Origin of the sequence: Nocardioides sp., assembly GCF_036267815.1 — a bacterium.
Taxonomy (GTDB): Bacteria; Actinomycetota; Actinomycetes; order Propionibacteriales; family Nocardioidaceae; genus Nocardioides.
Genome location: NZ_DATAVI010000077.1, coordinates 1 through 56240 on the forward strand (window position 1 = coordinate 1; position 56240 = coordinate 56240).

Below are 56240 nucleotides of genomic sequence, written 5' to 3' on the forward strand. Positions count from 1 at the left end.
TGGCCGGGGTGGTGGGCAACATCGGCAACGTGGGCGCTGACCGGTTGAGGGCCTGGATCTGTGGCTTCTCGTCGACCGCGAACACCGCCGCCGCAACCGGCGGGGACAGGTAGAGGCCGACCAGGTCGCGGATCTTCTCGACCAGGTCGGGGTCCGGGGAGACCTTGAACTCGTCCTGGCGCCACGGCTTGAGCCCGAAGGCCCGCCAGATCTCACTGACCGTCTGCCGGCTGATCCCGTGCCGCTCGGCCAACGCCCGGGTCGACGACCCCGACCGGCGTCTGTGGCCCCGAGGTCCTCGAGCCGCCGCACCTCAGCACGAAGGTCATCGGTACCCAGGTCAAGGTGGGCACGGACCGTGCCGCCAGCCTCCTCGAGCTCCTGGAAGAGAAGCTGGATGGGGGAGCCGGCATCGTCGTGCCATTTGCCGGCGAACTCGGCGTTGGATGAGGAGACCCATCTGCCGGGAGCAAGCCTGCGCCAGAAGTCGACCTCCCTGTCGTGCGCATGCTGAGGTGAGTCGACACAGACCTGCACCAGCCGGCTCCGATGCCCGTCGCGGTGAGCAACGGGCTGGGGCGCTCTGTGTTCCTTGGCCCGCAGGATGCAGAAGGGCAGTCCTCCTGGCGAGCGGAGAGTGCGCCAGGTATTGCTCTCATCGACCAGCTCTGCACCGAGGACGACGGCGCGGGCAACGGTTTCGGTGGGCCGTTCTGACTCCAGATCAAGGTGTACCCGAGGCGGTCCCACGATGCGTTGCAGATGAACGTAGGCGGCGCCGTCCGGCGGGACGAAGCTGAGCAGCTCGGGATGGCCTCGCCACGGGTCGCCCACGGACCAACCCAGCGCGTGGCTCCAGAAGTCTACCGTCGCCGCATGTTGCTCGGCCGGGACGTCGATCACGGCATGGATCCAGGTCATGTGGTCCTCTCCGTTTGTCTGAAGCGCCACCCGGTCATGGATCGGCGGTCTTCGTGCCCCGCCTCGTGACTTTTCCGCTAGGCGCGCCCCGACGGAACCGTCGAGCCCGTGCGTCTTGTTGTGGCGAGGCTGTCTTCGCCACCCTGACTCAGCCTCACGGGAGCGTCGTACCCACCCCCTCTCCTTTCGCTCAACGGGCAGCAGCCTCAGTTGCGGATGACGCTCATCCGGGACGCCCCGCTCACGGCGGAACGGGCACCCCTCCGCGAGACGAGCACGTGATTTGCCTCCCACCTATCTGCGGACCGACCACCAACTCCTCCGGACCCTCATCATCCGAGGACTGATGCTCGAACGTTCGGCCAGTGTCGACTGCGCCACCGACGACACCACGCTGACAGACTCCACTCCGTCGTGGAGAGAAGGGCCATCGTCGAGCGCCTCAACCTCTCCAACGCGGTTCGTTGAACTACGCGGATCAACGCGGGCGGCGTTTGAGTTTGCGCTGGCATCCGGCGGAAGGCGCACCTCATCGCATGAGCGGTCGCTTCGCTCAGCGCTGGAACTGGTTCAGAGCGACGACAGAGGACTGTCGACATGGTCCTGGTGGTGGGCTTACGAGGCCACCTGCGAGGCCCTCGACCGACGTGGCACCAGGACCCCAAGTACCCGCAGCGAATCCGCCACCCAAGCGCAGGTCCGCGCCATCTACATGAACCACGAAGTCGTGCCCGTGCCCTGTGACTGCGGTCCCGGCGGGGAAGACAATGACCGTCGGCCGCTTGTGTCGCCATGCGAACCCAACGCATCTGTCAGCGACCAGGATCAGTCTCCCGCCAACTTCCGCACCGGTCACGGGCTTGTTGTAAGGCTTCTGCTCGATCAGTGCCGAGACCTCAACGGAGTCCTTCGCGCCGCACGAGCTCACGAGCAGCAACGCTGTGACGACTCCCGCCGCGACGGATGCCCAGCGCCTCACGTACACAACCCAAGAATGCCGCCCCTGCCGGGCACAGGGCACGCTCATCGGGGTGCGTCCCAGGCAAGCGGCATCGGGGTGGGGCTCAGGCTCGAGCGGGTACGCCGATCAGCTCGCGCGCCTCGTCGGGAGCCAGGGGTGTGCGCTGGGCCAGCGCGCCGATCGCGACCGCCCGCTCGACGAGCTGGGCGTTGGACTCCACCGCCACGCCCCGGCTGATCGTCAGCACGTCCTCCATGCCGACGCGCAGGTGACCGCCCTTGGACAGGCTGGCCAGCATGACGCTCAGGGTCGAGCGCCCGATCCCGGTCGCCGACCAGCTGGTCGTCTCGGCAGGCAGGTCGTGGACGGCGGCGACGAGCGCGTCCGTGGTGCCGTTCATGCCGCCCGGGACGCCCATCACCAGGTCGACATGGACCTTGCCGCCGGCGGGCACGCCGTACTTGTCCAGGAGCTTGCGCATGGCGTGCACCTGACCCAGGTCGAACAGCTCGAACTCCGGGACGACGCGGCGCTCCAGGGCCAGCTGGTAGAGGTCGCAGACGAACGGCCAGGGGTTGGAGAAGACGTCGTCGCCGAAGTTCGTCGTCCCCATGGTCAGGCTGCACGACTCGGGCTCGGCGTCGAGCACCTGGAAGCGCTGGTCGAGGGGGTCGTGGACGCTGCCCCCGGTCGAGAGCTGGACGATCAGGTCGCTCGACTCACGCACCGCCGCGACCCACTCGCGCAGCAGGGTCAGGTCGAGCGTCGGCCGGTGCTCGCCGTCGCGCACGTGGAGGTGGATCATCGCCGCACCCGCGGCCCGGCAGGCCTTCGCGGTCTCGGCGATCGCCTCGGGCGTGGTCGGCAGGTGGGGGACGTCGGCCTTGGCTGTCTCGGCGCCGGTCGGCGCGACGGTGACCAGGAGGCCGTTGGCGGGAACACTCACGCGGGCCATCCTGTCAGGTGCCTCCGGCGCGCGGATGAGAGAGTCCAGGGCATGCGTGCCGTCGTCCAAACCGTCTCCAGCGCATCGGTCCGCGTCGGCGACGAGGTCGTCGGCGCCCTGACCGCGCCCGGCCTTCTGGTCTACCTCGGCGTCACCCACACCGACGACGCTGCGAGCGCGGCGTGGATGGCTCGCAAGATCTGGACGCTGCGGATCCTCGCCGACGAGCAGTCCGCCTCCGACGTGTCGGCACCCGTCCTGGTGGTCTCGCAGTTCACGCTCTACGGCGACGCGCGCAAGGGGCGCCGTCCGACCTGGGAGGCGGCCGCTCCGCGACCGGTGTCCGAGCCCCTCTACGGCGCGGTCTGCACCGCCCTGGCCGACCTCGGCGCCCACGTCGAGCACGGTGTCTTCGGCGCCCACATGGAGGTCTCCTCGGTCAACCAAGGCCCACTCACCGTGCTGCTCGAGCACTGACCGCCGAGTCGGCATATGCCGACTCGGCGTGATTTCGGCGTACCTTTGCGCCGACTCGGCGTCAGAGGGCGATGATGACCTCGGCGACGCGGCCTACCTCGGCCTCGACCGGCTGGTCGACCACGTCGGCCCGCGGGGCGAGCGTGCGCAGGGTCCAGCGGCCGGTGTTGGCGAAGAACCGGAAGTGGCCCGTCGCGGAGGTGGGGACCTCCGCGGTGAACTCGCCGCTGCGGTCCAGGAGACGCACGTAGGCGTTGGGGACGGGCTCGCCCTCACGGACGACCTGCCCCTGGACGACGGCCTCCTTGGCCAGGTCGATCCCGTCGAGGGACAGCCCTCCGGCGGTGGCGCCGCACATCAGGCGTCAGCCTCGCCGCGCTCGTCGCCGAGCACCACCGGGACGCCGACCAGCGAGCCGTACTCGGTCCACGAGCCGTCGTAGTTCTTCACGTTCTGCTGGCCCAGCAGCTCCTTGAGCACGAACCACGTGTGCGACGAGCGCTCGCCGATGCGGCAGTAGGCGATCGTGTCCTTGTCCCAGTCGACGCCGGCCTCGCCGTAGAGCTCCTTGAGCTCGTCGTCGGAGCGGAAGGTGCCGTCGTCGTTGGCGGCCTTGCTCCACGGCACGTTGGCGGCGGTGGGGATGTGGCCGGCGCGCTGCGCCTGCTCCTGCGGCAGGTGGGCCGGGGCCATCAGCCGCCCGGCGTACTCGTCGGGAGAGCGAACGTCGACGAGGTTCTGCACGCCGATCGCCGCGACCACCTCGTCACGGAAGGCGCGGATCGAGCGGTCCTGCTCGCCCGCGGTGTACGACGTGCCCTCGCGCTGCGGCAGCTCGTCGGTGAGCTCGCGGCTGTCCAGCTCCCACTTCTTGCGGCCGCCGTCGAGCAGCTTGACGTCGGAGTGGCCGTAGAGCTGGAAGTACCAGTAGGCATACGCCGCGAACCAGTTGTTGTTGCCGCCGTAGAGCACCACCGTGTCGTCGTTTGCAACGCCGCGCGAGGACAGCAGAGCCTCGAACTGCGCCTTGCTCACGAAGTCCCGGCGCACCTGGTCCTGGAGGTCGGTGGTCCAGTCCAGCTTGATGGCACCCCGGATGTGTCCCTTGTCGTAGGCGGCGGTGTCCTCGTCGACCTCGACGAGGACGACCTTCGGGTCGTCGAGATGCTCCTCCACCCACTGGGCGGAGACGAGTGCGGTGTCACGGCTCATCGGTACTTGCCTTTCTGGTACGCCGGGTCCCGGCGTGGTCGGGTGTTGGACGGCGGGTCAGCGGTCGCTGGCCCGTCGCAGGATCAGGTAGAGCTCGCAGCCCAGGCACAGGCCGAAGACCGCGTTGAGCAGAGCGGCCACCAGCGCCAGCCCGGTGGCGACGAGGCCGACCACCGTCAGGCCGGTCAGGCTCGTGCCCAGCAGGAGCGTCACCAGCGCGGTCGCGGTGAAGGCCAGGCCGAGTCCCTGGGCGAACCGCGGCGGTCGCGGGTCCTCGAGCTCGGCCGGTGCGGCGAGCCGGGGGCGCACCACGCCGCGGAACACAGCGGCGTACGGCGTGTGCTGGATGCCGCGCCCGGTGCCGACCGCGAACACGCCCGTCTGGAGGGCCAGCAGCACCACGGCGACCGGCAGCGGCGTGACCAGGGCGAGCGCGAGCACGACCGCGGTGAGGGATGCCGCGAGCCGCGGGGCGCGCGGGTCGATGCCGGCGACGGCGGGTGGGGCCGTGATGGCGCTGGTCATGCTGCTCCTGACGGGATCGCTGGCGGGAGGGCTCGTCCGTCAAAGTCTAGTGACTTGATCGAGAAAACGGCAGGACGAGTGGCGTCAGGGCATGCGACACAGCGACGAGCGCACGTGGCAGTGGTCGACGATGCGTCGCCGCGTCAGAAGCGTCGTGACCATGCTCCGAACCATAGGCATGGCAGAGTGCCCGAGACCATCGGTGTGTCCGACTGGTGAGACACCATTCCGTATTCTGGACACGTTCACACCAGCCCGCCCTGGAGCGCGGCCAGCACCTGACCCGGACGCGGGGCGCCGGTGGCCCGGGTCAGCTCCCGACCCTCGGCGTCCAGGACGAGCGTCGTCGGCGTCCGCAGCACGCCCAGGGCCCGCACCAGCTCGAGGTGGTGCTCCGCGTCGACCTCGACGTGGGCGACACCCGGGACCGTGCGCGCCACGTCGTCCAGCGTGCGGCGCGTCGCGCGGCACGGAGCGCAGAACGCCGAGGAGAACTGGAGCAGCGTGGCTCGCTCGCCCCGCGCCCCGTCGTACGCCGTGCCCGCGAGCACGCTCATCGGCGGCGGCGGCGGTCGCCCGGGGCCCTCGGCGCCGGACTGGGCGCCGGACTGGGCGCCTCCCACTCGGTGCGTCCCCCGGAAGACGCCGTTGGTCAGCGACCACCACGCTCCCACCGCCAGCGCGGCGGCGACCGCCGCGAGCAGCACCCAGACGCCCGGACTCATGCCAGGCCCAACCCGGTGTCGGCGCCGGGCATTCCACTCCTAGGGTGTGACCGTGCGGGTGGTGGTCCTCGGAGCGGGCGGCATCGGCGGGACGATCGGCGCCAGGCTCCATCAGTCGGGGTACGACGTGGCCCTGGTCGCGCGCGGCCCTCATGGTGAGGCGATCCGCGAGCGGGGCCTCACGTTCGTGACGCCCGAGGAGCGGGTGACCCTGCCGATCCCGGCCTATGCCCACCCGCGCGAGGTCGACTGGGCCGACGACGACGTGGTGATCGTGGCCGCCAAGAGCCAGGACACCGAGAGCGCGGCCCGCGACCTGGCCGCCGCGGCCGGCCCGGTCCCGGTGGTGTCCGCGCAGAACGGCGTTGCCAGCGAGCGCACGCTGCTGCGCTGGTTCGAGCGGGTGCACGGGATGTGCGTGATGATGCCGACCGCCCACCTGGAGCCCGGCGTGGTGGTCGCCCACTCCGTGGCGGCGACCGGGATCCTCGACCTCGGGTCCTACCCAGCGGGCACCGACGACGTCGACGAGGCGCTGGCCGCGGCCCTGCGCGACTCGCGGTTCGAGTCCGACGCGCGGCCGGACGTCATGCGCTGGAAGTACCGCAAGCTGCTGAACAACCTCGGCAACGCCGTCCAGGCACTGTGCGGCACCGGCGCGGGCTGGCGCGAGACCGGCCCGGCCTGGGAGCTGCTCGTCGCGGAGGCCGAGCGGGTCTTCGCCGCCGCCGGCATCGACCCGGTGACCGAGGCTGAGGACGACGAACGCCGGGCCGACCACCTCCGGCTCGGCGAGGTCGACGGGCAGCCGCGCGAGGGCGGCTCGACCTGGCAGAGCCTCGCCCGTGGTGGCGGCATCGAGACCGACTTCCTCAACGGCGAGATCGCGCTCCTCGGCCGCCTGCACGGCGTACCGACTCCGGCCAATGCCCGGATCCAGGCCCTGATGCGCCGGGCCGCCGTACGAGGCGCCGGGCCGGGCACGATGACTCCGACCGACCTGATCGCCGCCCTGGCCACCCCCTGAGGCTGGGCTCGGGGGGTTGTCAAATCCCCCGCTTCAGAGGGGTTCTTGACACTTACTGGCCGCTGCAACCCCCAATAAGTGTCAACTCCCCCGCTGAAGCGGGGGATTTGGCAGCGATCAGCCGCCAGCGTAGGGAGGCAGGAACTCCACGGTCTGTCCCGGATCTACGACGACCTCGGCCGGGTCGCGGGACTTGACCGGCTGGTCGCCGACCAGCACCGAGCAGGCCTCGAGCACGCCCGGCAGGCGGGTGCCCGGATGCAGGGCGGCCGCCCGGCGGACGACGTCGGCCAGGCTCAGCGGTCCGTCGACCGCCAGGGCGTCGCTCGCAACGCCGGCGGCGGCACGCGCGGAGGCCCAGTAGTGCACGACGACCGGCGCGGTCTCACCCTCTGCGCCGGCAGCCGCACCTGACTCCATGGTCGTTATCCTTGCGCATCGGCCCTACCCGGCTGCCATCGGCAGGAGGTGACCCATGAGCGCACTGCTGCTGCTCACCGGCGCCCTCCAGCCCAGCGCGGAGGTGCTGCCCGGGCTGGCTCTGCTCGGACACCAGGTGCGGATCCTGCCCGCCGAGGGCAGCGCGCTGATCGACGCACCGGACGCCGACCTGATCCTGGTCGACGGCCGCCAGGAGCTGGCGCACGCCCGGGACCTGTGCCGCCTGCTCCAGACCACCGGCACCGCGTGTCCGGTGGTGCTGGTCGTCACCGAGGGCGGCCTGGCCGTGGTGGCCCACGACTGGGGGATGGACGAGGTCGTGCTCCACACCTGCGGGCCGGCCGAGCTCGACGCCCGCATCCGCCTCGCGATCGGCAGGCTGCACGCCGCCCGTGACGAGGACCCGGCCGACGCCCACGTGATCCGCAGCGGCGAGGTCGTCGTCGACGACGCGACGTACGTCGCCAGCGTCGGCGGCCGCGCGCTCGACCTGACGTTCAAGGAGTTCGAGCTCCTCAAGTACCTCGCCCAGCACCCCGGCCGGGTGTTCAGCCGCGACCAGCTGCTCCAGGAGGTCTGGGGCTACGACTACTTCGGCGGCACCCGCACGGTCGACGTGCACGTACGCCGCCTGCGCGCCAAGCTCGGTCCCGAGCACGAGACGCTGATCGGGACCGTCCGCAACGTCGGGTACCGCTTCGTGCTGCCCGCCAAGGGCGGGTCCCAGACGCCGTCGGAGAGCGTCGCCGAGACCGAGGAGACGCGGCGCTGAACGTCGTCCGCGTGCCGGTGGGCGAGCTGCCAGCTGCACGAGCCGTCGTCCTCGGGGTCGCCGAGGGGGCGGCCGAGGCCGATGGCGCGACGCCGCTGGACGAGGCCGCCCGGATCGCGCTCGGTCACGACGACCTCGGCGGCGGGACGCTGTGGGTGGCTCCGGACGCCTATGCCTTCCGGCGCGGACCCGACCTCGACCTGGCCGTCGCACCCGCGGCCCGGCGGCAGGGCCTCGGCCGGGCACTCGCCGAAGCCGCGCTGGCCGAGGCGCCGGCCGACGTGAGGGCGTGGTCTCACGCCGACCATCCGGCGGCCGCCGCACTGGCTCGCGCATTCGGCTTCGACCGGGTCCGCGAGCTGTGGGTGATGGCCCGCGAAGCCGGTCCGGTCGACGTATCCGGGGTCGACGGGGTGACGATCCGCGGCTACCGCGACTCCGACGCCGACGAGGTCCTGCGGGTCAACGCCGCGGCGTTCGCCCACCACCCCGAGCAGGGCTCGATGGACGCCGCCAACCTCGCCGAGCGGATGGCCGAGCCGTGGTTCGACCCCGCGGGCCTGCTGGTCGCGGACGCCGGCGACGGGCTCCTCGCCTTCCACTGGACCAAGCAGCACGACGCCGAGCACGGAGAGGTCTACGTCGTCGCTGTCGACCCGGCCGCGCAGGGACGCGGTCTGGGGCGCGCCGTCACGGCCGCCGGCCTCGCCCACCTCGCGTCGCTGGGCGTGCACCGGATCATCCTCTACGTCGAGTCCGACAACGCCGCGGCCCTCGCGACGTACGCCGGGCTCGGCTTCGCCCACACCTCCACGCACGTGCAGTACGCCCGCCGCCACCAGAGCTAGCGGCGGAAGTGGAGGCCGACCTCGGGGTCGACGACGACCTCCTGAGCCGCGGGCAGGCCGTCGACCTCCAGCTGGACGTCGAGGGACACGTTGCGCTTGACCAGGGCCAGGGCGATCGGGCCGAGCTCGTGGTGCCGTGCGGAGGTGCCGACGAAGCCCACCGCCCGGTCGCCGTCGTGCAACGGCGAGCCCATCGAGGGTAGGCGGTTCTCCGAGCCGTCGAGGTGGAGCAGGGTCAGCCGGCGCGGCGGACGGCCCAGGTTGTGCACCCGCGCGACGGTCTCCTGGCCGCGGTAGCAGCCCTTGTCCATGTGCACGGCCGTGCCGACCCAGCCGACCTCGTTGGGGATCGTGCGCGCGTCGGTGTCGAGCCCCAGCCTCGGCTCGCCCCGGGCGATCCGCAGCGCCTCGTAGGCCCACAGCCCACACGCCGGCCCTGCCGCCGCGGCGTACGCCGGGAGCTGCTCGCGCGCGACCAGCTCATGGCCCGCGGCCGGCCGGTAGGCCAGCGCCAGCTCGGCGGTCACGTCGGCGACCTCGACGCGCGACAGGAAGCGCATCCGGTCCAGGAACTCCACGAGCGGACCGGCCGCGCCGGGCTCGGTCGCCGCCGTGAAGGACTCCCCGTCGTCACGCCCGGCGAAGGCGTGCTCGACGTGCCCCTGCGGGCTCAGGACCAGAGCCTGCGTCCAGGTCGCCGCGGGCAGGTCGAGGAAGAGCTGCGACGTCAGGTCGTGCAGCCACTGGAGCCGGTCGGGCCCCGAGACGCGCACCACGTCGTGGTGCGACAGGTCGACGAAGCCCGCACCCGACTCCAGGGTCGTCTGCTCGCCGTACAGCGAGCCGTAGTGAGCCGCGACCGGGGCGTCTATCCCGGCGCCCGAGACCGCACCGGGCAGTGACAGCAGTGGGGACGACGCGCGCTCGGTCACGAGTGCTCTCCGCAGGTGCCGAAGACGGTGAGGTGCCCGACGTCGACCACGAAGCCGTGGTCTGCCTCGAGTCGTTCCATGACGGGTGCCAGCACACCGGGCTCAACCGAGATCACCCGGTGGCAATTCCGGCAGACGAGGTGGAAGTGCTCGTGGTCGCTGGTCGAGTGGTACGTCGGGGCGCGGTCGTGCAGGTGCGCGTGGCGCACCAGGCCGAGCTCCTCCAGCACCTCCAAGGTGCGGTAGACGGTCGAGGCGTTGACGGCGGCCGAGTGTCGGCGGACCTCGGCCAGCACCTCGTCGGGCGTGGCGTGCCCGAGCTCCTCGACCGCCTGGAGGATCAGCTCGCGCTGCGGCGTGAGGCGGTAGCCCTGCTCCCGCAGGCGCTCTCGCCAGTCGACTCCGCCCTGGTCGGACATCGCTACTGCCTGACCAGCTGGGCGTGCGTGTGCGGCTGGAGCTCGTGCCCCTGCGCGGCCATGTCGAAGGCGTAGAGCAGGTCGCCGTTGACGTAGCCGTAGAGCCGCTTGCCGGCGACGTACTCCTTCGCCGTGGCGGTGCGTGCCACGGCGTCGGTGACGATCTCGAACCTCGGCTGATCGGGGTGGACCTCGCCGGTCCAGATCTCGGCGAAGCCGGTGTTGTGGCACATCACCAGCTCCAGCGTGCCGTCCTCCTGCGGGCGCAGGAACCCGGTCTCCTGAGCCGCCTCGCGCACGTGGCTGCCCTCGGCGTCGACGATCCAGGCCCGGCTGAAGTAGTGGATGAAGGGGCGTCCGTCCTGCTGGAAGACGACCTCCTGACCGAACTGGAAGCTCTCGATCCCGGGATACTCCCCGTGCCCGTTGCCCTCCCAGCGCCCGATCAGCCACGCGAGCCGCGCGGTGAGCGGGTGGATGTTCTCCGGGATCTCGAACGGCATGGGTCCACTCTAGGCAAGTGCTGACCGATGGCGCCGTCGCGAGCGTCGCGACGCGTGTGCGCTGGCAAGGCGCGGTCGCGACGCCATGCTGGGCGCACGTCGAGCGGCCGCGACGCGGCCAGCGTGCGCGCATCGCGGCGCTCAGCAGGCGGGACTGACCAGCGCTTCCCTCGGGAGCGGGGCTCGTCAGCGGGCCAGCCCGGCGGCCAGCTTGTCCGCGATCTCCGCGACCGCCGATCGGGCGGTCCGGCCCGCGCCCACGACGTTGAGGAAGCCGTGGATCTGGTCGGCGAAGCGCCGCAGCTCCACCTCGAGGCCCGCGTCGGCCAGCTTGCGGGCGTAGGCCTCACCCTCGTCGCGCAGCGGGTCGAAGCCGGCCGTCGCGACGTACGCCGGAGCGAGGCCCTCGGGGAGCTCGGCCAGCAGCGGGCTCATCCGCGGGTCGGCACGGCTGGCGAGATCGGGCACGTACTGCTCGAGCACGCGGTCCATGAACTCCTCGGTGAGGTAGAGGTCATGGCCGAAGAGGCTGCGGCTGCGCGACCTCGAGGTCGCGTCCGTGGCCGGGTAGACCAGCAGCTGGAAGGCGAGCGGGAGCCCGTCGCGAGCCGCCTGGAGCGCGGTCACGGCCGCGAGGTTCCCGCCGGCGGAGTCGCCGCCCACGGCCAGCCGCCGTAGGTCGGCACCCAGCGAGGCGGCGTTGTCGACCACCCAGCGGTACGCCGCGAGGGCGTCGTCCGCCGCCGCCGGGAAGGGATTCTCGGGCGCCAGGCGGTAGCCGACCGACAGCACCCGCACCCCACTGCGCTCGGCCAGGAAGCGGCACGGCGGGTCGTGGGAGTCGAGGTCGCCGTACACCCAGCCGCCGCCGTGGAAGAACACCAGCAGGGGGCCCGGCGACGACGCGGCGGACGGGACGTAGAGGCGGCCTGCCAGCTCTCCCAGGCGAAGCTCGCGCACGGCACCGATCCGCTGCCGCCCGCCGGTGATCGCGGTGTGCGAGTCCAGCAGCCGGCGACCGGCCGGCAGGGGCAGATCCTCCGTCGACGGCTCTCGCACCAGCCGCTGGAGCCGCAGCATCAGCTGGGTGTCGACCGCGAGCGTCTGCCCGTCGATGGTCACCCGGCGTCCGGCCAACACGCGTTGCACCCGCTCGGGCAGCCCGAGCGCCGTGCGCAGGGTCACGGCCTTGGCGCGTGGCTCGAGGCCGGCCGGGAGGGTCCTCCATGAGGGCACGCGCCCAACCTAGCCGCGCGGTCGGGGTGTGCGGAGGGTTGCGGAGGGTCGCGGCGGACGCGCGAGACGTACCCGGGGCTCACCGCCGGGTGCCACACTGTCACCCATGGTCCAGCTCGCCTCCGTCGACCCTTCCCGGGACCCCGACACCCCCACCGACGAGCCGTTCGACGTCGAGCCGCCGTACACCCCCGACGACGAGGCGCTCAGCGCGGTCACGGCATACGACGACCGCTTCCTGGACCGCGAGCTCTCCTGGCTGGCCTACAGCCGGCGAGTCCTCGGGCAGGCCGAGGACCCTGGTCTCCCCCTGCTCGAGCGGGTGCGGTTCGCGGCGATCTTCTCCAGCAACCTCGACGAGTTCTTCATGGTCCGCGTGGCGGGTCTCAAGCGCCGGATCGCCGCCGACGTCGCGGTGCGGGCGGCCTCGGGCCTGATGCCGCGCGACGTGCTCGAGCGGATCTGGGCCGAGGCCCGAGACCAGATGGAGCGGCACGCCCGCCTCTTCCGCGAGGAGCTCGTGCCGAGCCTGGCCGCCGAGGGCATCCAGCTCGTGCGGTGGGCCGACCTCGACCGCGAGGAGCAGAAGACCTGCAAGCGGCTGTTCAAGGAGCGCGTCTTCCCGGTGCTCACGCCGCTCGCGGTCGACCCGGCCCACCCCTTCCCCTACATCTCGGGCCTCTCGCTCAACCTGGCCGTGCTCGTGCGCAACCCCAAGACCCACAAGGAGCACTTCGCGCGGGTCAAGGTGCCGCCGATCTTCAGCAGGTTCGTGCCCCTGGGCAACGAGCGCTTCGTGCCGCTCGAGGACGTCATCGGCGAGCACCTCAAGCGGCTCTTCCCGGGCATGGAGGTGCTCGAGGTCCACACGTTCCGGGTGACTCGCAACGAGGACCTGGAGGTCGAGGAGGACGACGCAGAGAACCTCCTCAAGGCCCTGGAGAGGGAGCTGCTGCGGCGCCGCTTCGGCCCGCCCGTGCGGCTCGAGGTCGAGGAGTCGATCGCGCCCCAGGTGCTGGAGCTGCTCGTCGAGGAGCTCGGCGTCGTCGAGGAGGAGGTCTTCCGCGTCGACGGGCTGCTCGATCTCGTCGGGCTGCACTCGATCGCCGACCTGCCCCGCGAGGACCTCCGGTACCCCGCGTTCGTGCCGACCACCCACCGCCAGCTGGCGGAGGTCGAGACGGCCAAGCCGGTCGACGTCTTCAAGGCCACCAGCCGGTACGACGTCCTGCTGCACCATCCCTACGACTCCTTCGCCACCTCGGTGCAGCGCTTCGTGGAGCAGGCCGCGGCCGACCCGCACGTGCTGGCGATCAAGCAGACGCTGTACCGCACCTCCGGCGACTCCCCCGTCATCGACGCCCTGATCGACGCCGCCGAGGCCGGCAAGCAGGTGCTGGTCATCGTCGAGATCAAGGCCAGGTTCGACGAGGAGGCCAACATCCGCTGGGCTCGCAAGCTGGAGCAGGCCGGATGCCACGTCGTCTACGGGCTCGTCGGGCTCAAGACCCACGCCAAGCTGGCGATGGTCGTGCGCGACGAGGCCAGCAGCGGGGCGGGCATCCGGCGCTACATCCACATCGGCACCGGCAACTACAACAGCAAGACCGCCCGGCTCTACGAGGACCTCGGGATCCTGACGACCGACGAGGTCATCGGCGAGGACGTCGCCCACCTCTTCAACAACCTGAGTGGCTACTCGCGCAACGCCACCTACCAGCGGCTGCTGGTCGCGCCGGACTCCGTGCGCACCGGGCTGGTCGAGCGCATCCACCGCGAGATCGACCATGCGCGCAACGGCCGCCCGGCCCGGATCCGGTTCAAGGCCAACTCCGTGGTCGACGAGGGGATCATCGACGCGCTGTATCTCGCCTCCCAGGCAGGCGTGCCCGTCGAGATGCTGGTGCGCGGCATCTGCGCGCTCCGGCCCGGGGTGCCCGGGCTCTCGGAGAACATCCAGGTGCGGTCCGTGGTCGGACGGTTCCTGGAGCACAGCCGCGTCTACTGGTTCGAGAACGGCGGCGAGCCGAGCGTCTGGATCGGCTCGGCGGACCTGATGCACCGCAACCTCGACCGTCGCGTCGAGGTGCTCGTGCAGGTCCCCAGCAAGGAGAACGCCGCCCAGGTCGGAGCGCTGCTCGACCTCGCGTTCGCACCCACGACGTACGCCTGGCAGCTCGGGCCGGACGGCGACTGGTCGCCCGGCGACGGCACCGACCACCTCCAGGAGGTGCTGATCGAGCACCAGCGCAGACCCCGCCTCGTCACCTGACGAGGGGCCCCGCGGGCGACGTCGGAACCCCCTGCGTCGACTCGCACAGGCGCCGGGTTGCGCCCTGCGCGACCGGCGCCCGTAGCATGGCGCCAGTTCGGTCTCCCCCACCCCGTGAGGAGCACATGGTGGCGCTGCGCCTGCGTCCTACCGATACGTCGTTCTACGAGCTGTTCAGCGTCTCCGCCCAGCATCTCGTCACCGGGGCCGGGATCCTCGCGGAGATGGTCTCCGAGGGGGCCGACCACCCCGAGGTCGCCAAGCGGATGCGCGAGGCCGAGCACATCTGCGACGAGAACACCCACGCGATCGTGCGCCGGGTCAACAGCAGCTTCGTGACCCCGTTCGACCGCGAGGACATCTACTCCCTGGCCAGCTGTCTCGACGACGTGATGGACGACATGGACGAGGTCGTCGACCTGATCCTGCTCTACGAGGTGGTGAGCTTCCCCGCGGAGGTGTTCAGCCAGGTCGAGATCATCCAGCGGTGCACCGAGATCACGGCCGAGGCGATGCCCAAGCTGCGCTCGATGAAGGACCTCGACGAGTACTGGATCGAGATCAACCGGCTGGAGAACAGCGGCGACAAGAGCTACCGGCGCACTCTCGCCAAGCTCTTCAGCGGTGACTTCAAGGCCATCGAGGTGCTCAAGCTCAAGGACATCGTGACCTCGCTCGAGCGAGCCATCGACGCCCTCGAGAAGGTGGCCAACATCGTCGAGCAGATCGCCGTCAAGGAATCCTGAGACCCCTCTGATGGATCTGGCGATCGTCATCGCGGTCGTGGTCGTGGCCCTCGCCTTCGACTACACCAACGGCTTCCACGACGCGGCGAACGCGATCGCCACGTCGGTGTCGACCCGGGCGCTCACGCCTCGGGTCGCGCTGGTGCTCGCAGCGGTGATGAACTTCGTCGGAGCCTTCCTCGGCCAGAAGGTCGCCCACACGGTGTCGGACGTGATCGTGCCGCCGAGTGGACGCGAGGGGCTCGTGGTCGTGCTCGCCGGGCTGCTCGGCGCGATCATCTGGAACCTCACCACCTGGTACTTCGGGCTGCCGTCCTCCTCGTCGCACGCGCTGATCGGCGGCCTGGTGGGCTCCGCGGTGGTCGCCGGCACGACCGTGCACTGGTCGACCATCGTCGACAAGGTCATCATCCCGATGGTGATCTCCCCCCTCGTCGGCTTCGCCCTGGCCTTCGTGGTGATGCTGGCCATCCTCTGGATCTTCCGGAACCGGAACGCCGGCAAGGTCACCCGCGGCTTCCGCCTCGCCCAGACCCTCTCGGCCTCCGCGATGGCGCTGGGACACGGTCTCCAGGATGCCCAGAAGACGATGGGAGTGATCTTCCTGGCCCTGATCACCAGCGGCCACCTGGATCCCGACACCAAGGACCTGCCGCTGTGGGTCATCGCGGCCGCGGCCGGGGCCATCTCGCTGGGCACCTACTCCGGAGGCTGGCGGATCATGCGGACCCTGGGTCGCAAGATCATCCACCTCGACCCGCCGCACGCCTTCGCCGCCGAGTCGGTGGGTGCGACGGTGCTCTATGCGACAGCGTTCCTGTGGCAGGCCCCCGTCTCGACGACCCACGTGATCACCTCGGCGATCATGGGATCCGGCGCCACCCGCCGCGTCTCCGCCGTTCGCTGGGGAATGGCGCGGTCGATCATCAGCGCCTGGATCCTCACCTTCCCCGCCGCCGGCGCCGCCGCCGCCGTCTGCTTCGCCATCCTCCACCCCCTCCTCGGCTGACGGCGTCGCCCGGGACGTCGTACGAGGGCGCCTATCGGCCACGTCTCGTCGACGTCCTGGGGGGCCGATCCGGGCGGCCGACCCGACAGGTCAGCCGAAGCGGCCGGAGATGTAGGCCTCGGTGGACGGCTCGTCGGGGGTGGAGAACATCTTCTTCGTGGGGTTGAACTCCACGAGGTGGCCGGGCTGGCCCGCGGCCTTGAGGTTGAAGAAGCCCGTCTCGTCGGAGACCCGCGCCGCCTGCTGCATGTTGTGGGTGACGATCACGATCGTGTAGTCGGACTTGAGCTCGTGGATCAGGTCCTCGATCGCCGAGGTGGAGATCGGGTCCAGCGCGGAGCAGGGCTCGTCCATGAGCAGCACCTCGGGCTCGACGGCGATGGCGCGCGCGATGCAGAGCCGCTGCTGCTGACCGCCGGACAGCCCCATGCCGGGCTTGCCGAGCCGGTCCTTGACCTCGTTCCAGAGGTTGGCCCCCTGGAGCGACCTCTCCACGATCGTGTCCGCGTCGGACCTCTTCATCCGCTTGGAGTTCAGCCGGTTCCCCGCCAGGACGTTGTCGTAGATCGACATCGTCGGGAACGGGTTGGGCCGCTGGAAGACCATCCCGATCTGGCGGCGTACGGCGACCGGGTCGACGTTCGGGTCGTAGAGCGACTGCCCGTCGACGACGACCTTCCCCTCCACGCGCGCTCCCGGGATCACCTCGTGCATGCGGTTCAGCGACCGGAGCACGGTCGACTTGCCGCAGCCCGACGGTCCGATGAACGCCGTGACGGACTTGGACTTCACCGTCATCGTGACCCCCTCCACCGCGAGGAAGTCCCCGTAGTAGATGTCGAGGTCCGAGACGTCGATGCTCTTGGCCATGTTTCCTTCCTCGGGCCTTGCCTCAGTGTCCCTTGGCGGGAGCGAAGATGCGGCCGATGATCCGGGCGACGAGGTTGAGCACCATCACCAGCACGATCAGCACGAGCGCGCCGCCCCACGCGCGCTGGTAGCCGACCGGTGTCGACGACGCGTACTGGGAGAAGATGAAGACGGGAAGCGTGGTCATGCGGCCGTTGAAGAGGTTGGTGTTCACCCCGTCGGTCGCGCCGGCGACGACCAGCAGCGGCGCGGTCTCGCCGATGACGCGCGAGATCGCCAGCACCACACCGGTCACGATCCCGCCGATCGCCGTCGGGATCACCACCCGCATGATCGTGCGCCACTTCGGCACCCCGAGTGCGTACGACGCCTCGCGGAGGTCGTCGGGCACGAGCCGCATCATCTCCTCCGACGACCTGACGACCGTCGGAATCATCAACAGGGACAGGGCGATCGAGCCACCGATGCCCGCGCGGAACGCCGTCCCGAACAGCAGCACGAGCAGCGCCAGCGCGAACAGTCCGGCCACGATCGAGGGGATGCCGGTCATCACGTCGACCAGGAACGTGATGACCCGGGCAGCTCGTGAGCGCTTGCCGTACTCCACGAGGTAGACCGCGGTCAGGATCCCGATCGGCACCGAGATGACCGCCGCGGCGACCGTGATCAGCAGGGTGCCGAGCAGCGCGTGGTAGATGCCGCCCTGCTCGTCGCCGATCACGTTGAGCATCGAGATCGTGAGGAACTGCCCGTTGATCGCCGGGGCTCCGCTCCTGATCACGACGTAGAGCAGCCAGATCAGCGGCGAGACGGCCACCGCGAACGCCGTCCAGATCAGGGCCGTGACGAGCCGGTCGACCGCGGCCCGGCGGCCCTCGACGAGCCGTGACCACAGGGGCATCGCGACCAGGAAGAGGACGGCGGCGACCACCACCCAGCGGACGACCCCCCACCCGCCCAGCAGGGCGGGGAGGCCCGCGACGGCCAGCGCCATCACGGCGACGAGACCGGGCGCCCACCGGGGCAGGCGGGCGTGGGAGATGTGCATCGGCGCCGAGGTCATCGATTCAGCCTCCGCTCGCTGCGACCGGCGACCCACCGGGCCGCGAAGTTCACCAGGAACGTGACCAGGAACAGCACCAGGCCGGTCGCGATCAGCAGCGACTGCCGCTCCGGCGTCGCCTCCTTGTAGTTCAGCGCGATGTTCGCCGCGATGGTCGGCGGGCTGGCGGTGCCGATGACGTTGAGCGTCGTGGTCGGCGTGGTGGCCAGCACCATCGCCACGGCCATCGTCTCGCCCAGCGCGCGGCCGAGCCCGAGCATGATCGCGGCGATCATCCCCGAGCGCGCGTAGGGGAACACGGCGTACCGCACCATCTCCCAGCGCGTCGCCCCCAGCGCCAGCGCGGCCTCCTGGTGCAGGCGCGGGGTCTGCATGAAGATCTCGCGGGAGATGGCGGTCATGATCGGCAGGATCATGATCGCCAGCACGATCGACGCCGTGAACAGCGAGCGGCCGTTCGGCGAGGCGTCGCCGAAGATCGGGATGAAGCCGAGGTGGGCGTGCAGCCATACGTGCGCCGGCAGGAGGTACGCCGCGAGGTAGCGCCCGCCCCACAGGCCGAACACCACCGAGGGGACGGCCGCGAGCAGGTCGATCACGTAGGCGAGCGCGGAGGCCAGCCGTCGCGGGGCGTAGTGCGAGATGAACAGCGCGACGGCGACGGCGAAGGGCACCGACACGACCAGGGCCATCGCGGATGCCAGCAGCGTGCTGACGACGAGCGGCCAGATGTAGCTCACGAGCGACGTGAACGGTGCGTAGGTGGCGGCGTCCGAGGTCAGGCCCACCCAGCCCTCGACGGCCAGGAAGACGAACACTGCGACCAGCGTGACCAGGATCGTCAGCGCGGCTCCGCGGACGACGCCGGCGAACACACGATCACCGCGCCGGCTCGGGCGCGGTGACGAGGCGGCTTCCGTCCTCTCCGGAGAGGCGGTGGCGGTCACGAGGGCTCCTTGGACTCCAGGGTGCTGGTCAACGGGTACGACGACGCCCGGCCGCCGTCGTACCCGTCGGGGCTGGTCAGCTACCCGAGGTGATCTTCGAGACGATGGCGGTCGCCTTCCTCGACACCGAGGCGCTCAGCGGAGCGGACCCGGCTGTCGACGCCGCCGCCTGCTGGCCGGCGCTCGACACGACGTAGGTCAGGTACCCCTTGACCATCGTGGCGGTGGTCGCGTCGCTGTAGGTCGGGCAGGCGAGGAGGTACGACACCAGCATCAGCGGGTAGTCGCCCGAGGCCGTCGCCGTGCGGTCGATGTCGGTGGCCATGTCGGTCGCCGGGCGGTTCGGAGCGGCCGGCGAGGCCTCGAGCACCTGGGCGGCGCCATCGGAGCTCGGGGCGTTGTAGCTGCTGCCGACCTTGATCGAGACGACGCCGAGGGTGCCGTCGGCCTTGATCGCGGAGTCGTCGGCGTAGCCGATCGAGCCCTCGGTCGAGGTGAGGCCGCCGACAACGCCGGACGTGCCCTCCAGACCCTGGCCACCCTTGATGCCGGCCGGCCACACGGTGTTGGCGGCCTCGCTCCAGGCGCCCTCCGAGGCCTGGTTGAGGTAGTCGGTGAAGTTGAACGTCGTGCCCGACTCGTCGGAGCGGTGCACCGTCGAGATCGCCGTGTCGGGCAGCTTGACGCCGCTGTTCTGTGCGGCGATCTCCGGGTCGTTCCACTTGGTGACCTTGCCGTCGAAGATGTCGGCGACGGTCTTCGCGTCCATGTTCAGCGACTTCACGCCCGAGAGCTTGAAGGCGACCGCGATCGGGCTCACGTACGCCGGGATCTCGATCGGGTCGGCGCCACAGGTGGTCTTGGCCGCGCCGAGCTGGTCGGTGGTGAGGTAGGCGTCGGTGCCGGCGAAGCTGTAGGCCTTGCTGGTGAAGTTCACGACACCGGTGCCGGAGCCCACCTGCTCGTAGTTGATCGTGCCGCCGTTGGCCTTCTGGTAGGCCGCTCGCCACGCGTCCTCGGCATTGGCCTGCGAGGTTGCGCCCCCACCGTTGAGGGTGCCGCCACTGCCACTGCCACTGCCACCGCTGGTGCTCTTGTCACCGCATCCGGAAAGGGTGAGGCCCACCGTGAGGGCCGCCACCGCCGGGAAGGCGATCCGGCGCAGGGAGGAGTTCTTCACGTCTTTGTCTCCTGGGTCAGTCGTCTGGGACGCCTCGAAGGTAGGCACGAGAGGTGGACGGTCATGGCGGTGACGGTGAACGTGGGGTGAACTCAGGGCACCTACATCGCGACGTCACGGCCGTTCTCGGGCGACCACGACGTGAACGGGGCGCCTCCGGCCGCCGTGAGGGCCGTTCTCGGCTGGCTCACCCCTGCCTCGGGGCTTTACCGATCCGCTCCGACAAGGTAAAAATTGGAAAATCTTGATGCGGCGAGCCAGTCGCTGACTTACTTTGCTCGACGGGGGTACGACCGTTTCGTGGGGGTAGGTGAGGAAGGACCCGGCAATGCGTCGGATCGTCTCGGCGATCGTCCCCGTGATGGCACTGGTGGCAGCAATGGCACCCGGTGCGGCCCACTCCAGCGGCACGCACGGGCGCGTCGCGCGTACTCAGCAGGCGGCTCCTGCCAAGCAGGCAGCCCACTCTTCCAAGCGCGACGGCATCGGGCTGGACACCACAGCGCCCGGCGCGACGTACGTCCACGTCAGCTGGAACTGGATCAAGGCGGCCTCCGGCTACCGCATCCAGGTGGCGAAGAACCAGGACTTCTCGTCGGTCGTGGTGGCCCGGAAGAAGGCCAACAGCTCGCACCGCCCGGCGGGCGGCCGTGAGGCCACCGTCGTCGGCCGGCTGCGCGACGCGACCTACTACTGGGTGCGCGTCCGGAAGGTGAACGGCAAGAACAAGGCGCCGTGGTCCGAGCCGGTCCGCGTGGCCACCAAGGCGCACTGGCCGGGACCGATGACCAAGGTGCGCGGCATCGCCGGCCCCACCCCGGGCACGACCACCATCCGGTGGAAGAGCAAGGGTGCGTACACCGACTTCTACCGGATCACGACCGCACTCTCGCCGTTCGGCTCCAAGAAGACGCCGGCCGTCGGGCTGGACTCCTCGACGTTCCGCGTGTCCGGGAAGCGGGAGCACCTCACCCTGACCGCCGACCAGGTGGCCGCGGCGGGAGCCAGCCTCGGGACCGGGCGGCACCTGTTCTTCCGGGTGACCGCAGTGCGTCAGGGCGACGCCGACTCCCAGGAACGGCCCTACGGCCGCCTGATGTCGACGACGATCGCCGGCGAGGCCGCGCAGGGCCACGGCGCGCGTCTGCGGATCGGGCAGTACAACATGCACATCTTCTCGCGCGACGAGCCGGGCCACCCCTGGAAGAAGCGCGCACACCTGGTCGCCAAGAACATCAAGAGGTCGCACGCGGCGGTCGTCTCCCTCCAGGAGATGCTGCCCCCGATGTGGACCACCCAGGCCGGTGGGCCGGGCCTCAACAAGGCCCTGAACAAGGTCGGCGCGGGCTACTACAAGCTCGCCCGCACCACGCCGTTCATGAAGGGCGTGCCGGGCGACTCGCGCATCCTCTACAACCCGCGCAAGGTCCAGCTGGTCAGCAACTGCGACCCGAACACCACCCAGTGCCTGATCCAGTTCCCGGACAGCAGCCCGCACTACGCGTCGTACGCGAAGTTCAAGAGCCTGGGGACCGGCCAGGAGTTCTGGTTCGTCAGCACGCACCTCACACCGGGCAACGACGCCAGCACCGACGCTCTGCGTGGACGCCAGGCGACGGCGATCGCCTCGGCCATGCAGCAGATCGACAGCGACGGCACGCCGGTCATCATCGGGGGCGACTTCAACAGCTCGCAGGTCAGCAAGGGGTCCGACTCACCACACACGGCGCTGCTCAACGCGGGCTACTACAGCGCGATGGCCGCGAAGAGGCAGGTCAACCTCCAGTACAACTCGGTCAACGCCTACACCCACCACGAGCGGCCATCGCCGTACGGCTTCGGCAGCATCATCGACACGATCATGACGCTGCACATGCCGGGCGCCACCGTGTTCCGGGAGATGCGCACCGGCCAGCCGTGGCCCTCGGACCACAACATGATCTACGCCGACCTGCGGCTGCCGTAGGACGGGGACAGGCCGCCGAGAGGACCGCCTGGGGAGCCTGCTGACGGGATCAGCCGAGGTGCCGCTCGAGAGCGCGCACCCGGCCCCGTCGGTGGTGGATCACGACCAGCTCGCCGGTGGCGTGCTGCTCGGGCGGGATGCCGACCGCGTCGTAGACCGCCGGCAGCACCGGACGATGGGTGCAGAGCACCGCGTCCGCACCGCCGTCGAGGATCTCCGCCACCACGCGCTGCACCGACCTCGCGGTCGCGTGCTCCTCCGACAGCCGGTCGGTGCTCTCCACCGGCCGGCCGCCCAGCTCGGCGTACGGCGCGACGGTCTGGAGGCACCGGGTGCTGGAGGAGGTGACGATCCGCGAGACCCCGAACGCCTCCAGGACAGGGGCCGCGGCTCGGGCCTGGGCCATCCCGCGCACCAGGAGCGGCCTGATCCGGTCGTCCTTGCGCCAGGACTTGCGGGCTCGGGCCTGACCGTGTCGCAGGACGACCAGCACGCGGGTCTTGCGGCCCGTCGCGAGCGCCTCGCTCAGGGTGTGGTGGTCGCGCAGGTAGGTGAGCTGCTGCTCGGCCTTGCCGACCTCCACCCAGTCGACCTCGTCGATCTCGTCGTTCACGGCGTACGCCGACACGTCGTGGTCTCCGCTCACGCGCCCGACCCAGTACTCGACCACCTTGGTGCGCAGTCCGTTGGGGTAGGTCTGGGTCGTCAGCGGCACCCCGAGCCGGACTCGCACCCCGGTCTCCTCGACGACCTCCCGGAGGGCCGCGGCGGGCGAGGACTCCCCAGGGTCGAGCTTGCCCTTGGGGAAGGACCAGTCGTCGTACGCCGGGCGATGCACGAGCAGGACATGGCCCTTGCGGAGGACGACAGCGCCGGCCGCCCGCACCTGGGCGAGCCTGGACGTCGCGGGCATGAGGCTAGTCTCACATCACCCGGACCGCTGGTGGCGTAGGGGTCGGTCCGACGGCTCGGCCCGGCGGGTGCCCGGTGCCGGTCTCCCGCCAGGACGGAGCACGCGTGTCGAGACGACTCTGGATCTGCGGTGCGGTCGTCGTCGCCCTGGTCGTGGCAGGCGTCGGCTACGTGCACTGGCGACACGACGACACGACGTCGTTGCGATGGGCCGTCGACCATGCGCCCGCGGGTGCCCAGCGCCTCTCCTGGACCGACTGGGCGGCCGTGCGCGAGCAGGAGCACACCGACCTCGGCAGCACGTCATCAGCCACGCGGCTCCACCAGTTCCTGTCTCGCGCCTACGACGACGACCTGAGCTCCGCCTCGGCCTTGGTGACGTCGGCCCGGGTGCTCCAGCAGCGCTTCGGGTTCTCCCCGGCCAGTGCCGACTGGGAGCTGTTCAGCCAGGCCGAGCAGGGGGCGGTGGTGATGCTCCACCTCCCGTCCGCTGACCTGTCGGACGTCGCGGACCGCCTCGGCGAGCTGGGCTTCCGGGCCCCCAGCGACCCCGACGGCGTCTGGGACGGCGGCCCCGACCTGCTCGCGCGAATCTCCCCCGGGCTCACCGGCGAGCTCCAGTACGTCGCCGTGGACACCCACGACTCCTTGGTGCTCACGTCTGACTCCGCGTCGTACCTCGCGGTCGCCGTCGCCGCCGTCCGCGGCAAGGGCGCGACCACAACAGGGCTGGACGGCGTGGTCTCGGACGCGGGGGAGCCCTTGTCGGCGGAGGTGTATGCGGGCGACTACGCCTGCGCCGCCTTGGCGATGGCCCACGCCGGCGCCGCCGACCAGGCGCAGGGCCGGCAGCTGCTCGCCGCGGCCGGGCAGGTGAACCCCTACTCGGCGTTCGCGATGTCCGACGAGCCCGACGGCACGGTCAGGGTGGCCTTCGAGTTCGACGGGCCCGACACCGCGCGCACGAACGCCGACACCCGGGCGGCCCTCGCCCGGGGCCCGGCACCGGGCCAGGGCGGGAGCTTCGGCGAGCGCTTCGGGATCGACTCGGTGACGGCGCGGGGATCGCTGGTGGTGATGCGGCTGCGACCTAAGCCGCATGCCTCGGTGCTCTCAGACCTCAGCACCGGCCCGCTCCTCTTCGCCACCTGCTGACAGGCTCAAGCCTCCCCCCGCCGAGGTGGGGGAGGAGGGGTGGCGGGCGGACGGCTAGATCGAGGCGTGGGGGACGACGCCGAGGATCTCGTCGATCTCGGCGTCGCTGAGGTGCTCCTCGGTCTCGCTCGCGGCGATGATCAGGTTGGTGGTCAGCTCCACCTCGCCCAGGAGGTCGCTGTCTTCGAGCGACACGTCGAACTGGTCGGGCACGAACGAACTCCTAGCGCACCATCGGGGCCATGAAAGCTACGGCTCGGGGTCATCACCTGGACGTCAACGGCGTATCTGTCCAGGCTTCCCCGCCCCATGCGGCCGCAAACCCGAAAATACCCCGGGGTGGTGACAAACGGAAAGGACCCCACCGAACGGTGAGGCCCTTTCTCATAGTGACCTCGTCCGGCCAGGTGGCCGGCCGAGGTCTTGGTGACGATCAGACCGGACGGACGTTCTCCGCCTGCGGGCCCTTCGGTCCCTGGGTGACGTCGAACTCGACCTTCTGGTTCTCGTCGAGTGACTTGTAACCCTGGGACTGGATAGCCGAGTAGTGCACGAAGACGTCGTCGCCGCCGTCCTCCTGTGCGATGAAGCCGAAGCCTTTCTCGGCGTTGAACCACTTCACGGTGCCTTGAGCCATGTGCTCGATACTCCTGTTGTTTCGGAACGACGGGCCGTCACTGCAACGGCCCAGCACCAGGTGCGGTGACACGTCGCTCCGACTTGCATGGGTGGCACCCACGAAGAGAACGCCGTTCGGATCACAAACTCCGCTGGCGTGTGCCTGCTGGAACCTGTGCACCTGTTGCGAGACGACCTTACCAACCGGACCCCCATTCGGGGGAACCCTCGCGACCGTCAAGCTTTTTCGGACCTGCCGTGGCGCTGGACGGTGCCCACCGTCGGTCAGCCGCACAGCACCCCGGGGTTGAGGATCCCGTCCGGGTCGAGAGCGCGCTTGACCACGCGCATGGTCTCGATCTCCTCCGCAGACCTGCTCAGCTCGAGCCACCGGCGCTTGGCCCTCCCGATCCCGTGCTCGCTGCTGATGCTCCCGCCGTACGACGCGACCTCGCGGAGGACGGCCTCGCTGGCGCGGTCGCGCACCGACTCCACCCCCGAGACGTTGACGTGGACGTTGCCGTCGGCGACGTGCCCGAAGAACCACGGTCGCGCCCCTGTGGCCACCGCGGCGAGCACCTGCGGAACCCGCCCGATGAACTCGGCCAGCGCCGGGCCGGGGAGCGTGACGTCGAGCTTGAGGGGCGGCCCCAGCGTGTTGATGGACTCGGTGTGCGACTCGCGCCACGCCCAGAGGCGCTCCCGGGCCGCGCCGCCCTCCGCGAGCGCCGTCTCGGTGACCCCGGGAATGCCCTCGGCGATCTCGACGAGGTCGTCGGTGGCGCTGCGGCCGGCCACCTCGACGAGCAGGCACGCCGCCGGCAGTGCGAACGGCGCGGCGAGCCCCTTCACCCGCGCCACGAGCCCCATCCCGGCCTCGGTCATCAGCTCCACGGCCTCGACGTCCCCCGAGGCACGGCGGACCAGCTGGGCGGCCTCGATCGCGCGCTCGAGGGAGTCGAAGCCCAGGAGTGCGGTGGCCCTGGTGCGCTGCGGCGGCACGAGCCGAAGCCGGGCGGCCGTCACGACGCCGAGCGTGCCCTCGCTCCCGGCCAGCAGGGACGGCAGGTGGTAGCCGGCGTTGTCGCGGGTGAGGCCGCGCATGTGCGCGACCGTACGACCGTCTCCGAGCACGGCCTCGACCCCGACCAGCTGGGCCCGGGTGTCGCCGTACCTCAGGACCCGGAGCCCGCCGGCGTTGGTCGCGACGGTGCCACCGACCGTCGCGCTGCCGCGGCTCGCCAGGTCCACGCCGTACTCCCACCCGGCCTCGCGCGCGGCTCGCTGCACGGTCTCGATCGGCGTACCGGCGGCCACGACGGCCTGCCCGGCCAACGCATCCACCTCCGGTGGCCCGGCCATCCGCTCCAGGCTGAGCAGGACCTCGCCGTCATACGGGATCCCCCCGCCGACCAGCCCGGTGTTGCCCCCCTGCGGGACGAGTGCCACACCCTCGCTGCGACACGTCGCCAGGACCGCGGCCACCTCGGCGGTGCTCGCCGGGCGCACCACGGCGGCCGTGCTCCCGGTGAAGGCGCCGGTCCAGTCGGTGACGTAGCGGGCGACGTCTCCGTGCTCGGTCACCACACCGGTGGGGCCGACGATCTCGGTCAGGGCGGCGAGCAGCGCGTCCACTCAGGCCCTCACGACGTCCGGCACGCCGGCGACAGTAGCAACGGCGCCGGGGCTGGCTGCGCGGCGTCCGGGGTCACCGCGGCAGAGCCACCACGGCCATGAACCTGCCGCACGGTCGGGCGGCTCGATCGGAGAAGTACGTCTGCGTGGACGACAAGGTGTCCACCCGCATCCGATGGATGTGGTCGGGCCGCACGCCGAGGTCGGCCAGCTGAGCCTCGACGGCTCCTCCGACGTCGAGGAGGCGCTGTCCGCCCTCGGTCCTGGTGAGGCCACGTCCTGGCAGCACCGCCTCCAGGTCGTCGATCTCGCGCTGCCCGACCGGATAGCTGTCGAAGCCGATGCAGGGCCCGACCCCGACGACCAGAGCTTCGACATCGGTGGCGAACTCCGCACGCATCCGGGCGACGGCGGCCCCGACGACGCCGGCCACGACACCGGGCCGGCCCGCGTGAGCAGTCCCGATCGCGCGATGGACCGGGTCCCAGAGCAGCACCGGCGCACAGTCGCCCACCAGCACGCCCAACGCAGCCCCGGGCAGGTCGCAGACCAGCGCATCGGTGCTCGGGAAGTGTTGGCGTGACTCCGCGACGCCGGCGAAGCCCCGGCCGACCGACCCCGGCGACACGAGGGCGCACGTCGCGCCGTGCTGCTGGTCGGCGATCGCGATCACGTCGACGCCGAGCGCTGCGGCGACCCGCCGCCGGTTCTCGCGCACGCGTTCTGGGTCGTCTCCGACGTGGTCACCGAGGTTGAGGCTCGCGTAGACGCCGTCGCTGACGCCTCCGTGGCGGCTCGTCACACCCGCGCGAACCTGACTGCCGTCGAAGGGAAAGGGCGTCCATCCGACGAGGCCCGGCTCAGCCATGCTCGGCCCCGCGGCCGGTCTCCACTCGGGCCCGGACGCTCCGCATCGCCTGGGCGAACGCCTCGGCACGCTCGGCGTAGTCCTTGAAGACGCCGAAGCTGGGGGCGGCCGGTGACAGCAGGACGACGCCGTCGGGCCGGGCCCAGTCGTAGGCCGAGGCCACCGCAGCCGTCAGGCTCCCGACCTCCGTCACCTCGACTCCCGGGGCCTCGGCGTGGAGCGTCGCCGCGATGCGCGGGCCGTTGTCGGGCAGGGCGAAGACGCGGAGCGGGTCGGCCCGCCCGCGCAGGCCCTCGGCCAGCGGCCCGTAGTCGATGCCGCGGTCGTGGCCGCCGACGAGCAGGGCCACCCGCCGTCCGGCGAAGGCGTCGACCGCCGCCAGCGTGGGCAGGGTGTTGGTGCTCAGGCTGTCGTCGACGAAGGTCACCCCGTCGACGTCGCCGACCACGGTCAGCCGGCTCGGCAGGGGCTCGTAGGCGGCGACCGCGGTGGTCACGCGGGCGTCGTCGTCGCTGCCGGGCACGCCCAGCGCGACCAGCACCTCCCGTGCGAGCAGCGCGTTGCGGACGTTGTGACGGCCCAGCAGGCCCAACGGCTCCACCCAGGGCTGGTCGGACTCCTCGACGTACCGCACATGGGGCCCCAGCAGCTCGTCGTGGCGGCGCAGCTCGCGGTCGTCGCGCGGCGCGAGCACGACCTCGACTCCGGGCCGGGTGCACAGCGAGAGCTTGTCGCGCACGTAGGCGTCGTACCCGCGGTGCCAGGTCAGGTGGTCGGCGCTCAACGACGTGACCGCGACGACGCGCGGGCCGGCGGTGAGGTCGCAGGCCTGGTAGCTGGAGGTCTCGATGAGGTACCACTCCGCGTCCGGTGCCCCCGGCGCCCAGGGCGGCGCTCCGAGGTTGCCGCCGACGAAGACCCGCTGCCCGAGGCCGCGGGCGATGGCGCCGGCCACGGCGGTGGTGGTGCTCTTGCCCTTGGTGCCGGTGATGCAGGCGACCCGGGCCGCCGGGGCGTCCTCCAGCCAGAGCGCCAAGCCGCTGGTGATGCGGGCACCGGCGCGGCTCACGGCCAGCGCGGGCTCGTCGTACGGGCTGATGCCGGGGCTCTTGACGACGACGTCGCACCCTTCGAGCAGTCGCAGCCCGCCATCGCCGAGGGTGAGCACCCGATGGCCGCCCAGCGAGCCGGCCGTGTGTGCCACGACCGCTGCCGGCTCGACACCCTCGGTCGCGAGCCGGGCCAACGACGCGGCGCCCTCGACTCCCGCACCCCACAGCCCGACCCGTTGGCCGACCAGTCCGGCCCAGCCCGTCATCGCGAGGCTGCGGCCGGAATGAAGTGCGGGCCCTGGGCGTGCAAGAGCGCCGACTCGTCCGGCACCGGCTTGCCGAGCCGCTCGACGTGATCACGCAGCGCCGCGAGCACGGCGTCGTCCGCACGGTCCGGCCGCGCCGCGGCCAGGAGTACGGCGGCCCGGCACTCGCCCTCGTCACCCACGCACTCCAGGGGCTTGGCCATCCCGGGCTGGCCGAGCAGGGAGCGGAACACGTCGAGCAGCTCGAGGTTGGCCAGCGGCTCGTTGCCGCGGAAGATCGCGGCGAGCTGCTCGGGCGCGAGGTACGGCGCAAGGATGAGGTCGATGAAGCAGCACTTGTCACAGTGACCGCACCACGTCGCGAGGCGGCTGCCGGCGTCGACGAAGAAGGCGCGGTTGCAGCTGCGGAACGCGAGGTGGTACTCGGTCAGCGCGGCTAGCCGCCGGCTGACCCACAGCTCGCTGTAGGGACGCAGCGCGGAGTAGAAGTCGACGCCGCCGACCGACTCGGCCAGCACCTGTCGCAGACCCTGCTCGAACTCCAGGCTCTTGCTCCACTGGTGGTTGACGCGGACGCCGTTGGCCCGCAGGTCGGTCGGCTCGCTCGCGGAGTGCTCGTTGGACATCACCACGCGGTCGTGGCCGTATGCCACGGCCGCGAGGACGGCGGCGGCGGAGAGCACGCCGGTGACCGGGACGTGACCGTTGAGATAGCCGTGCTCGGCGGATCGCAGGACCTTCGGGTCGAGATGGCGTCGCACCCGGCGCACCGGCAGCCCGGTGATCCGTGCCGTGTCCTCGATCGGGGCGAAGGGGACGTCGGAGGTGTTCGCGACGAACAACGCGACGTCCGACAGCTCGCCCTTCGTCTGCTCGACCACCACGACCGAGTCGATGCCGCCGCCGAACGGCACCAGGGCGCTCCCGGACCGAACCGATGCCTGAGCAGGGTGCGGCTCGCGCGATGCGGACTCGATGCGCAGGTCGCCGATGTCGACGCCCGTACGGTGGGAGAACTCCGCGAGCCCGGAGACGTAGAAGTCGCGGAGGAACTCCTGCTCACGCACGGTCAGGCCGTCCGCGGGTCCGCGCACGACGCGGGCCGCGCTGGTCTTGTAGTAGGAGATGCCGGCCAGCAGGAAGAGCAACCGGGCTGCGGCGTGCGCCGCGGGCGAGGTGAAGTCCGGAGCCTCGTCCCCTGCCGAGCCGAGCTCGAAGCGCTCGACGAACGCCTCGTCGTCGGCGTGGTAGCGGCAGGTAAGCTCGCCGTCGGCGGTGAGCTCGAACCCGTCGTAGGAGAAGACCTCGCCTCGGCTCTCTCGGCGTTCGGTCACGACTCCCAGACTACCGGCCGGACGCCAGCCGACCATCGCCCGCGGTACCGCCCGGGCCGCTGGATCTACTCGGCGAACGGGAGGTCGTGGAACGTCTCGTCGTCCAGGCCTGAGCGCCGTTCCCTGGCCGGCCTCGAGGAGTTCTGGGACCCGCCGAGGTCACGACCTGACCAGGACACGCTCGTCGGCGTCGGCGGCGCGAGACAGGTGGTGGTCACCGCGTGGTCGGGTGCAAACCCGGGTTGTGAGCGAGAGACGAGGGTCCATCTCGGCGGCTCGGTCCATCCCTCGCGCCGGGGCGCGGGCATCGGGCGGGCCGACGTCCGGCAGCCGGCCATCCGCCACGGCCTGGTCGTCGCACGCTACTTCTTCGAGATGTCGCGGGCGCTCGTGCGAGCCACTGCCGGAGGCGCCCGTCGACGGTGTCCGTGTCGTCGACCGGGACCCCGAACGCAGCCGAGGGACCGTCAGTGGCCTGCTGCGAGAGTCCACGCGTCGCTTCGCTGCGTCGGGCATGGACTCGGCGGGCTCGGCGTGGACACGGCTAGTCCCTGTGGGCGCTGCGGCTACGGGCCCTCGGCTACGAGCGGGCCTCCAGCACCTGCGTCTACCAGTACGCACGCGCGAGCCCACCCGCGTGATCGTCGAGGAGGCTCGAGCGGCACTTCCCGTGGACGCCCAAGACTCCGCTGATCAGTCGCCGAGCCGACCGGGTGCGGAGAGCCGGTCTGGCTTCTCGGGTGCTGTGGCGGTCGTGCCCCGGTTGTGCAGGCTGACTATGAAGTCATCCAGCCGTTGGCTGACGCGGGTGCCGGCGGTGGGCTGCCACTGGGGTCCGGGGATGGTCGGCAGGTCAATGGGCGCGAACGTCGTGGTGGGTGGAACGGACTGGGCGTGGCTCGAGGCCCTCGAGATGAGGAGCGTCACCTCGGTGACGTGGAGCACGAACTCTGGGGACATGACCGGGTCCCGCCCCTCTTCAAGAGCGCGAGCCATGTCCTGCGGACCGAGCAGGAAGTCCATGGAGATCATCTGATGGCGTCGCAGGTGGTTTCTCACCCGCATGGCCCAGCTGCTGGGTCCGATCCCCGGCCCGGCCGCCGGCACGTGGCCGGCGGTGGGCTTCTCGGCGCCCAGCGGACGACGACGTCCCCGGATCCCCACGAGCCGGCTTAGCAGCGGGCTGTGCCGGATCATCCGCAGCTTGCGGGCGTTCAGACTGAGCTGGGTGAACGTCTCGAGGTGCACCGGCGAGCGGTTGTGCCAGCACTCGTCGAGGGTGACCATGCCCTCGTCCCCGATGATGCGTAGCCGGTGGTCGTAGGGCGCCACGGTACTGCAGGTCAGCCGGGCCACAACGCCGGCACCGAAGCGGAGGACTGCCACCGACAGGTCGGGGGCAGGGGGCGTCGCGGGCAGGTCTGGCGACTTGTCGGGGATCAGGCATGCCGCAAATGGGGTCACCGAGACCACAGGACCGAACAGGGCGGCCAACATGGCGACGTGGTAGGAGGCGTGCTCGAGGGTGCAGCCGACTTCGAACTCGTTCTCGTAGGGCCACGGCGTTCCAGACTCACTGCGCCACTCCTGAGGGCGCATGAGATGGATGGGATTGTCGTCGAGCTCGGCATAGACGACCTTGGGCTGGCCGACGGCCCCTTGCTTGACCAGCTGCTGCACGACTCCCCAGCTGTCGCCGAGCAGGGCGCACGGTGCGCCCGACAGCATGAGCCCGCACTCACGCGCCAGGTCGACCAGCTCCCTCGCGTGTTCGAAGCACAGGGTCAACGGCTTCTCTCCGTAGACATGCTTGCCGGCCAGCAGGGCCGCCCGGGCCACCTCGAAGTGGCTCTCGGGGCTCGTCAGGTTGACCACCAGCTGGATGGCGGAGTCCTCGAGGAGCTCGTCGGTGGTGGCGTACCAGCGTGCGTGATAGCGGGAGGCGACCTGGCGGGCCCGATCGGGGTTCCGGTCTGTGACCGCCACCAGCTCGAGCTCGGGGTGGTCCGGCAAGGTGCGTAGGTAGTCATCAACGACGTAGCCGCATCCCACGATGCCGACTCTCATGGCGCCTCCGGCGGGTGCGGCATCTCGACGTGGGCGGCCGACCTGATCTGATCGACGACGTCCAGGACGGCGATGCTGTCCGCCAGCGGCATGATCGTGCTCTCGGTGCGGCCGGCGGCCACACACGCGGCGACCTCCTCGGCCTGGTACTGGTACCCGTTGCCGCGGTACGGCCGCCACAGCGGGCGGTTGCCGTTGGAGAGCGATCGGGGGGTCAGCGCGGAGACCGCCTGCCGCACGCCGTGGGCCAACGAGCGTTCGAGGAGGGGCTGACCGGTGCCCGCCGGACGGCCGCGCGGCTCGGCCCGTGCGATGAGGGCGCTCACCGGGCGGTACGCCGGGGACTGGACGACGATGCTGCCCTCGGTGCCGACGTAGCGCAGGTCGTTGGCCAGGTGGCTCCTCAGGCTCGCGTGCACCACGGCCAGAGCGCCGTTGTCGTAACGCAGAACCGCAGCCGCCTCCTCGTCGACACCTGTGCGGCCCTCGGTGAGGTCGCCCGCCACGCCCGACGGGAGGCCGAGCGCCCGGATGACGAATGAGAGAGGGTAGACGGCCCGGTCCAGTAGGGCACCGCCACCCAGGGTCGGGTCGAGCAGATGCGGGGCACTCATGGCGTCGGCGGTACCGAAACCACCCACGACTGTGTGCAGCTCGCCGATCACGCCCTCGCGGAGGAGACCGTCGACCGCGCGGGGAAGGGGGAGGAATCGCGTCCACATGGCCTCCATACAGAACACCCCCTGTCGGTGGGCGGCCTCGGCCAGCTCTCGAGCCTCCGCACCGGTGACGGTGAAGGGCTTCTCCACCAGGGTGGCCCGACCGGCGCTCACGCTCAGCAGGGCGAGGCGTAGGTGCGTGGCGGGCGGCGTCGCGACGTACACCGCGTCTACATCTGCCCCGACGGCACCCTGGTAGTCGAACGTGGGACAGGCCAACCCGAGCTCGTCGACGAAGACGCGGGCACTCTCATGCGAGCGCGACCCAACCGCGGACACCCGACTGTTCGGCGACGCCCTCAGTCCGAGGGTGAACTTGCGCGCCACCTGACCGGTGCCGAGCACGGCCCAGCGGCATACGCTCACGGATACGACCTTCTCCCCCGAGCCGCCAGGGCTCCTTGCCCGTCAATCCCAGGTCATCCACGGGATCATAAGTGTCACATCGAGCAGAACGCGTGGGAAGCGGTAGGCCTGACACGTCGATCACGGTTACTGGGGAATCGCTGACGCTCACGTCGGGAGCTCCGCGCTGCGTCACGATCTCCCCATAGGGACTCGCCGAGGTTGCTCCGGCGGGACCACTCGGTGGCGAGTCCTGCACGACCGCCCGGAGGCGCCCTCGTACGCTGCCCAGTCGGGGACAGTGGGGCCTGGGAGGCCAGAGCCGGGTGGGCGTGCGATCACGGGCCGGCATCGCACCCCTCTAGACTCGAGTCGGTCGTGTCGTCACTCCAGACGATGCAACCGCGGGCGGCGGCCGTTTCGCACGGCCTTTTCCGTACGCCCCGGGCCCTTAGCTCAATTGGCAGAGCGGTGGACTTTTAATCCATGGGTTGTGGGTTCGAGTCCCACAGGGCCTACGAGCGTTTGTGACCTGCCTGCCCTATCGGGTCGTGGCGGCGGACCGGAGGGGGTTCAGCTCTGCCTGCTCTCCTGACGACGGCGATGGAGAACCAGGAACGAGCCGGCTACTCCCCAGCAGATCACCAGGGGGAGCAGGAGGGTGAGTCGCTGCGGGAGCAGACGGAGCAGGTGACACAGCCCCCGTCGGTCGGAGCCACCGGCTCCGGTCCGTCGAGACGCTCCGAGAACCGCAGCTCGGGCACCTCTCCCACTCGCCCTTGGCCCTCAGGCAACGGTCGTAGTTGGCACTGCGCCCCGTCATCCGCGCCCGCCCGCTCGTCCATAAGGTCGTCCATGGGTTCGTCCCTGGTCGTACCAGCGTGGCTTTGGCGGAGCTCCGCCAGGGGGCATCGCGAACCAGGCGGAGCCGCACCGCTGACAGCGGCGTCCCGCTTCCTTCGTGAGCTTCCCTCCGGGGCGTCGCACGCGCCTTCCGAACGTCTGGCGACAAGCCTGCCTAGACGAGACCGACCATCCGGTGCAGAGCTGCGAAGGACTCGCCGATCCCGTCGACCGAGCGGGCCAGATGGGGGTCGCCGGGGTTCAGGCCGTAGAGGCTGACGACGGCCCTGCCGTCGGAGGTGAAGCCCTCCAGAGACATCCCACCGAGCTCGCCGTCGGTCACGCATGGCGGGCCGAAGTCGCCGTCGGTGAGCTCCCAGCCCATGCTCGCGAGCGTGGACATGATGTCGACCAAGGCAGCCTCGTGGGCCGTCGGATGGCCGCCGTCGTAGTGCACGTCCTCTGCCGCTGGGGGCAGCACGAGCGCGCCGCATCCGCTCGCCCAGTCGAGGTAGACCACGTGGAACGAGTCGAGCGTCATTGTCTGGATGGTCATGGCTGCCTTCTATGTACCTCCAACCCCGCGTGGAGGGCTAGCCACCCGCACCAGAATTCCCCCACATTGGGTGCGTTGAACCGGGTCCGGGCTCGTGCGGCGACCGGGTCAGGCTCGCGGCGGTGGGAAGCCACGTTCCTGCGGACCCGGAAGATGCCTGGCCCACGGCTCCCTGGGCGGGCGGACCGGTGGATCAGCGGGTGGGCTGGCCGCGCTCTCCGGAGTCGGTCAGGTGCATCTCGGCCAAGGCCTGCTCCTCGAGGTCTCGGCGCCGCCGCGCCATCGTCTCGGCGACGGCGGCGTCGTCACGGCCCGGCGTGGAGACGAGCGCGGCAGCGCCGCCGTCCACGCGCAGAAGCGCCTGGCGCCCGAAGACCTGCTGCTCGGTCGCCGTCCGCTCCGAACGACCTCGGCCGATGAACGACACCGCCCAGTGCCCGAGAGCGGTGAACCTGTTCTTGAAGCCGGTGAGGTAGACGATGTGGACGCCCAGCCACAGCAGCCAGGCCACGAAGCCGGTGAGACGCAGCCTGCCGATCCTGGCGACCGCTCGGAAGCGGCTGATCGTGGCGAGGTCGCCCTTGTCGAAGTAGTGGAACGGCTTCTGCGGCGGCTTGCCGGCAAGGCGGCGCCGGATCTCCGCGGCGGCGTACTTCGCGCCCTGGATGGCCACCTGGGCGACGCCGGGGAGGTGGTCGAGGTCGATCATGTCGCCGACCACGAAGACCTCGGGGTAGCCGGGCAGCGTGAGGTCCGGGTTGACCCGGATTCGGCCTGCCCGGTCCAGCGGGGCACCGGTCTGCTCCGAGAGGGTCTTGCCCAGGGACGACGCCTGCACGCCCGCGGCCCACATCTTGGTCGCCGCGACGACTCGCTCGGTGCGGCCGTCCTTGTACTGCACCTCGATGCCCAGCTCGTCGACGTCGGTCACCATCGCCTCGAGGAGCACCTCGATGCCCAGCTTCTGGAGCGCGGCCTTCGTCTTCGCCCCCAGCTGGGCGCCGAACGGGGGCAGCACCTGGCCGGCGGCGTCCACGAGGACGACGCGTGCGTGCCGGGTGTTGATCCAGTGAAAGTCGCGGCCCAGGGTCCGGTGCGCCAGCTCGGCGACCTGGCCCGCCATCTCGACCCCGGTCGGACCGGCGCCGACGACCACGAAGGTCAGCAGAGCCTCCACGTCCTCCCCGCGCGAGGCCCCCAGCTCAGCCAGCTCGAAGGCGCCGAAGATGCGCGCACGCAGCTCCAGGGCGTCGTCCACGCTCTTCATGCCGGGCGCGAACTCCGCGAACCGGTCGTTGCCGAAGTACGACTGCCCGGAGCCGGCGGCGACGATCAGCGAGTCGTACGGCGTGACCATGGCCTGTCCCAGCACCTTCGAGGTGACCGTGCGCGACCCGAGGTCGATGTCGGTCACGTCGCCGAGGAGGACCCGGGCGTTGCGCTGTCGCGCGAGCACCTCGCGTGTGGAGGGCGCGATCTCGCCCTCGCTGAGGATCCCGGTGGCCACCTGGTACAGCAGCGGCTGGAAGAGGTGGTGGCTCGTGCGGGCGATCACGGTGACGTCGACATCGGCGCGCTTGAGCGCCTTGGTGGCGAAGAGCCCGCCGAAGCCGGACCCGATCACGACGACCTGGTGCCTGCCAGATTTCCGCGCCTCGCCCATGTCTCCACGATCCTCCTGCGGCACTGCCGTGTCACAATCGGTGGCACCGTCTCGTTGCTCACAGTCGTGGGGCGCATGGAACACAAGTGCGGGATGAGGTTTCAGGCGTCTCCCGGCCGGGTACACGAGCCGGGACTGGCGCGGTCAGCGCGCCTGACGACGTGGAGAGACAGTGCCGCTAGACCAGCCGGCCGAGTCGCTTGAACCCGGCCCGCAGGGCGCCGCGCAAGCGCGCCGGTGGGTCGTCGACGCGTGCGTCGAGATCGGCCGTTCCGACCTCCGAGAGAACGCCGCACTGGCGCTGTCCGAGGTGGTCACCAACGCCATCCTGCACGGCAAGGAGCCGGTGACGGTTCGGCTGCGCGGCACCCGCGACCACCCGCGTGTCGAGGTGCGGGACGCATCGCCGATGCCGCCGGCGATCGTCGCCGACGACGGTTCCGACTTCGTCGACGCGCTGCCGACGTTCGGCCGGGGCCTGGCGATCGTCGCCAGCTTCAGCGAGGCATGGGGAGCCGAGCGCGACGGCGACGGGAAGCTGGTCTGGTTCGTGCCCTCTCCCGTCCAGCCCGAGCGGCCCGCGCGGGGCGTCGTCCTCGGCTGGGACGACGACCCGGACGAGGAGTCGTTCGCGCACGAGGAGACCATCTCCGTCCACCTGTACGGCGTGCCGGTCGAGCTGATGCAGGGCGCCCTGGCCCACGGCGCGGAGCTGCGACGCGAGCTGCGCCTGCTCGCGGTCGCCCACCAGGACACCTATCCGGTGGCCAGCGACCTCTCGGCCTACTTCTCGGCGCTGGCTCGCGACTTCCGCTGGCAGTTCGCCGGCGACTCGCTGGTCCAGGCCATCCAGGCCGGTCAGGAGCGGGCCGACATCGACGTCGTCGCCCCGCTCGACGCGGCCGACCGGTTCGCCCGGCTGATGGAGCTCTACGACCTCGCCGACGCCTTCTGCCGCAACGAGCGACTCCTCACCTTGGCGCGCTCCGTGGAACAGGTGGAGTTCCAGTCCTGGCTCTTCGGGGAGTTCGTGCGCCAGGGGTCGGGCCAGGAGCCGGCGCCCTGGTCGGGCAGCGACGCCGCCCGGCTCTCACGGGCTCACCCGTAGCCCAGCTCGTGCAGGCGCGCGTCGTCGAGCCCGAAGTGGTGGGCGACCTCGTGGACGACGGTGACCCGCACCTCGCGGACCAGCTCCTCGGCGTCCCGGCACATCGCGAGCAAGGGGCGACGGAAGATCGTGATCCGGTCGGGCAGGCCCGTGTGGTCGGCGGCTCGCTCGGTCAGGGAGACGCCCTCGTAGACGCCGAGCAGGTCGGGCTCGGCAGGTGGCGGGTCGTCCTCGACGAGCACCACCACGTTGTGCACGAGGGCGGCGATCTCGTCGGGGATCTCGTCCAGCGCCCGCTCCACCAGTGCCTCGAAGTCGGCCCGGTCCAGCTCCATGAGCAGACCCTAGCCACGAACGACGAACGCCCCGGCCGGACACCGGGGTAGTCCCTGACAGAAGTGTCGTCCCCGGACCTCGATCCCAGCGTTTCTGTCAGGGACTACCCCTTGGTCCGACCAGCTCCTCCTCGCGACAGACCGACCCGCTCTCGGTCGTCCGCCCGATCATCGCCTGGATGACGACCAGTGGTCGCTGGGAGCAGTCACCGTCTCGACAGGGTTGCCGACGCGATGGACGCAGCTCACGCCGTCGCTCTCGCGGCCGCTGGCGAAGCTGGGACGGGAGAGACGGCTGCCGTGGTGGCCATCAGGCGCCACCAGCAAACGGGCTCCAACTCAGCGTTCCGCTGGTCAGAGCCCGCTTCTATGAGCGACCCCGACGGGACTCGAACCCGCGGCCTCCGCCGTGACAGGGCGGCGCGCTAACCAACTGCGCTACGGGGCCTGGTGATGCTCCGACGAGAGCGCCGGAGCGGATGGAACTCTAACCCATCGGTCCGAACGCCTCCCAATCGTGAGGGCGGCCTCCCGGTCTCGCCCCGCCCGCGAGGGTGAGGCGCCGTACTCCGGGTCGCTGACACGCTCCCGCCACGTCACGACCCGACCGTCGTCGGCGGCTTCCTACCTCCGCCTGCCGATCTGCGCCAGCACTCTGCGCTGTCCGTCGATCCGAGCGCGTTGGCGCAGAGCTCCTGCACGGGAACCGCGACGCCCCTTCCATCTGAGGTCGTGACCGACGAAAGGGGAAGTCCACGGGCACCGCGTCCTGACGGTGGTCGGCAAGGGCGACAAGCTCGCCGTCCTACCCCTCCCGCCCGCCGTCGCCCGAGCAGTCGAGCGCGCTTCCCAGGGACGGACCACGGGCCGATCCTGCGGAATCGGGCCGGGGGCCCGGATGTCGCGGCACTCGACCACCCGCCGGCTCCGCAACCTGGCCACCAGCGCTGGAGTCCCCATGACTCGGATGCATCCCCACGTGCTCCGACACACCTACGTCACCCATGCTCGACGTCGTCGAGCTCCGCGACGTCCAGATAGCAGCCCGCGATGCTGACCCCAGGACCTACGACCGCGCGCGCAAGAGCCTCGACCGCCACCCCAACTACATCCTCGCCGCGTATCTGGCCTCCGGCACGGAGGGCCATTTCGTACCAGCGGCGGACCAAAGCTGCGCCGAGTCAGTCAGCGGCTTAGGTAGACCTCGCGGCGGTGTCCGACGGCCACAACCAAGACAAGCAGCACCTCGTCGTTGATCTCGTAGACGATGCGGTAGTCACCCGTGCGGGCCCGCCACTCGCCATCCCCACCCACCAGCTTCTTCGCCCCGTTCGGTCGCGGCTGCAGGGCAAGCAACTCGACGGCGGCCTGGACCCGGCGCCGGGCCGTTGGGGCGAGCTTCCGAAGCTGGCGCACCGCCTCCGGGGCGATCTCAATCCGGTGCGTCACGGACACGTTGTTGAGGTGACGTCTCAGATCAGGCCGAGGTCGGCCTTGACCTGCTCCCACGGGATCGGCGCCAAGCCATCGGCGATCTCGGCTCGGGCCTGCTTCGCGGCCTCGATATCCGCGAGGTCCTCGGCGGCCACGATCAGGCGGTCCAGGTCATCGGCGTCGATCACTGCGGCTACCCGCCGTCCTCGGCGGGTCAGGTACACCGGGTCATGCGCTACCCGGGCAGCGTCAACCACATCGGCCAACCGGGCCCGCGCATCACTGACCGTGACGTCCGTCATGGCCATACTCTACCGCGCGGTAAGCGCGAAGTTGTACACTTCAGCGCAACGTCGACACGAGGCGCAGAGCAACCGAGCCGCGGCCCTTGCCGTCCATGTCACCGGCATTGGAGCCAGCGTTCGGGAGACGGCCCACTCCCGCCTCGGCTGCCCGGAGTCGAGTCACTTCACCGGCTGCGGTGTCAGCCCGCTCTGGCGTTCAAGCGCCGCCACGGCGTCGGGGTCGAATCCCTTGACGATGAGCCAAGTGCCGAGCGAGAACTCGAAGACTGCGACGAGGAGTGCGGACAGCCCGGCCACCGCTCCATGCTGGTCGATGCCACCGAACAGGACGGCGAGATACCCGACGACGAGGACCGGCGCGCCGACGATGCCGATCATGGACAGTCGCCTTGGCACTAGGCGTGACTGGTAGAGCATGCACCCCAATAGCAGGTCACACACGGCCGGCATGAAGCTCTGTCCGAGCAGGAAGATGCGGTCGTAGAGGGCGACGAGCGCGTGGCTGGTGGCCAGGGCGCCGGTTCCCGCTCCCTGTTGATGCAGCGTGACGATGGAAAGCAGGAATGCCACGCCGACGAAGATGGTGCTGGACTCGAGGACCCGGGCAGCCACGAGGCCGAGCGCGAACGACTCGTTCTGCTTCTTCAGGATCGGAAACAAGATGACGGCCGTGGCGATGCCGGCGAGAGCCACGATGATCTCGAGCAGACCCCCGGAGATGGCGGCGGTGTCTGATCCCGTGCCGACGACGTAGTGCGGCCCCTTGACGGCGTCGTACAAGGCCAGAGTCGGGATCGAGATGAAGGTCAGCACGTAGGCGATCCCGGCCGCCAGGGAGATCCTGCGGTGCGAGACTGCAACCGTTCCACTCATGCCGGTGCCGGGACGGGCAGATCAGTCACAGGTGTGGCAGCCTCTTGCCGCTCAGTCATCAGCGCATAGCCCAGCCAGGCGATGGCCAGTCCTGTCGGAATTGCGATCTTCGGCTGCGCGGACAGGGAAAGCGGAGCCGCTAACGGCGCCAATACGGTGCCCAGTGCCAGGAGTACGGCGGCGCCGCGAGGAAGAACGCCTGCTCGGAACGTTGCAATGCCGAACAGGAGGCCGCCGAGGATGTAGATCGGGCCGGTGAGCGTCCACAGCGTCGGCAGGACGCCCAGGTCGATCTTGCTAGTGCCTCCGTTAAACATCTTCATCCAGCCGTCAACGAGGGCCGGCGTCGCGTTCGCCACATGGGGCAGGATGAATGCCTCAACGAAGCTAAAGCCCATGATGAGTACTAACCACAAACTGAGCAGAACGTAGCCGACCAAGCCCAGCCAACCACTTTTCACCGCTTGTCTGGCATAGATTCCCGCGAGCCCAAGTAGCACGAAGAAGGACATGGCACAGGCGACAACGTGCACGATTGCCCATCGCGTGGTTGTAACTGACGCCACGGCGTTCGCTGGGTGGAAGACCCCCACGAACACGTAGCAGGCTCCCCCGATCAGGGCAGACAAACCGGCCAGACGGATCAGGCCAGCTCTCGATGTCTTCATCGGACCTTCCTTAATGCGTTGCGGCTTCCCTGTGATGGGAAACCAAGGTCCGCGATCCGGCGCTGTGCCGCCCCTGCGCAGTGTGTCCCTGTTGGGTCGAGATAGATAGAGTCCGCGGGCCCGCGTCGGCATCACCGCGCGCACGCTCATCGGCCTGCGGGTGTGCCTCCTTTCCGCCGTGCCCAGGCCGAGCGCCGAGGGGCCCCTTCTCTCTCTTCTGACAGAGGCAACTGTCAGCTCTCCCGTGTCTCCCTCGCCGTCCCTGCTTCCTACCGACAACCATTGACCCTTCACGGTCCCCAGAACTCCCCTCTGTCCGCCCGCCGGACTCGCCCTTCCGCCCCTCCTCTATGAGCGGAGGTTCCCATTCCTCGGCTCCTGGTCGCAGAGCTGTGCGTCTACCTCGCGGGCGAGCGGCCCGACGACCTCGTCTTCCCCGGGATCCGACGTGGGTCGCCGCTGCGCGCGACCACCTTCCGCAAGCCCTTCGACGACGCCGCCCAAGCCACCGGCGTCCCCGGGCTGTGTCCACACCAGCTCCGGCAGACCGCCGCCAGCCTGGCCATCGCCTCCGGCGCTGACGTCAAAGTGGTGCAGCAGATGCTCGGACACGCCTCGGCCACGATGACCCTCGACACCTACGGTCACCTCCGCGAGGACCGCCTCGAGGAGGTCGGCTCCGCCATGGACGCCGCCCGTAGTGCCACTCAGTAGCGTCGCGGCTCACTTCGTGCCGTTCGTGCTGTTGCCCAGTGTTGCCCCAGGGCGCAGACGATGGAGCCGACGAAGACGACCCCTTTGGCGTTCCCACAGGTCATCGGAAGGCAAGTAGCTTCGAGTACCCCCAACGGGATTCGAACCCGTGCTACCGCCGTGAAAGGGCGACGTCCTAGGCCACTAGACGATGGGGGCGGGTGCCCGATGCTCCGGGCGCGCCACAGCATACGGCGAGCCGGCGTGCCTCAGCCGAGGTAGCCCTCGACGGTGCCCTCGGGGCGGGCCGCGGCCTGGCCGGGGTCGGCACCGAACTCACGCAACGCCTGGCGCTGACGCAGCAGGTCCCAGCACTGGTCGAGCTCGACCTCGACCCGGCGCAGGCGATCGTGCTCGTCATCGTTGCTGATCGCGCCGGCTGCGAGCTGCTCGCGCAGCGAACGCTCGGTGCCCACCAGCTCGCTGATCCGGTGGCGGATGTCCAGGTCGTCGGCCATGGGCCAACCGTAGCCCGCGGACGACGCTGGGGCGCCTCCCGTCGGTTTCAGGGGCGGCGAGCGCTCCGGTACTGTGTGCTCGCGCTTCGCCTCGCGGGGTGCATCCGGCCAGGTAGCTCAGTTGGTACGAGCGTCCGACTGAAAATCGGAAGGTCGGCGGTTCGACCCCGCCCCTGGCCACCGCATTGCTGCCGGACCCCTGCCACTGCTGCCCAGGTCACGGCGAAGTCAGCCGAGGTAAAGCCTTGGGTAAAGAACGTGGGAAAACCCTGCGGCCCCGCGCGGGCCCTAGCAGTCTTACCTCCCGGGGGGTCGTTCACCCCCCGCGACCCTCTGTCTCCCGAAGTCTTCGCCACGCGCGGCGAAGGGGTGAGAACAGAGCGGGGGCTGTGCGGCCAGGTTCTCGGCGACTGGCGTGGAGGACCGTCAGCATGCCCCGAAGCGGACGACGCAAGCATCGCGTGCACAGCCAGTGTCGCGCCCACGTGGCCCGACCAGGTGGACTCACCCGGCTCCGCGCCCTGCGGGCACTGCGGGCACTGCGGTCACTGGGGTCACTGGGGTCACTCGGGACACCGGTCCGTCCGGAGTCGACACGTCGCGCCCACCTGGGTACCCGCCTCACGCAGCTGACGGCTGAGCACCGGGCGGGCGCACGTCGCGCCGGCGCACGTCGGCTGGGCACCGTCGAGCGGCTGGCCGGGACGCGCCGCGCCGGACGGGCCGCTACGGCGTCACCCGCGCCGTTCAGCTCCGGCATCAAGGCCCTCGGCGCCGTGGCCGGCATGGTGACGGTCGTGCTGATCATCGCCGGGAGTGTGCTCACTCCCGGCAGCGCGGCGACCTCGGGGCTCAAGGGGCGCTGGCTGCCCATCCACCCCCGCCACGGCAAGACGGTGACCGCCACGGCCACCGTGACCGTGACCGCCAGACCGACCACCCCGACGGCCACCGTGACCACGACCAGAAGCGTCCCCGGCCCGACCCAGACCGTCACGGTCACCGTCAGCCCCTCGACCAACCCGTCCACCAGCCCCACAGCGGGCCCGACGTCGGGGACGACGGCCGGCCCCACCGAAGGGCCTACGTCCACCACCACCAGCACCCCGATCACGACCGGATCCCCCGAGCTCGGCGTCTACATGTCGGGCAACGGCGCCGGTCTGGACTCCTACACGTCGGGCTGGGCGGCGCAGCCGAACGTCGGCTCGTTCTACCTGAACTGGAACTCCAAGGTCCCGGCCCTGATGAAGACCTACGCCGGCCAGGGTCGCGAGATCCAGGCCGAGCTGTCGACCAAGATCGTCGCCGGCTCGTGGGTGACCTGGTCCGACATCGCCAAGGGCACCTACGACGACCACATCATCTCGGTGATCAAGTCTCTGGACGCCCTCAACACCTCGGTGCGGCTGGCCCTCGACGTCGAACCGGACACCAACTACACCAACGGCCAGGGTGGCGTCGCCCCCGGCCAGACCCCCGCGCAGTACGTCGCCGCGGCCAACCACGTGGCCGACCTGATCCACGCCAACTCCACCCACGTGCAGTCGATGGTCTGGCTCGCCGGCTTCCAGAGCCCTGCCATCGAGGCGTCGTTCCTGCCCGCCCACTCCAAGCTCGACAACATCGGCTGGGACCCCTACAAGACCGGCAGCCACGCCGCCAGCGAGACCCCGACGCAGCTGTTCGCGAAGTTCATCACCACGGTCCTGGTCCCCTACGGCTACGCCGACATCCCGCGCCACATCACCGAGACCGGGATCCAGACCGACGCCGCGTCGGGCGGCACGACGTTCAGCACCCAGACCCAGATCGACTTCTACCAAGACATGCCCGCCGCGATGATGGCCGACGGGATCCAGTCGGTCGTCTGGTTCCGCGCCAACTCCGGCGCCCACGACTACATCCCGACCGACTCCTCGGTGGACAAGGCGTTCGCCTCGATGACCGGCAACGTCTTGGACTGAACCTGAGTACGCGCGCTCAGCGGCGCTGAGTCGGGCGACGCTGGGAGGCGCATGCCGGCGCATGAGGCACTGGCTCCATGACGACGTACGCCGACCCCACCCGCTGCCCGGACTGCCGGGCCGCGCTCCCGCGCGACCCCCAGGCCTGCCCGGTCTGCTCGCTGCCGCTGACCGGCGAGACCGCGGTGTCGCTGTTCAGCACCTTCCAGGAGGCCGACCGTCTCGTCGGCCTCCTTCGTCTTGCCAGGCAGGTGGCGCCGGTGCCGGCGACCGCCGCCGCGGCGCCCGGGGCGAGGACCGGCTCCCATCTGAGTGGAGTCGACGCCTACCCCGCCCCGGCCCCGCGTCGGACCGGCCGCCCACCGAAGCGCCGCCTCCGAGGCGCGTCGGTGCCGAAGATCCTGCTCTCGCTCGGCGCCCTGTGCCTGCTGGTGGCAGCCGTGACCTTCCTGGCCGTGGCGTGGGCCTGGCTCGGCGTCGGTGGCCGCACCGCGGTGCTGGTCGCCCTCACCGGCACCGCACTCGGGCTCGCCACGACGTTCCACCGGCGCGGACTCCGGATGGCCGCCGAGTCACTCTCGGCGGTCGGTCTCGGCCTGCTCGCGCTGGACGTCGTCGGCGTCCGGCGCGCCGGTTGGGTGAGGCCTCTGGACGGAGCACACCTGACCCTCCTGATCGGGGCGGTCGTCGCCACCGGTGCTCTGCTCCTGCTCGCTCTCACGTCTCGCCGGCCTCTGGCGTCCCCGGCCCTGATCTCGCCCGCTGCGCTGCTGGTCGCGGGCCTGGGTGCCCAGCTCGACGTCGACCCGCTGGTCCCGCTGGTCGTGACCGTGGCCCTGCTGCTGTGCCTGGGCCGGCTCGGGACCGAGCTGCCGAGCGTGGCACTGCGGATCGCCTCGCTGGCCGCGGCCGGCCTGGGCTGGTCCGCACTCGTGCTGGCAGCCGTGGCTGTCGCCTGGTCCTGGGGAACCACCGTCACGGTCGCCCACTACGCCGGCGACCTCGCCGGCTGGCCGATGCTCGCAGCGACGGGTCTGGCAGCCGTCGCCGGCCCGGTCGTCGGTGCGCGCCGCGGCGTCAGGCTCGGGGGCTACGCCGCCGCCGGCCTGACCGGCAGCTACACCGTGCTGATGCCGGTCCTGGACAACGAGCCGACGGCCATGATGGCTGCCGTCCTGGCCGTGTCGGCGGTCTGGGTGGCGGCCCTGCTGGTGGCGTCCCCAGGCCTGCGCCCGGCGGCCGTGCTGCCGCTCGTCGGCACCCTCGTGGTCCCGCTGGCCGCTGCCGGCCGGCTCACGCGCCGGGCGGCCCACGCCGCGCTGTCGGTCGGAGCGCCGTTCAGCCAGCCCTTCGACGTGCACGTGTCGGCGGTCCACCTCTGGGTCTCGCCGCTGCTGCTGGTGCCCACCCTGGTCACCTCGGCTGCCGGTGGGCTCGCGGTCGTCACGCTGGTGCGTCCGCTCGGCCGCTCGACCTGGGCGATCGCCGTGCTCGGCGCCGCTGTGCTCGGTGGCCTGGTCACCTTGCCGTTGTACGACGTGCCGCTGGCGCTGCCGGTGGGCCTCGCGGTGGTGCTGGCGCTCGCCGCCCTGGCCATCGCCGAACGACGCCGCGGCGGCGTCGCGGACACCGCCCGGCTGGGCGCCCTGGCACTCACCGCCGGAGCCACGCTCGTCGCGCTGCCCAGCGACCGGCTGACGACCGCCGTCCTCGCGGTGTCGTGCGCGATGGCCGGCGCCCTGATGCTGCGGTCCGGCACGACCACGACCGGCGCCGTGGCGTCACTGTGCTTTCCGGCGGCGTTCGCGGGCCTGGTCTGGGCGGGCGGCAGCGCCACCGGAGTGCACCCGGACCTCCGCGCCGTGCCGGTGCTGCTGGTGCTCGGAGCCCTCGCGATCCGGCGGCCGCAGCCCGAGCTGGAGACGGCCTCGGCCCTGGCGGGGCTGCTGGCCTCGGCCGCCGCGATCGCGGCGGCCCGCGACCTCGACGTGGCGCTGGCGGTGCACCTGACCATCGCCGGCGCACTGGTGACCGCCACCTCGCTGCTGCACCCGGGCCGGCGGCTCCTGTCCTGGCCGGGGGGTCTGCTCCTCGCGGCCGCGACGTGGGTCCGGCTGTACGAGCTCGGCGTGCACGCCCCCGAGGCGTACACACTCCCCTCCGCCGCGGTCCTGGTCGCCGTCGGCTGCTGGCGGCTCCGCGACGACGACCGCTCCGCCACGCTGACCTGCCTGGCGCCCGGACTGATGCTCGCGACGGTGCCCTCGCTGCTGGCCTCGCTGCACGACCCCTACTCGCTGCGTGCGCTCCTGCTCGGCCTGGCCTGCCTGGTGCTGACCGTCGGCGGCTCGACCCTGCGGTGGAGCGCGCCCCTGGTCGTCGGCGCCGGAGTGGCTGCGCTGCTGGTCCTGCGCGAGCTCGCGCCGTACGCCGCGCAGGTGCCGAGCTGGCTGACCATCGGCGTCTCCGGGGCGCTGCTGCTGGTCGTCGGCATCACCTGGGAGCACCGGATGAACGACGTGCGCAGCGCCTCCCGGTACGTCGCCGCCCTGCGCTGACCTGCGCTGACCTGGGCCCCTCTCGGGTCGGTAGGCCGGGGTGGAGCGCGGCGTCAGGCGGACGACCCGGTGTGGGTGGGCCGGGGTGGCCCGGCGGCCAGGCGCTCCCGGACCGCTCGCATCCGGTCGGGACCGTGGTGCGGCATCTGCCAGCGGGTCTCGAGCCACCACGTCGCGCCCGCCTCGGCCCACGGCGCGACGAGCGCGGCGGCCGCCTCCGGGTCGTCGGCGGGGGTCTCCCCCTCCGACACGACGTCGTAGCCGGACGGAGCGCCGTGCTCACCCAGCCAGCCGCACATCGCGCCCATCAACGCCGGGGTCGGCTCCCCGTCGTACTGCGGCATGATGCCCTCGCACCGCAGGGCCCGGCGCATGGACCTCGGCCGCGGCCAGAGCCCGACCACCCAGATCGGGATCGGCCTCTGCACCGGCACTCCGACCTCGGCCTGGTCGGTGCCGTCGACGTCGTAGGAGTAGTGCTCACCCTGGACGTGGCGCTCGCCTCGCCACAGTGCGCGCACCAGGTCGATGCCCTCGTCCAACATCTCGGCCCGGGTGCGCAGGTCGAGCTCCTCGCCGGTGCTCGGCAGGTCGGGCGAGACGGCGCCGAGCCCGACCATCAGCACCGCCCGGCCACCGGAGATCTGGTCGAGGGTGACCACCTGGCTGGCGACCTTCCACGGACGCCGCCACGGCAGCGGCGTCAGCGCGGTGCCCAGGGTGAGCCGGGTCGTGCGGGCCGCGACCGCCGAGAGCAGGCCCCAGGCGTCGACGCCGTACGCCGCCTCCCAGACGAAGATGCCGTCCCACCCCGCCTCCTCCGCGAGCACCGCCTGCTCGAGCTGCTCGTCGGCGGTACCGCCCGGCAACACCATCGCGTAGCGCACGGACCCGTCGTACCACGGCGCACCGACAAGGAGCACCGGCCGGGCCCTGGAGGACCCAGGGGGACGGGTCACCGAGCAGCGAGGAGGGGCTGCACGATCCGGCGTGCGGCGTGGATGCGCGACTTCACCGTGCCCACCGGGATCTCGAGCAGGGCCGCGATGTCGGAGTACTCCAGCTCCTGGATGTCGCGCAGCAACAGCGGCTCGACGAGCGCGGGGTGGTCGACACCGAGGGTCTCCAGGGCCTCCAGGAAGTCGAGCCGGCTGCCGGCGATCACGCTGGTCGTGCGCGGGTCTGCCGTGGGCGGGAGCTCGTCGGTGGGCAGCTCGGCAGACCGTCGCTTGAGGCTGCGGTAGGTGGAGCGGGCGCTGTTGGAGGCCACGACATGGAGCCACGTCGTGAAGCGGCTGCGGCCCGCGAACGTGCCGATCCGGGTGGACACCAGGAGCAGCGCGTCCTGTGCGGCCTCCTCGGCGTCCTCGGGGTAGAGCAGCATCCGCCCGCAGATCCGGCGCACGCGGGGCTGGATCTCGACCAGCAGCCGGTCGAGCGCCTGACGGTCGCCGTCGGCCGCCCGCGACGCGAGCGCGTCGAGGTCGGCGCTGTCCTGCGGCTGGTCCACGTGTGCGTCTCCGAGTCGGGCGGCTGATCAGGCACACTACCGATCGTGTCCCTCCCCGCTCGACTCGGTCGCCTGACGCAGGTCGAGCGACTCGGGGTCGGCGGCTTCGCCTCGGTGTGGCTCTACCGCGACGACGAGCTCCAGTCGGACGTCGCGGTGAAGGCCCTCGCCGACAACTGGTCCCAGCGACTCGACATCCGCGAGCGGTTCCTCCAGGAGGCGCGCATCCTGCGGCGTGCGGACTCCGACTTCGTCGTCCGGGTGTACGACGTGGGCGAGGTCGACGGGACGCCGTACTTCGTGATGTCGTACGCCGACCGCGGCACCGTCGCCAACCTTCTCGAGCACGAGCAGACGGTCCCGCTGGACCGCACGGTCGCCATGGTCAGCCAGGCCGGGGCCGGGCTCTCCGTGCTCCACGCCCAGGGGTCGGTGCACCGCGACATCAAGCCGGCCAACCTGCTCCTGCGCACCGACGGGGCCGGCGCGCGGGTGATGGTGGCCGACCTCGGCGTCGCCAAGGCGCTGCTGCACGCCAGCGGGCTCACCCACGTGGTCGGCACGCCGGCGTACATGGCCCCCGAGCAGGCCACCGGTGGCGGGGTCGACGAGCGCGCGGACGTCTACGCCCTGGCCGCGGTCACCTACCAGCTGCTCACCGGCGAGGTCGCGCACTCCGGGTCGATCGCCGAGCTCGCCCGGCTCACCCCACCGGTCGCCCCCTCGCAGACGGTCGACGTGCCGGCCGCTGTGGACGACGTGGTCCTGCGCGGGCTCGCGCGCGACCGCGACGACCGCTGGCCCGATGTCGGCTCGTTCGTCGAGGCGCTCCAGGCCACCTCGCCGGGGCGGGCCCGCACGATCCTGGTGCCGGCGCCGGACCAGCCAGCCACGGCCGACCCCGACGCCGAGCCTGCCGGCTCGCGGGCGCTGCTGGTCCTGCTCTGCCTCGGCTTGTTCGCGGCCTGCTTCGCCGTCGCCCTGTTTGCCACCGAGCAGCTCCGCTGACCCCGCGGGCGTCGGCCGAGCCTCCGCACTGCCCTGCTGGTGCCCCGCACCGGAAGTTCGACGCCTGGCGATGCACGCACCCCGGAGCGCGGACTTATGCAACGCTCTTCCGGCGCGGCACACTGGAGGGAGCCACGCCACCCCTGTGGCTGCCCGGTCAGCCGCCACCCACCACCGTGGCTCGAGCGAAAGCAGAGTGCATGTCCGAGGATCCCTCCGTCGCCGTCGACGTCTTCGAGGTCGGCGGTGAGCACGAGCAGGTCGTGTTCTGCAACGACGCCGCGAGCGGCCTGCGCGCGATCGTCGCGATCCACTCCACGGCCCTGGGCCCGGCGCTCGGCGGCACCCGCTTCTACCCCTACGCCTCGACCGCGGACGCCGTCCACGACGTGCTCAACCTCTCGCGCGCGATGTCCTACAAGAACGCCCTGGCCGGGCTCGACCTCGGAGGCGGCAAGGCCGTCATCGTCGGTGACCCGGCCCGCGACAAGACCGAGTCGCTGCTGCGTGCCTACGGCCGCTTCGTGCAGGCGCTGAACGGCCGCTACCTCACCGCCTGCGACGTGGGCACCTACTCCGAGGACATGGACCTCATCGCGCGCGAGTGCGACTTCGTCACCGGGCGCACGACCGCCCACGGCGGGGCCGGCGACTCGTCGGTCCTCACGGCGTACGGCGTGTTCCAGGGCATGCGCGCGAGCGCGGAGGCGGCGTGGGGACAGCCAACGCTCTCGGGCCGCACGGTCGGCGTCGAGGGCGTCGGCAAGGTCGGACACCACCTGGTCCGGCACCTGGTGGACGACGGCGCACGAGTGGTCGTCACCGACGTGAACCCGGCCGCGGCCGACGCGATGGTCCGCGAGTACGGCGCCACGGCCGTCGCCGACTCGGCCGCGCTGGTGCGGGCCGACATCGACGTCTTCGCGCCCTGCGCCATGGGCGGGGCGCTGACCGACGAGGTCGTCGAGACCCTCACCGCCACGATCGTGTGCGGTGCGGCCAACAACCAGCTCGCCCACCCGGGCATCGAGAAGGCCCTGGCCGACCGCGGCGTGCTCTACGCCCCCGACTTCTGCGTCAACTCCGGCGGGGTGATCCAGGTCGCCGACGAGCTCGAGGGCTTCAGCTTCGAGCGCGCCGAGCAGCGGGCGGGCGGCATCTTCGAGACCACCAAGGCGGTGCTCGCCCTGGCCGAGTCGGACGCGGTCACGCCAGCCGAGGCGGCGGACCTGCTCGCCGAGCGTCGGATGCGCGACGTCGGCCGGCTCCGCGGCCTCTACCTACGCGGCTGAGAGGTCACTCGCGCGGCTGCTCGGCGGAATCGGACCACTCGTCGGCATCGTCCGAGGCGTCGTCGGCCCCGGAGTCGCCGTGAGTGTCGCTGTCGCTGTCGCCGTGCAGCTCGCGTGCCAGCGCCCCGAAGTCCGTCTCGTGGGTGCGGTACTTCAGGTCGCGGGCGACCTTCGTCTGCTTGGCCTTCGCTCGGCCGCGCCCCATAGGGTCGACCCCCTCGCACGCTGGGCCGGGGCCTCGGGAGGACTCACCGAGACACACCGGTCTGATCGGTCTTCTGTCGTGGTGCCAACGCTACCCAATAGGTGGGTGTTCCCGCACATCTCCTGGCTCAAAACGCCGAAAGACCTGCTGGGCTGCTACCAGCCCGGATGCTGCCCGGTCATGACTACCGCGCCGCCGTGCTCGGGGTCAAGGCTCACGTCACCTGCGGGCCAGGCCGCGACGCCGAAGCCGGCGAGGGCCTGCACGGCGCGGTCGACGTCGTCGGCGGGCAGCAGCGCGACCATGCCGACGCCACAGTTCAGGGTCGCCTCCAGGTCGCCCTGGGTGAGCTGCCCGACGCCGCGCACGACGTCGAAGACGGGTCCGGGCCGCCAGGTGCCGCGGTCGACGGTGACCGCGACCTCCTCGGGCAGCACCCGGGCGAGGTTGGCCGCGAGCCCGCCACCGGTCACGTGCGCCATCGCGTGCACGTCGGTCGCGGTCGCCAGGGCCAGACAGGCCTTGGCGTAGATCCGCGTCGGCTCCAGCAGCTCCTCGCCCAGCGAGCGGCCGAGCTCGGGGACGTGGCGGTCGAGGGCCCAGCCGGCCTGCTCGAGCAGCACGTGGCGCACCAGGGAGTAGCCGTTGGAGTGCAGGCCGCTCGACGCCATCGCCAGGACGACGTCTCCGGGCCTCACCCGGCCGGGGCCGAGCAGCGAGGCGGCCTCGACCACGCCGGTGGCGGCGCCCGCCACGTCGTACGCGTCGGGCTCCATGAGTCCGGGGTGCTCGGCGGTCTCGCCGCCGACCAGCGCACACCCTGCTTCGACACAGGCCTCGGCGATCCCCTTGACCACGGCCGCGATCCGCTCGGGGACCAGGCGCCCGCAGGCGATGTAGTCGGTCATGAACAGCGGCTCGGCGCCGCAGACGACCAGGTCGTCGACGACCATGCCGACCAGGTCGAAGCCGATGGTGTCGTGGATGTCCATGGCCTGGGCGATGGCCACCTTGGTGCCGGCCCCGTCGGTCGACGTCGCCAGGATCGGCCGGCGGTAGCGGGTCAGGGCCGAGGCGTCGAACAGGCCCGCGAAGCCGCCGAGCGACCCGATCACCTCGGGACGACCGGTCTTCTCGACCCAGGCCCGCATCAGGTCGACGGCCGTGTCCGCCGCCTCGATGTCGACGCCCGCCGCGGCGTACGCCGAGGGGCCGGGCGTCCCCGACGTGGTGGTGGGCTCGGTCACGGGCTTCCTCGGCGTCCTTCGGCTCAGGGGTTGTTGAGAACCGGCAGGGCCGGGCCCGCCGGCGAGCTCAGGCTGACCTCCAGCTGGTGCTTGCCGAGGAGGCTCTCGTCGGGCAGCGGCACGGGGTACTCACCGGTGAAGCACGCCAGGCAGAGGCTGGACGACGCCTGTCCCGTGGCCTCGACCATGCCCGCGAGCGAGATGTAGCCCAGCGAGTCGGCGCCGACGCTCGAGGCGATCTCCTCGACGTCGAGGCCGTTGGCGATCAGCTCGGCGCGGGTGGCGAAGTCGATGCCGTAGAAGCACGGCCACGAGATCGGCGGGCTGCTGATCCGGACGTGTATCTCGGCCGCGCCGGCCTCGCGCAGCATCCTGATCTGGGCGCGCTGGGTGTTGCCGCGCACGATCGAGTCGTCGACGACCACCAGGCGCCGCCCGCGCACCATGTGCTCCAGGGCGTTGAGCTTGAGCCGGATGCCGAGCTGACGCAGCGTCTGGCTGGGCTGGATGAACGTGCGCCCGACGTAGGCGTTCTTGACGAAGCCCTGGCCGAACGGGATGCCCGACTCCTCGGCGTACCCGGCCGCCGCCGGGGTGCCGGACTCGGGCACCGGCATCACGAGGTCGGCCTCGACGGGGTGCTCACGCGCCAGCTGGCGACCCATCTCGACCCGCGCCTGGTGGACGCTGCGGCCGGCGATCGTGGCGTCGGGACGGGCGAGGTAGACGTACTCGAAGACGCATCCCTTCGGTGCCGGCGGCGCGAAGGTGTGGGAGCGCAGGCCGTTCTCGTCGATGACGAGGAGCTCGCCGGGCTCCACCTCGCGCACCACGCTCGCCCCGACGGTGACCAGCGCGGCGTCCTCGCTGGCCACGACCCAACCGCGGTCGAGACGGCCCAGGACCAGGGGCCGGATGCCCTGCGGGTCGCGCGCGGCGTACAACGTCTGCTCGTTCATCCAGACGAACGAGAACGCCCCGCGCAGCAACGGCAGCACCTCCAGCGCGCGCTGCTCGAGGCTGGTGTCGGGGTGGTGGGCCAGCAGGGCCGTGACCAGCGCGGTGTCGCTGGTCGAGGTCTCGACGCCGCGACCGTGCAGCTCGAGCTCGCCGGCGGGACCGGGCAGGGCGGCCACCATCTCGCGCAGCTCGTGGGCGTTGATGAGGTTCCCGTTGTGGCCCAGCGCGATCGAGCCGTCGTCGGTCGGCCGGAACGTCGGCTGGGCGTTCTGCCAGGTGCTGGCGCCGGTGGTGGAGTAGCGCGAGTGGCCGATCGCGAGGTGGCCCTTGAGCGACTCCAGGGTGGAGTCGTCGAAGACCTGGGAGACCAGGCCCATGTCCTTGTAGACCAGGATCTGGCGGCCGTTGCTCACCGCGATCCCGGCCGACTCCTGGCCGCGGTGCTGGAGCGCGTAGAGCCCGAAGTAGGCGAGCTTGGAGACCTCCTCGCCCGGAGCCCACACCCCGAACACACCACAGGCGTCCTGCGGGCCCTGGTCCTGGGGGTCGAGCGCCGCGGTGAGTCGACCGTCACCGCCGCGCCGTGCCGGACGGCCGCTGGAGGGGGTCACGGTCGGAGTCTAGGTGAGGCCTGGCTGGCTCCTCACATCCCCGCGCCGCGTCGTACCGACTCCGGACGACGACGTCCGGTCGTCGTGTCCGATTTCCGCCGGAAAGGCGTCGCGGAGCGGGCCAGCATTGACGCATGACCACCCAGAGCAGGCACACCCTGACCGTGCACGCGATCGACCCCGCCCGGCTCGACGCCGTCCGCAGGGTCCGTGAGGACGGCTGGGGCAACGCCCTGACGCCCTTCGCGGCCGCCGGCGAGGGCGAGCCCCTGCGGTGCTGCCTGCGCTACGCCGGGCCCGGGGAGACGATCGCGCTGATCTCCTACGCGCCGTTCACCGCCACGTCGGTCTGGCGCGAGGTCGGGCCGGTCTACGTCCACGCGGAGCGGTGCCCGGGCTACGCCGGCAGCGGACTGCCCGAGGAGCTGCGCCGGGGGCCGCGGGTGCTGCGGACCTACCGCGTCGACGGGACGATGGACTACGCGCACAACACGCTGACGGGGGACGAGGACCTCGAACCGGTCCTCGACCGGCTGCTCGACGTGCCCGGCGTCGCCATCGCGCACGTGCGCACGGCGCTACCCCAGTGCTTCCTGTACGCCGTGACTCGCTGACTCGCTACAGCTCGCCGAGCTTGGCCAGCAGCAGGGCCTCGGCGTGCACGACCCGCTCGAACTCCGCGAGGTGGAGCCCCTCGTTGGCGCCGTGCGCGCGGGTGTCGGGATCCTCGACGCCGGTGACCAGCACGCTCGCGTCCGGGAAGGCGCCGAGGAACTCCGCGATGAACGGGATGGAGCCGCCGACGCCCATGTCGATCGGCTCGGTGCCGTCCCAGGCCTCGGCGAACGCCGCCCGCGCCGCGTCGTACGCCGGACCGGTGGCGTCGATCCGGGTGGCCTCGCCGGTGTCGACGGGCGTGATGGTGAGCTCGGCGCCCCAGGGCACGTGCGCCTCGAGGTGGCGCATCAGCGCAGCCTGCGCGCCGGCCGCCGTGTCGCCAGGCGCGATCCGGAGGCTGAAGCGGGCGGTGGCGGCCGGGACCAACGTGTTGCTGGAGCCCTCCGCCTTGGGGGCGGTGATCCCGGTGATCGACAGCGCGGGCTTGGTCCAGAGCCGCTCGACCGTCGACCCCGAGCCGATCCAGTGGAGCCCGGGCACGGCCCCGGACTCGACGCGCAGCCGCGCCTCGGGGTAGTCGACGTCGGCCGCCGGGCCGGCGTGGAGACCCTCGACCACGACGCTCCCCTCGTCGTCGTGGCACGAGGCGATCAGGCGCGAGAGCGTCATCAGCGCGTCGGGGACCAGGCCTCCCCACATGCCCGAGTGCACGGCATGGGTCAGCGAGCGGACCGTCACGTCCAGGCGCACCAGGCCGCGCAGGCTGGTGGTCAGGGCCGGGGTGCCGATGTCCCAGTTGCCACTGTCGGCGATCACGATCACGTCGGACCGGAGCTCGTCGAGATGCTTGTCCAGCAGGGCCGGCAGGCTCTCGGAGCCCATCTCCTCCTCGCCCTCGATGAACATCACGACGTGGACCGGGAGGTCGTCGCCGTGGATGCGCAGCGCCGCCAGGTGGGCGGCGATGCCGGCCTTGTCGTCGGCGGCGCCGCGACCGTAGAGCCGTACGCCGTTGGCCGACTCGCGCTCCGTCGGCTCGAAGGGCGGGGAGTCCCAGTCGGCGTGGTCGTTCTCCGGCTGGACGTCGTGGTGGGCGTAGAGCAGCACGGTCGGCGCGGCCTCGCGCGCGATCCTCCTCGTGGCGATGACGGCCGGTCCGCCGTCGCCGATCGCACTGATCCGGGCGTCGAAGCCCTCGGCCGCGAAGAGCTCGCGCACGGCCTCGGCGCTGCGTCGTACCTCATCTGCCCGCTCGGGATCGGCACTGACCGACTCGATCCGGACCAGGGCCTCGAGGTCGCGCCGTACGCCGGGCAGGACGTCGCGCACCCGCGCGCGCAGGTCGTCAGTCATGGCTGGGAACCTACCCGGCGGCGACGCGCCAAGAATTGTCAGACAATCATTTGGAGAAGCGGGTCCTCGTGCGCGACCATGGGAGCACGTCCCACGACCCGATCACCTCCGCGAAGGCACGCCCATGACCGACCTGACCCCCGGCACCGCCCACCACGTCGAGCTCACCGAGACGTACGCCGCGCACAACTACCACCCGCTGCCGGTCGTGCTGGCCTCCGGCGAGGGCGCCTGGGTGAGCGACGTCGACGGCCGCAGGTACCTCGACTGCCTCGCGGGCTACTCCGCGCTCAACTTCGGCCACGCGCACCCGCGCCTCGTCGAGGTCGCCCGCCGCCAGCTCGGCACCCTCACGCTGACCAGCCGCGCGTTCTACAACGACCAGCTCGGCCCGTTCTCTCAGGCCCTCGCCGGGCTGACCGGCAAGGAGATGATCCTGCCGATGAACTCCGGCGCGGAGGCCGTCGAGACCGCCATCAAGATCAGCCGCAAGTGGGGGTACCAGGTCAAGGGCGTGCCCGAGAGCCGGGCGACGATCGTGGCGATGGAGGGCAACTTCCACGGACGAACCACGACCATCGTGTCGTTCTCCACCGACCCCGACGCCACCGTCGGCTACGCGCCGTACACCCCGGGCTTCCGGCTGGTGCCCTACGGCGACATCGAGGCGCTTCGTGCGGCGGTCGACGACACGACCGTCGCGGTGCTGCTGGAGCCGGTGCAGGGCGAGGCCGGTGTGGTGATCCCGCAGGAGGGCTTCCTCCAGGACGTCCGCACGCTGTGCCGCGACCAGAACGTCTTGATGATGGCCGACGAGATCCAGTCGGGCCTGGCCCGCACGGGCCGCACCTTCGCCTGTGACCACGAGGGCGTCGTCCCTGACATGTACATCCTCGGCAAGGCGCTCGGGGGCGGCATCTACCCCGTCTCCGCCGTCGCCGCCAAC

55 protein-coding genes, 4 tRNA genes and 2 pseudogenes (1 of these 61 running past the window's edge) are annotated in these 56240 nt (G+C 71.1%); 20 read left to right on the forward strand and 41 right to left on the reverse strand.

All coding sequences use genetic code 11. The features are described 5' to 3' along the window. The 3 genes and pseudogenes from VHW64_RS16500 to VHW64_RS16505 all read right to left on the reverse strand — a co-directional run. Window positions 1-253, reverse strand: a pseudogene (locus VHW64_RS16500) (IS630 family transposase); the annotation flags it as partial. Between the two features lie 56 nt (window positions 254-309). After that, a pseudogene (locus tag VHW64_RS20340) lies at window positions 310-921 on the reverse strand (VOC family protein); the annotation flags it as partial. 1064 nt (window positions 922-1985) lie between these two features. Continuing rightward, window positions 1986-2828, reverse strand: a complete 843-nt coding sequence (locus tag VHW64_RS16505) for a 3-keto-5-aminohexanoate cleavage protein (RefSeq protein ID WP_329651669.1) — start codon at window positions 2826-2828, stop codon at window positions 1986-1988. A 51-nt stretch (window positions 2829-2879) separates the two neighbouring features. Here VHW64_RS16505 and dtd point away from each other — a divergent pair, with 51 nt between their 5' ends. Beyond that, a complete protein-coding gene (gene dtd / locus VHW64_RS16510; protein ID WP_329651670.1) occupies window positions 2880-3305 on the forward strand; it encodes a D-aminoacyl-tRNA deacylase in 426 nt (141 codons plus the stop codon). Window positions 3306-3366: 61 nt separating this feature from the next. Here the strand turns inward: dtd and VHW64_RS16515 are convergent, their stop codons facing one another. From VHW64_RS16515 to VHW64_RS16530, 4 genes are all read right to left on the reverse strand, one after another. Further along, entirely contained in the window at window positions 3367-3663 is a 297-nt protein-coding gene (locus VHW64_RS16515) for a DUF1416 domain-containing protein (protein WP_329651671.1), read from the reverse strand. Next, window positions 3663-4517: a sulfurtransferase gene (locus VHW64_RS16520; protein WP_329651672.1), complete on the reverse strand. Its 855-nt coding sequence runs from the start codon at window positions 4515-4517 to the stop codon at window positions 3663-3665. Before VHW64_RS16520 ends, VHW64_RS16515 begins: the two co-directional genes overlap by 1 nt. 57 nt (window positions 4518-4574) lie before the next feature. Beyond that, a complete protein-coding gene (locus VHW64_RS16525; RefSeq protein WP_329651673.1) occupies window positions 4575-5042 on the reverse strand; it encodes a DUF4395 domain-containing protein in 468 nt (155 codons plus the stop codon). A 245-nt stretch (window positions 5043-5287) separates the two neighbouring features. After that, window positions 5288-5767, reverse strand: a complete 480-nt coding sequence (locus tag VHW64_RS16530; protein ID WP_329651674.1) for a thioredoxin family protein — start codon at window positions 5765-5767, stop codon at window positions 5288-5290. A 52-nt stretch (window positions 5768-5819) separates the two neighbouring features. Here VHW64_RS16530 and VHW64_RS16535 point away from each other — a divergent pair, with 52 nt between their 5' ends. Continuing rightward, window positions 5820-6794, forward strand: a complete 975-nt coding sequence (locus VHW64_RS16535) for a 2-dehydropantoate 2-reductase (RefSeq protein WP_329651675.1) — start codon at window positions 5820-5822, stop codon at window positions 6792-6794. A gap of 117 nt (window positions 6795-6911) precedes the next feature. Here the strand turns inward: VHW64_RS16535 and VHW64_RS16540 are convergent, their stop codons facing one another. Then, window positions 6912-7214 carry a MoaD/ThiS family protein gene (locus VHW64_RS16540; RefSeq protein ID WP_329651676.1) on the reverse strand — a complete coding sequence of 101 codons (303 nt, stop codon included), beginning with the start codon at window positions 7212-7214 and terminating at the stop codon, window positions 6912-6914. A 55-nt stretch (window positions 7215-7269) separates the two neighbouring features. Between VHW64_RS16540 and VHW64_RS16545 the strand changes: the two genes are divergently transcribed. Together VHW64_RS16545 and mshD are read left to right on the forward strand one after the other, a co-directional pair. Beyond that, window positions 7270-8007 (forward strand): response regulator transcription factor, encoded by a 738-nt coding sequence (locus VHW64_RS16545; protein WP_329651677.1) that lies wholly within the window; start codon window positions 7270-7272, stop codon window positions 8005-8007. A gap of 11 nt (window positions 8008-8018) precedes the next feature. After that, window positions 8019-8855 (forward strand): mycothiol synthase, encoded by an 837-nt coding sequence (gene mshD, locus VHW64_RS16550; protein ID WP_329651678.1) that lies wholly within the window; start codon window positions 8019-8021, stop codon window positions 8853-8855. On the opposite strand, the gene VHW64_RS16555 is transcribed toward mshD, so the two are convergent. From VHW64_RS16555 to VHW64_RS16570, 4 genes are all read right to left on the reverse strand, one after another. Beyond that, window positions 8852-9787, reverse strand: coding sequence for a folate-binding protein (locus VHW64_RS16555; RefSeq protein ID WP_329651679.1), 936 nt, complete (start codon window positions 9785-9787; stop codon window positions 8852-8854). The genes mshD and VHW64_RS16555 overlap by 4 nt on opposite strands. Then, the gene (locus VHW64_RS16560) at window positions 9784-10206 is read right to left on the reverse strand and encodes a Fur family transcriptional regulator (RefSeq protein ID WP_329651680.1); all 423 of its coding nucleotides are present in this window, start codon (window positions 10204-10206) and stop codon (window positions 9784-9786) included. Before VHW64_RS16560 ends, VHW64_RS16555 begins: the two co-directional genes overlap by 4 nt. Before the next feature lie 2 nt (window positions 10207-10208). Continuing rightward, complete coding sequence (locus VHW64_RS16565; protein WP_329651681.1) at window positions 10209-10709, reverse strand: FABP family protein; 501 nt, start codon at window positions 10707-10709, stop codon at window positions 10209-10211. Between the two features lie 186 nt (window positions 10710-10895). Next, complete coding sequence (locus VHW64_RS16570) at window positions 10896-11945, reverse strand: alpha/beta hydrolase (RefSeq protein ID WP_329651682.1); 1050 nt, start codon at window positions 11943-11945, stop codon at window positions 10896-10898. 106 nt (window positions 11946-12051) lie between these two features. Between VHW64_RS16570 and VHW64_RS16575 the strand changes: the two genes are divergently transcribed. From VHW64_RS16575 to VHW64_RS16585, 3 genes are all read left to right on the forward strand, one after another. Continuing rightward, the gene (locus tag VHW64_RS16575; RefSeq protein ID WP_329651683.1) at window positions 12052-14217 is read left to right on the forward strand and encodes an RNA degradosome polyphosphate kinase; all 2166 of its coding nucleotides are present in this window, start codon (window positions 12052-12054) and stop codon (window positions 14215-14217) included. Between the two features lie 128 nt (window positions 14218-14345). Next, on the forward strand, window positions 14346-14963 hold the full coding sequence (locus VHW64_RS16580) for a DUF47 domain-containing protein (protein ID WP_414690518.1): 618 nt from the start codon (window positions 14346-14348) through the stop codon (window positions 14961-14963). A gap of 10 nt (window positions 14964-14973) precedes the next feature. Continuing rightward, window positions 14974-15972 carry an inorganic phosphate transporter gene (locus VHW64_RS16585; RefSeq protein WP_329651685.1) on the forward strand — a complete coding sequence of 333 codons (999 nt, stop codon included), beginning with the start codon at window positions 14974-14976 and terminating at the stop codon, window positions 15970-15972. A 90-nt stretch (window positions 15973-16062) separates the two neighbouring features. On the opposite strand, the gene pstB is transcribed toward VHW64_RS16585, so the two are convergent. The 4 genes from pstB to VHW64_RS16605 all read right to left on the reverse strand — a co-directional run bounded on the left by pstB (window position 16063) and on the right by VHW64_RS16605 (window position 20032). Beyond that, on the reverse strand, window positions 16063-16842 hold the full coding sequence (pstB, locus tag VHW64_RS16590; RefSeq protein WP_329651686.1) for a phosphate ABC transporter ATP-binding protein PstB: 780 nt from the start codon (window positions 16840-16842) through the stop codon (window positions 16063-16065). A gap of 22 nt (window positions 16843-16864) precedes the next feature. Next, window positions 16865-17905: a phosphate ABC transporter permease PstA gene (gene pstA / locus VHW64_RS16595; RefSeq protein WP_329651687.1), complete on the reverse strand. Its 1041-nt coding sequence runs from the start codon at window positions 17903-17905 to the stop codon at window positions 16865-16867. Next, window positions 17902-18852, reverse strand: a complete 951-nt coding sequence (pstC, locus tag VHW64_RS16600; RefSeq protein ID WP_329651688.1) for a phosphate ABC transporter permease subunit PstC — start codon at window positions 18850-18852, stop codon at window positions 17902-17904. Before pstC ends, pstA begins: the two co-directional genes overlap by 4 nt. Window positions 18853-18928: 76 nt before the next feature. Continuing rightward, a complete protein-coding gene (locus tag VHW64_RS16605; protein WP_329651689.1) occupies window positions 18929-20032 on the reverse strand; it encodes a phosphate ABC transporter substrate-binding protein PstS in 1104 nt (367 codons plus the stop codon). Between the two features lie 328 nt (window positions 20033-20360). On the opposite strand from VHW64_RS16605, the gene VHW64_RS16610 reads away from it, so the two are divergent. Next, window positions 20361-21998 carry an endonuclease/exonuclease/phosphatase family protein gene (locus VHW64_RS16610; RefSeq protein WP_329651690.1) on the forward strand — a complete coding sequence of 546 codons (1638 nt, stop codon included), beginning with the start codon at window positions 20361-20363 and terminating at the stop codon, window positions 21996-21998. 49 nt (window positions 21999-22047) lie between these two features. Here VHW64_RS16610 and VHW64_RS16615 read toward each other — a convergent pair whose 3' ends face one another. Further along, window positions 22048-22911 carry an NUDIX hydrolase gene (locus VHW64_RS16615; RefSeq protein ID WP_329651691.1) on the reverse strand — a complete coding sequence of 288 codons (864 nt, stop codon included), beginning with the start codon at window positions 22909-22911 and terminating at the stop codon, window positions 22048-22050. A 104-nt stretch (window positions 22912-23015) separates the two neighbouring features. Between VHW64_RS16615 and VHW64_RS16620 the strand changes: the two genes are divergently transcribed. Beyond that, window positions 23016-24065, forward strand: coding sequence for a hypothetical protein (locus tag VHW64_RS16620; protein ID WP_329651692.1), 1050 nt, complete (start codon window positions 23016-23018; stop codon window positions 24063-24065). A gap of 54 nt (window positions 24066-24119) precedes the next feature. On the opposite strand, the gene VHW64_RS16625 is transcribed toward VHW64_RS16620, so the two are convergent. From VHW64_RS16625 to VHW64_RS16660, 8 genes are all read right to left on the reverse strand, one after another. Beyond that, a complete protein-coding gene (locus VHW64_RS16625; protein ID WP_329651693.1) occupies window positions 24120-24278 on the reverse strand; it encodes a hypothetical protein in 159 nt (52 codons plus the stop codon). A gap of 220 nt (window positions 24279-24498) precedes the next feature. Then, the gene (locus VHW64_RS16630) at window positions 24499-24702 is read right to left on the reverse strand and encodes a cold-shock protein (protein ID WP_056905888.1); all 204 of its coding nucleotides are present in this window, start codon (window positions 24700-24702) and stop codon (window positions 24499-24501) included. 266 nt (window positions 24703-24968) lie between these two features. After that, entirely contained in the window at window positions 24969-26318 is a 1350-nt protein-coding gene (locus tag VHW64_RS16635) for an FAD-binding oxidoreductase (RefSeq protein WP_329651694.1), read from the reverse strand. Between the two features lie 73 nt (window positions 26319-26391). Next, window positions 26392-27120 (reverse strand): polyphenol oxidase family protein, encoded by a 729-nt coding sequence (locus tag VHW64_RS16640; RefSeq protein ID WP_329651695.1) that lies wholly within the window; start codon window positions 27118-27120, stop codon window positions 26392-26394. 58 nt (window positions 27121-27178) lie between these two features. Further along, window positions 27179-28504: a UDP-N-acetylmuramoyl-L-alanine--D-glutamate ligase gene (gene murD / locus VHW64_RS16645; protein WP_329651696.1), complete on the reverse strand. Its 1326-nt coding sequence runs from the start codon at window positions 28502-28504 to the stop codon at window positions 27179-27181. Beyond that, entirely contained in the window at window positions 28501-29838 is a 1338-nt protein-coding gene (locus VHW64_RS16650; protein ID WP_329651697.1) for a hypothetical protein, read from the reverse strand. The genes murD and VHW64_RS16650 overlap by 4 nt, the downstream gene beginning before the upstream one ends. 693 nt (window positions 29839-30531) lie before the next feature. Continuing rightward, window positions 30532-31905, reverse strand: a complete 1374-nt coding sequence (locus VHW64_RS16655) for a Gfo/Idh/MocA family oxidoreductase (protein ID WP_329651698.1) — start codon at window positions 31903-31905, stop codon at window positions 30532-30534. Continuing rightward, window positions 31902-32990: a Gfo/Idh/MocA family oxidoreductase gene (locus tag VHW64_RS16660; RefSeq protein ID WP_329651699.1), complete on the reverse strand. Its 1089-nt coding sequence runs from the start codon at window positions 32988-32990 to the stop codon at window positions 31902-31904. The genes VHW64_RS16655 and VHW64_RS16660 overlap by 4 nt, the downstream gene beginning before the upstream one ends. Window positions 32991-33414: 424 nt before the next feature. On the opposite strand from VHW64_RS16660, the gene VHW64_RS16665 reads away from it, so the two are divergent. Beyond that, window positions 33415-33487 (forward strand) — tRNA-Lys (locus VHW64_RS16665). Between the two features lie 500 nt (window positions 33488-33987). On the opposite strand, the gene VHW64_RS16670 is transcribed toward VHW64_RS16665, so the two are convergent. Both VHW64_RS16670 and VHW64_RS16675 read right to left on the reverse strand, forming a co-directional pair. Further along, window positions 33988-34368 (reverse strand): hypothetical protein, encoded by a 381-nt coding sequence (locus tag VHW64_RS16670; RefSeq protein ID WP_329651700.1) that lies wholly within the window; start codon window positions 34366-34368, stop codon window positions 33988-33990. 193 nt (window positions 34369-34561) lie between these two features. Next, window positions 34562-36031, reverse strand: a complete 1470-nt coding sequence (locus VHW64_RS16675; RefSeq protein ID WP_329651701.1) for an NAD(P)/FAD-dependent oxidoreductase — start codon at window positions 36029-36031, stop codon at window positions 34562-34564. Window positions 36032-36203: 172 nt separating this feature from the next. On the opposite strand from VHW64_RS16675, the gene VHW64_RS16680 reads away from it, so the two are divergent. Beyond that, window positions 36204-37139, forward strand: a complete 936-nt coding sequence (locus tag VHW64_RS16680) for an ATP-binding protein (protein ID WP_329651702.1) — start codon at window positions 36204-36206, stop codon at window positions 37137-37139. On the opposite strand, the gene VHW64_RS16685 is transcribed toward VHW64_RS16680, so the two are convergent. Together VHW64_RS16685 and VHW64_RS16690 are read right to left on the reverse strand one after the other, a co-directional pair. Continuing rightward, entirely contained in the window at window positions 37130-37474 is a 345-nt protein-coding gene (locus VHW64_RS16685) for a metallopeptidase family protein (protein WP_329651703.1), read from the reverse strand. The two genes, VHW64_RS16680 and VHW64_RS16685, sit on opposite strands and share 10 nt — an antisense overlap. A gap of 374 nt (window positions 37475-37848) precedes the next feature. Then, window positions 37849-37922 (reverse strand) — tRNA-Asp (locus VHW64_RS16690). Between the two features lie 327 nt (window positions 37923-38249). On the opposite strand from VHW64_RS16690, the gene VHW64_RS20345 reads away from it, so the two are divergent. Next, on the forward strand, window positions 38250-38531 hold the full coding sequence (locus VHW64_RS20345; protein WP_414690519.1) for a hypothetical protein: 282 nt from the start codon (window positions 38250-38252) through the stop codon (window positions 38529-38531). Window positions 38532-38659: 128 nt separating this feature from the next. Here the strand turns inward: VHW64_RS20345 and VHW64_RS16695 are convergent, their stop codons facing one another. The 4 genes from VHW64_RS16695 to VHW64_RS16710 form a co-directional block, all read right to left on the reverse strand. After that, entirely contained in the window at window positions 38660-38929 is a 270-nt protein-coding gene (locus VHW64_RS16695) for a type II toxin-antitoxin system RelE/ParE family toxin (RefSeq protein WP_329651704.1), read from the reverse strand. A 17-nt stretch (window positions 38930-38946) separates the two neighbouring features. Next, window positions 38947-39210 (reverse strand): type II toxin-antitoxin system Phd/YefM family antitoxin, encoded by a 264-nt coding sequence (locus VHW64_RS16700; protein WP_329651705.1) that lies wholly within the window; start codon window positions 39208-39210, stop codon window positions 38947-38949. A gap of 162 nt (window positions 39211-39372) precedes the next feature. After that, window positions 39373-40086, reverse strand: coding sequence for a DUF4386 domain-containing protein (locus tag VHW64_RS16705; protein WP_329651706.1), 714 nt, complete (start codon window positions 40084-40086; stop codon window positions 39373-39375). Then, window positions 40083-40754, reverse strand: a complete 672-nt coding sequence (locus VHW64_RS16710; protein WP_329651707.1) for a hypothetical protein — start codon at window positions 40752-40754, stop codon at window positions 40083-40085. The genes VHW64_RS16705 and VHW64_RS16710 overlap by 4 nt, the downstream gene beginning before the upstream one ends. A gap of 390 nt (window positions 40755-41144) precedes the next feature. Between VHW64_RS16710 and VHW64_RS16715 the strand changes: the two genes are divergently transcribed. Continuing rightward, a complete protein-coding gene (locus tag VHW64_RS16715) occupies window positions 41145-41468 on the forward strand; it encodes a tyrosine-type recombinase/integrase (protein WP_329651725.1) in 324 nt (107 codons plus the stop codon). Window positions 41469-41593: 125 nt separating this feature from the next. Here the strand turns inward: VHW64_RS16715 and VHW64_RS16720 are convergent. Together VHW64_RS16720 and VHW64_RS16725 are read right to left on the reverse strand one after the other, a co-directional pair. After that, window positions 41594-41666, reverse strand: a tRNA-Glu gene (locus VHW64_RS16720). A 50-nt stretch (window positions 41667-41716) separates the two neighbouring features. Further along, window positions 41717-41965 carry a DUF2630 family protein gene (locus VHW64_RS16725; RefSeq protein ID WP_329651708.1) on the reverse strand — a complete coding sequence of 83 codons (249 nt, stop codon included), beginning with the start codon at window positions 41963-41965 and terminating at the stop codon, window positions 41717-41719. 106 nt (window positions 41966-42071) lie between these two features. Between VHW64_RS16725 and VHW64_RS16730 the strand changes: the two genes are divergently transcribed. The 3 genes from VHW64_RS16730 to VHW64_RS16740 all read left to right on the forward strand — a co-directional run bounded on the left by VHW64_RS16730 (window position 42072) and on the right by VHW64_RS16740 (window position 46490). Further along, window positions 42072-42145: transfer RNA gene (locus VHW64_RS16730), tRNA-Phe, on the forward strand. A gap of 251 nt (window positions 42146-42396) precedes the next feature. Beyond that, window positions 42397-43932 (forward strand): hypothetical protein, encoded by a 1536-nt coding sequence (locus VHW64_RS16735; protein ID WP_329651709.1) that lies wholly within the window; start codon window positions 42397-42399, stop codon window positions 43930-43932. A 77-nt stretch (window positions 43933-44009) separates the two neighbouring features. Then, entirely contained in the window at window positions 44010-46490 is a 2481-nt protein-coding gene (locus tag VHW64_RS16740) for an SCO7613 C-terminal domain-containing membrane protein (protein WP_329651710.1), read from the forward strand. 53 nt (window positions 46491-46543) lie between these two features. Here the strand turns inward: VHW64_RS16740 and VHW64_RS16745 are convergent, their stop codons facing one another. Further along, window positions 46544-47413 carry an LLM class flavin-dependent oxidoreductase gene (locus VHW64_RS16745; RefSeq protein WP_329651711.1) on the reverse strand — a complete coding sequence of 290 codons (870 nt, stop codon included), beginning with the start codon at window positions 47411-47413 and terminating at the stop codon, window positions 46544-46546. Window positions 47414-47445: 32 nt separating this feature from the next. Then, window positions 47446-48000 carry an RNA polymerase sigma factor gene (locus tag VHW64_RS16750; RefSeq protein ID WP_329651712.1) on the reverse strand — a complete coding sequence of 185 codons (555 nt, stop codon included), beginning with the start codon at window positions 47998-48000 and terminating at the stop codon, window positions 47446-47448. Between the two features lie 45 nt (window positions 48001-48045). Here VHW64_RS16750 and VHW64_RS16755 point away from each other — a divergent pair, with 45 nt between their 5' ends. Beyond that, window positions 48046-49008 carry a serine/threonine-protein kinase gene (locus VHW64_RS16755; protein WP_329651713.1) on the forward strand — a complete coding sequence of 321 codons (963 nt, stop codon included), beginning with the start codon at window positions 48046-48048 and terminating at the stop codon, window positions 49006-49008. A 200-nt stretch (window positions 49009-49208) separates the two neighbouring features. Beyond that, window positions 49209-50300: a Glu/Leu/Phe/Val family dehydrogenase gene (locus VHW64_RS16760; protein ID WP_329651714.1), complete on the forward strand. Its 1092-nt coding sequence runs from the start codon at window positions 49209-49211 to the stop codon at window positions 50298-50300. Between the two features lie 4 nt (window positions 50301-50304). Here VHW64_RS16760 and VHW64_RS16765 read toward each other — a convergent pair whose 3' ends face one another. The 3 genes from VHW64_RS16765 to purF all read right to left on the reverse strand — a co-directional run bounded on the left by VHW64_RS16765 (window position 50305) and on the right by purF (window position 53323). Then, a complete protein-coding gene (locus VHW64_RS16765) occupies window positions 50305-50505 on the reverse strand; it encodes a DUF3073 domain-containing protein (protein ID WP_329651715.1) in 201 nt (66 codons plus the stop codon). A 155-nt stretch (window positions 50506-50660) separates the two neighbouring features. Beyond that, window positions 50661-51752, reverse strand: a complete 1092-nt coding sequence (gene purM / locus VHW64_RS16770; protein ID WP_329651716.1) for a phosphoribosylformylglycinamidine cyclo-ligase — start codon at window positions 51750-51752, stop codon at window positions 50661-50663. Between the two features lie 23 nt (window positions 51753-51775). Next, entirely contained in the window at window positions 51776-53323 is a 1548-nt protein-coding gene (gene purF, locus VHW64_RS16775; RefSeq protein WP_329651717.1) for an amidophosphoribosyltransferase, read from the reverse strand. Between the two features lie 134 nt (window positions 53324-53457). Between purF and VHW64_RS16780 the strand changes: the two genes are divergently transcribed. Further along, the gene (locus VHW64_RS16780; RefSeq protein WP_329651718.1) at window positions 53458-53937 is read left to right on the forward strand and encodes a DUF1203 domain-containing protein; all 480 of its coding nucleotides are present in this window, start codon (window positions 53458-53460) and stop codon (window positions 53935-53937) included. Window positions 53938-53941: 4 nt separating this feature from the next. Here the strand turns inward: VHW64_RS16780 and VHW64_RS16785 are convergent, their stop codons facing one another. Further along, window positions 53942-55294 carry a dipeptidase gene (locus VHW64_RS16785; RefSeq protein WP_329651719.1) on the reverse strand — a complete coding sequence of 451 codons (1353 nt, stop codon included), beginning with the start codon at window positions 55292-55294 and terminating at the stop codon, window positions 53942-53944. 124 nt (window positions 55295-55418) lie between these two features. On the opposite strand from VHW64_RS16785, the gene rocD reads away from it, so the two are divergent. After that, a protein-coding gene (gene rocD, locus VHW64_RS16790) for an ornithine--oxo-acid transaminase (protein WP_329651720.1) crosses the window boundary here: on the forward strand, window positions 55419-56240 show its 5' portion. Its footprint extends 393 nt past the window's final position; 822 of the gene's 1215 nt are visible here — the first part of the coding sequence; its start codon is at window positions 55419-55421; its stop codon lies beyond the right edge, outside the window.

Coding starts and splice junctions, on each gene's coding strand:
- pstB (WP_329651686.1), bottom strand. CDS start 16,842: ATGGCCAAGAGCATCGACGTCTCGGACCTCGACATCTACTACGGGGAC.
- VHW64_RS16655 (WP_329651698.1), bottom strand. CDS start 31,905: ATGAGAGTCGGCATCGTGGGATGCGGCTACGTCGTTGATGACTACCTA.
- VHW64_RS16705 (WP_329651706.1), bottom strand. CDS start 40,086: ATGAGTGGAACGGTTGCAGTCTCGCACCGCAGGATCTCCCTGGCGGCC.
- VHW64_RS16515 (WP_329651671.1), bottom strand. CDS start 3,663: ATGTGCGGCGCCACCGCCGGAGGGCTGTCCCTCGACGGGATCGACCTG.
- VHW64_RS16740 (WP_329651710.1), top strand. CDS start 44,010: ATGACGACGTACGCCGACCCCACCCGCTGCCCGGACTGCCGGGCCGCG.
- VHW64_RS16760 (WP_329651714.1), top strand. CDS start 49,209: ATGTCCGAGGATCCCTCCGTCGCCGTCGACGTCTTCGAGGTCGGCGGT.
- dtd (WP_329651670.1), top strand. CDS start 2,880: ATGCGTGCCGTCGTCCAAACCGTCTCCAGCGCATCGGTCCGCGTCGGC.
- VHW64_RS16735 (WP_329651709.1), top strand. CDS start 42,397: ATGCCCCGAAGCGGACGACGCAAGCATCGCGTGCACAGCCAGTGTCGC.
- VHW64_RS16560 (WP_329651680.1), bottom strand. CDS start 10,206: ATGTCCGACCAGGGCGGAGTCGACTGGCGAGAGCGCCTGCGGGAGCAG.
- VHW64_RS16585 (WP_329651685.1), top strand. CDS start 14,974: ATGGATCTGGCGATCGTCATCGCGGTCGTGGTCGTGGCCCTCGCCTTC.
- VHW64_RS16630 (WP_056905888.1), bottom strand. CDS start 24,702: ATGGCTCAAGGCACCGTGAAGTGGTTCAACGCCGAGAAAGGCTTCGGC.
- VHW64_RS16540 (WP_329651676.1), bottom strand. CDS start 7,214: ATGGAGTCAGGTGCGGCTGCCGGCGCAGAGGGTGAGACCGCGCCGGTC.
- murD (WP_329651696.1), bottom strand. CDS start 28,504: ATGACGGGCTGGGCCGGACTGGTCGGCCAACGGGTCGGGCTGTGGGGT.
- pstA (WP_329651687.1), bottom strand. CDS start 17,905: ATGACCTCGGCGCCGATGCACATCTCCCACGCCCGCCTGCCCCGGTGG.
- VHW64_RS16710 (WP_329651707.1), bottom strand. CDS start 40,754: ATGAAGACATCGAGAGCTGGCCTGATCCGTCTGGCCGGTTTGTCTGCC.
- VHW64_RS16670 (WP_329651700.1), bottom strand. CDS start 34,368: ATGACCATCCAGACAATGACGCTCGACTCGTTCCACGTGGTCTACCTC.
- VHW64_RS16565 (WP_329651681.1), bottom strand. CDS start 10,709: ATGCCGTTCGAGATCCCGGAGAACATCCACCCGCTCACCGCGCGGCTC.
- VHW64_RS16575 (WP_329651683.1), top strand. CDS start 12,052: ATGGTCCAGCTCGCCTCCGTCGACCCTTCCCGGGACCCCGACACCCCC.
- VHW64_RS16545 (WP_329651677.1), top strand. CDS start 7,270: ATGAGCGCACTGCTGCTGCTCACCGGCGCCCTCCAGCCCAGCGCGGAG.
- VHW64_RS16765 (WP_329651715.1), bottom strand. CDS start 50,505: ATGGGGCGCGGCCGAGCGAAGGCCAAGCAGACGAAGGTCGCCCGCGAC.
- VHW64_RS16520 (WP_329651672.1), bottom strand. CDS start 4,517: ATGAGCCGTGACACCGCACTCGTCTCCGCCCAGTGGGTGGAGGAGCAT.
- VHW64_RS16615 (WP_329651691.1), bottom strand. CDS start 22,911: ATGCCCGCGACGTCCAGGCTCGCCCAGGTGCGGGCGGCCGGCGCTGTC.
- VHW64_RS16530 (WP_329651674.1), bottom strand. CDS start 5,767: ATGAGTCCGGGCGTCTGGGTGCTGCTCGCGGCGGTCGCCGCCGCGCTG.
- VHW64_RS16610 (WP_329651690.1), top strand. CDS start 20,361: ATGCGTCGGATCGTCTCGGCGATCGTCCCCGTGATGGCACTGGTGGCA.
- VHW64_RS16725 (WP_329651708.1), bottom strand. CDS start 41,965: ATGGCCGACGACCTGGACATCCGCCACCGGATCAGCGAGCTGGTGGGC.
- VHW64_RS16685 (WP_329651703.1), bottom strand. CDS start 37,474: ATGGAGCTGGACCGGGCCGACTTCGAGGCACTGGTGGAGCGGGCGCTG.
- VHW64_RS16525 (WP_329651673.1), bottom strand. CDS start 5,042: ATGACCAGCGCCATCACGGCCCCACCCGCCGTCGCCGGCATCGACCCG.
- VHW64_RS16675 (WP_329651701.1), bottom strand. CDS start 36,031: ATGGGCGAGGCGCGGAAATCTGGCAGGCACCAGGTCGTCGTGATCGGG.
- VHW64_RS16700 (WP_329651705.1), bottom strand. CDS start 39,210: ATGACGGACGTCACGGTCAGTGATGCGCGGGCCCGGTTGGCCGATGTG.
- VHW64_RS16785 (WP_329651719.1), bottom strand. CDS start 55,294: ATGACTGACGACCTGCGCGCGCGGGTGCGCGACGTCCTGCCCGGCGTA.
- VHW64_RS16780 (WP_329651718.1), top strand. CDS start 53,458: ATGACCACCCAGAGCAGGCACACCCTGACCGTGCACGCGATCGACCCC.